The 54,691-nt window shown below is 65.8% G+C and carries 58 protein-coding genes (2 of these 58 only partly in view); 36 read left to right on the top strand and 22 right to left on the bottom strand.

Translation table 11 applies throughout. From position 1 onward, the window contains the following. The 5 genes from AC1DHL_RS15275 to AC1DHL_RS15255 all read left to right on the top strand — a co-directional run. Positions 1–1,244, top strand: the 3' portion of a protein-coding gene (locus AC1DHL_RS15275; RefSeq protein WP_478099447.1) for a glycerate kinase type-2 family protein. 91 nt of this gene lie to the left of the window's left edge; the window shows 1,244 of its 1,335 coding nt (coding positions 92–1,335); the start codon falls outside the window, past its left edge; it ends in the stop codon at positions 1,242–1,244. A gap of 67 nt (positions 1,245–1,311) precedes the next feature. Beyond that, the gene (locus AC1DHL_RS15270; RefSeq protein ID WP_478162478.1) at positions 1,312–2,046 is read left to right on the top strand and encodes a phosphatase PAP2 family protein; all 735 of its coding nucleotides are present in this window, start codon (positions 1,312–1,314) and stop codon (positions 2,044–2,046) included. A gap of 51 nt (positions 2,047–2,097) precedes the next feature. Further along, positions 2,098–2,358 carry an acyl carrier protein gene (locus AC1DHL_RS15265; protein ID WP_478162477.1) on the top strand — a complete coding sequence of 87 codons (261 nt, stop codon included), beginning with the start codon at positions 2,098–2,100 and terminating at the stop codon, positions 2,356–2,358. Then, on the top strand, positions 2,355–3,566 hold the full coding sequence (locus AC1DHL_RS15260; RefSeq protein WP_478162476.1) for a beta-ketoacyl-[acyl-carrier-protein] synthase family protein: 1,212 nt from the start codon (positions 2,355–2,357) through the stop codon (positions 3,564–3,566). Before AC1DHL_RS15265 ends, AC1DHL_RS15260 begins: the two co-directional genes overlap by 4 nt. A gap of 47 nt (positions 3,567–3,613) precedes the next feature. After that, entirely contained in the window at positions 3,614–4,144 is a 531-nt protein-coding gene (locus AC1DHL_RS15255) for a DUF4136 domain-containing protein (RefSeq protein ID WP_478162475.1), read from the top strand. Here AC1DHL_RS15255 and AC1DHL_RS15250 read toward each other — a convergent pair whose 3' ends face one another. After that, positions 4,145–5,359, bottom strand: a complete 1,215-nt coding sequence (locus AC1DHL_RS15250) for a D-amino acid dehydrogenase (RefSeq protein ID WP_478162543.1) — start codon at positions 5,357–5,359, stop codon at positions 4,145–4,147. A gap of 210 nt (positions 5,360–5,569) precedes the next feature. Between AC1DHL_RS15250 and AC1DHL_RS15245 the strand changes: the two genes are divergently transcribed. The 4 genes from AC1DHL_RS15245 to AC1DHL_RS15230 all read left to right on the top strand — a co-directional run bounded on the left by AC1DHL_RS15245 (position 5,570) and on the right by AC1DHL_RS15230 (position 8,668). Further along, a complete protein-coding gene (locus AC1DHL_RS15245) occupies positions 5,570–6,451 on the top strand; it encodes a transporter substrate-binding domain-containing protein (RefSeq protein ID WP_478162474.1) in 882 nt (293 codons plus the stop codon). Positions 6,452–6,466: 15 nt separating this feature from the next. Next, positions 6,467–7,240, top strand: a complete 774-nt coding sequence (locus tag AC1DHL_RS15240) for an aspartate/glutamate racemase family protein (RefSeq protein WP_478162473.1) — start codon at positions 6,467–6,469, stop codon at positions 7,238–7,240. Positions 7,241–7,395: 155 nt separating this feature from the next. Next, the gene (locus tag AC1DHL_RS15235) at positions 7,396–8,307 is read left to right on the top strand and encodes a ZIP family metal transporter (RefSeq protein ID WP_478162472.1); all 912 of its coding nucleotides are present in this window, start codon (positions 7,396–7,398) and stop codon (positions 8,305–8,307) included. 118 nt (positions 8,308–8,425) lie between these two features. After that, the gene (locus tag AC1DHL_RS15230; protein WP_478099433.1) at positions 8,426–8,668 is read left to right on the top strand and encodes a hypothetical protein; all 243 of its coding nucleotides are present in this window, start codon (positions 8,426–8,428) and stop codon (positions 8,666–8,668) included. A 148-nt stretch (positions 8,669–8,816) separates the two neighbouring features. Here the strand turns inward: AC1DHL_RS15230 and AC1DHL_RS15225 are convergent, their stop codons facing one another. From AC1DHL_RS15225 to AC1DHL_RS15190, 8 genes are all read right to left on the bottom strand, one after another. Further along, positions 8,817–9,026, bottom strand: coding sequence for a dodecin (locus AC1DHL_RS15225; protein ID WP_478162471.1), 210 nt, complete (start codon positions 9,024–9,026; stop codon positions 8,817–8,819). Between the two features lie 90 nt (positions 9,027–9,116). After that, the gene (locus tag AC1DHL_RS15220) at positions 9,117–9,716 is read right to left on the bottom strand and encodes a DUF3299 domain-containing protein (RefSeq protein WP_478099428.1); all 600 of its coding nucleotides are present in this window, start codon (positions 9,714–9,716) and stop codon (positions 9,117–9,119) included. A gap of 2 nt (positions 9,717–9,718) precedes the next feature. Beyond that, the gene (locus AC1DHL_RS15215) at positions 9,719–10,981 is read right to left on the bottom strand and encodes an ABC transporter permease (RefSeq protein WP_478099427.1); all 1,263 of its coding nucleotides are present in this window, start codon (positions 10,979–10,981) and stop codon (positions 9,719–9,721) included. Positions 10,982–10,997: 16 nt separating this feature from the next. Then, a complete protein-coding gene (locus AC1DHL_RS15210; RefSeq protein WP_478099425.1) occupies positions 10,998–11,702 on the bottom strand; it encodes an ABC transporter ATP-binding protein in 705 nt (234 codons plus the stop codon). Positions 11,703–11,710: 8 nt separating this feature from the next. Further along, the gene (locus AC1DHL_RS15205) at positions 11,711–12,256 is read right to left on the bottom strand and encodes a DUF2796 domain-containing protein (protein WP_478162470.1); all 546 of its coding nucleotides are present in this window, start codon (positions 12,254–12,256) and stop codon (positions 11,711–11,713) included. Further along, on the bottom strand, positions 12,253–13,158 hold the full coding sequence (locus AC1DHL_RS15200) for a sulfurtransferase (RefSeq protein ID WP_478162469.1): 906 nt from the start codon (positions 13,156–13,158) through the stop codon (positions 12,253–12,255). Before AC1DHL_RS15200 ends, AC1DHL_RS15205 begins: the two co-directional genes overlap by 4 nt. Before the next feature lie 10 nt (positions 13,159–13,168). Beyond that, entirely contained in the window at positions 13,169–14,086 is a 918-nt protein-coding gene (locus AC1DHL_RS15195; RefSeq protein ID WP_478162542.1) for a DMT family transporter, read from the bottom strand. A 14-nt stretch (positions 14,087–14,100) separates the two neighbouring features. Continuing rightward, entirely contained in the window at positions 14,101–15,237 is a 1,137-nt protein-coding gene (locus AC1DHL_RS15190) for an aromatic ring-hydroxylating oxygenase subunit alpha (RefSeq protein WP_478162468.1), read from the bottom strand. Positions 15,238–15,418: 181 nt separating this feature from the next. Here AC1DHL_RS15190 and xseB point away from each other — a divergent pair, with 181 nt between their 5' ends. The 3 genes from xseB to dxs are packed head-to-tail and all read left to right on the top strand — an operon-like array spanning position 15,419 to position 18,483. Then, complete coding sequence (gene xseB, locus AC1DHL_RS15185) at positions 15,419–15,685, top strand: exodeoxyribonuclease VII small subunit (RefSeq protein ID WP_478099421.1); 267 nt, start codon at positions 15,419–15,421, stop codon at positions 15,683–15,685. Then, positions 15,682–16,605, top strand: a complete 924-nt coding sequence (locus tag AC1DHL_RS15180) for a polyprenyl synthetase family protein (protein ID WP_478162467.1) — start codon at positions 15,682–15,684, stop codon at positions 16,603–16,605. Before xseB ends, AC1DHL_RS15180 begins: the two co-directional genes overlap by 4 nt. 15 nt (positions 16,606–16,620) lie before the next feature. Continuing rightward, positions 16,621–18,483: a 1-deoxy-D-xylulose-5-phosphate synthase gene (gene dxs, locus AC1DHL_RS15175; protein ID WP_478162466.1), complete on the top strand. Its 1,863-nt coding sequence runs from the start codon at positions 16,621–16,623 to the stop codon at positions 18,481–18,483. A 6-nt stretch (positions 18,484–18,489) separates the two neighbouring features. Here dxs and AC1DHL_RS15170 read toward each other — a convergent pair whose 3' ends face one another. After that, a complete protein-coding gene (locus AC1DHL_RS15170) occupies positions 18,490–19,527 on the bottom strand; it encodes a LysR family transcriptional regulator (protein ID WP_478162541.1) in 1,038 nt (345 codons plus the stop codon). Here AC1DHL_RS15170 and AC1DHL_RS15165 point away from each other — a divergent pair. The 3 genes from AC1DHL_RS15165 to AC1DHL_RS15155 are packed head-to-tail and all read left to right on the top strand — an operon-like array spanning position 19,526 to position 22,945. Then, positions 19,526–21,361 (top strand): gamma-glutamyltransferase family protein, encoded by a 1,836-nt coding sequence (locus tag AC1DHL_RS15165; protein ID WP_478162465.1) that lies wholly within the window; start codon positions 19,526–19,528, stop codon positions 21,359–21,361. The genes AC1DHL_RS15170 and AC1DHL_RS15165 overlap by 2 nt on opposite strands. 28 nt (positions 21,362–21,389) lie before the next feature. Then, entirely contained in the window at positions 21,390–22,355 is a 966-nt protein-coding gene (locus AC1DHL_RS15160; RefSeq protein WP_478162464.1) for a Bug family tripartite tricarboxylate transporter substrate binding protein, read from the top strand. Between the two features lie 11 nt (positions 22,356–22,366). After that, entirely contained in the window at positions 22,367–22,945 is a 579-nt protein-coding gene (locus tag AC1DHL_RS15155) for a GAF domain-containing protein (RefSeq protein WP_478162463.1), read from the top strand. A 27-nt stretch (positions 22,946–22,972) separates the two neighbouring features. Here AC1DHL_RS15155 and AC1DHL_RS15150 read toward each other — a convergent pair whose 3' ends face one another. From AC1DHL_RS15150 to AC1DHL_RS15130, 5 genes are all read right to left on the bottom strand, one after another. Beyond that, the gene (locus tag AC1DHL_RS15150) at positions 22,973–23,695 is read right to left on the bottom strand and encodes an ABC transporter ATP-binding protein (RefSeq protein WP_478162462.1); all 723 of its coding nucleotides are present in this window, start codon (positions 23,693–23,695) and stop codon (positions 22,973–22,975) included. Then, positions 23,692–24,477 (bottom strand): ABC transporter ATP-binding protein, encoded by a 786-nt coding sequence (locus tag AC1DHL_RS15145; protein WP_478099417.1) that lies wholly within the window; start codon positions 24,475–24,477, stop codon positions 23,692–23,694. The genes AC1DHL_RS15150 and AC1DHL_RS15145 overlap by 4 nt, the downstream gene beginning before the upstream one ends. Positions 24,478–24,569: 92 nt before the next feature. Next, positions 24,570–25,433: a branched-chain amino acid ABC transporter permease gene (locus AC1DHL_RS15140; RefSeq protein WP_478099416.1), complete on the bottom strand. Its 864-nt coding sequence runs from the start codon at positions 25,431–25,433 to the stop codon at positions 24,570–24,572. Between the two features lie 61 nt (positions 25,434–25,494). After that, complete coding sequence (locus tag AC1DHL_RS15135) at positions 25,495–26,376, bottom strand: branched-chain amino acid ABC transporter permease (protein ID WP_478099415.1); 882 nt, start codon at positions 26,374–26,376, stop codon at positions 25,495–25,497. A 237-nt stretch (positions 26,377–26,613) separates the two neighbouring features. Next, positions 26,614–27,777, bottom strand: coding sequence for an ABC transporter substrate-binding protein (locus AC1DHL_RS15130; protein WP_478099413.1), 1,164 nt, complete (start codon positions 27,775–27,777; stop codon positions 26,614–26,616). Positions 27,778–27,892: 115 nt separating this feature from the next. On the opposite strand from AC1DHL_RS15130, the gene AC1DHL_RS15125 reads away from it, so the two are divergent. From AC1DHL_RS15125 to AC1DHL_RS15115, 3 genes are read left to right on the top strand one after another with little or no spacing between them, the layout of a single operon-like run. Then, positions 27,893–28,975 (top strand): TRAP transporter substrate-binding protein, encoded by a 1,083-nt coding sequence (locus AC1DHL_RS15125; RefSeq protein WP_478162461.1) that lies wholly within the window; start codon positions 27,893–27,895, stop codon positions 28,973–28,975. Between the two features lie 29 nt (positions 28,976–29,004). Then, a complete protein-coding gene (locus AC1DHL_RS15120) occupies positions 29,005–30,294 on the top strand; it encodes an SUMF1/EgtB/PvdO family nonheme iron enzyme (protein ID WP_478162460.1) in 1,290 nt (429 codons plus the stop codon). A gap of 27 nt (positions 30,295–30,321) precedes the next feature. Further along, positions 30,322–31,347 carry an alcohol dehydrogenase catalytic domain-containing protein gene (locus AC1DHL_RS15115; protein WP_478162459.1) on the top strand — a complete coding sequence of 342 codons (1,026 nt, stop codon included), beginning with the start codon at positions 30,322–30,324 and terminating at the stop codon, positions 31,345–31,347. 15 nt (positions 31,348–31,362) lie between these two features. Here the strand turns inward: AC1DHL_RS15115 and AC1DHL_RS15110 are convergent, their stop codons facing one another. After that, a complete protein-coding gene (locus tag AC1DHL_RS15110; protein WP_478162540.1) occupies positions 31,363–32,463 on the bottom strand; it encodes a substrate-binding domain-containing protein in 1,101 nt (366 codons plus the stop codon). Between the two features lie 132 nt (positions 32,464–32,595). Here AC1DHL_RS15110 and AC1DHL_RS15105 point away from each other — a divergent pair, with 132 nt between their 5' ends. The 3 genes from AC1DHL_RS15105 to AC1DHL_RS15095 are packed head-to-tail and all read left to right on the top strand — an operon-like array spanning position 32,596 to position 34,885. Further along, positions 32,596–33,345 carry an ABC transporter permease gene (locus tag AC1DHL_RS15105; RefSeq protein WP_478099406.1) on the top strand — a complete coding sequence of 250 codons (750 nt, stop codon included), beginning with the start codon at positions 32,596–32,598 and terminating at the stop codon, positions 33,343–33,345. Further along, positions 33,342–34,046 (top strand): ABC transporter ATP-binding protein, encoded by a 705-nt coding sequence (locus AC1DHL_RS15100; protein ID WP_478162458.1) that lies wholly within the window; start codon positions 33,342–33,344, stop codon positions 34,044–34,046. The genes AC1DHL_RS15105 and AC1DHL_RS15100 overlap by 4 nt, the downstream gene beginning before the upstream one ends. Continuing rightward, complete coding sequence (locus AC1DHL_RS15095; protein ID WP_478099402.1) at positions 34,043–34,885, top strand: ABC transporter substrate-binding protein; 843 nt, start codon at positions 34,043–34,045, stop codon at positions 34,883–34,885. Before AC1DHL_RS15100 ends, AC1DHL_RS15095 begins: the two co-directional genes overlap by 4 nt. Before the next feature lie 277 nt (positions 34,886–35,162). On the opposite strand, the gene AC1DHL_RS15090 is transcribed toward AC1DHL_RS15095, so the two are convergent. Next, entirely contained in the window at positions 35,163–35,624 is a 462-nt protein-coding gene (locus tag AC1DHL_RS15090) for a winged helix-turn-helix transcriptional regulator (RefSeq protein WP_478162457.1), read from the bottom strand. Positions 35,625–35,753: 129 nt separating this feature from the next. Between AC1DHL_RS15090 and AC1DHL_RS15085 the strand changes: the two genes are divergently transcribed. From AC1DHL_RS15085 to AC1DHL_RS15075, 3 genes are all read left to right on the top strand, one after another. Continuing rightward, on the top strand, positions 35,754–37,064 hold the full coding sequence (locus AC1DHL_RS15085) for a D-amino acid dehydrogenase (protein ID WP_478162456.1): 1,311 nt from the start codon (positions 35,754–35,756) through the stop codon (positions 37,062–37,064). Positions 37,065–37,101: 37 nt separating this feature from the next. Beyond that, positions 37,102–37,674 carry a phosphonate degradation HD-domain oxygenase gene (locus tag AC1DHL_RS15080; protein WP_478162455.1) on the top strand — a complete coding sequence of 191 codons (573 nt, stop codon included), beginning with the start codon at positions 37,102–37,104 and terminating at the stop codon, positions 37,672–37,674. Positions 37,675–37,763: 89 nt separating this feature from the next. After that, complete coding sequence (locus AC1DHL_RS15075; protein WP_478162454.1) at positions 37,764–38,141, top strand: nuclear transport factor 2 family protein; 378 nt, start codon at positions 37,764–37,766, stop codon at positions 38,139–38,141. 4 nt (positions 38,142–38,145) lie between these two features. Here the strand turns inward: AC1DHL_RS15075 and AC1DHL_RS15070 are convergent, their stop codons facing one another. The 3 genes from AC1DHL_RS15070 to AC1DHL_RS15060 form a co-directional block, all read right to left on the bottom strand. Next, the gene (locus AC1DHL_RS15070; protein WP_478162453.1) at positions 38,146–38,484 is read right to left on the bottom strand and encodes a thioredoxin family protein; all 339 of its coding nucleotides are present in this window, start codon (positions 38,482–38,484) and stop codon (positions 38,146–38,148) included. Between the two features lie 155 nt (positions 38,485–38,639). Beyond that, on the bottom strand, positions 38,640–39,800 hold the full coding sequence (locus AC1DHL_RS15065; protein ID WP_478162452.1) for an ABC transporter substrate-binding protein: 1,161 nt from the start codon (positions 39,798–39,800) through the stop codon (positions 38,640–38,642). 181 nt (positions 39,801–39,981) lie between these two features. Beyond that, the gene (locus tag AC1DHL_RS15060) at positions 39,982–41,109 is read right to left on the bottom strand and encodes a helix-turn-helix domain-containing protein (protein ID WP_478162451.1); all 1,128 of its coding nucleotides are present in this window, start codon (positions 41,107–41,109) and stop codon (positions 39,982–39,984) included. Positions 41,110–41,289: 180 nt separating this feature from the next. On the opposite strand from AC1DHL_RS15060, the gene AC1DHL_RS15055 reads away from it, so the two are divergent. From AC1DHL_RS15055 to AC1DHL_RS15025, 7 genes are read left to right on the top strand one after another with little or no spacing between them, the layout of a single operon-like run. Continuing rightward, on the top strand, positions 41,290–41,784 hold the full coding sequence (locus AC1DHL_RS15055; protein WP_286508228.1) for a (2Fe-2S)-binding protein: 495 nt from the start codon (positions 41,290–41,292) through the stop codon (positions 41,782–41,784). A 10-nt stretch (positions 41,785–41,794) separates the two neighbouring features. Then, complete coding sequence (locus AC1DHL_RS15050) at positions 41,795–44,230, top strand: xanthine dehydrogenase family protein molybdopterin-binding subunit (RefSeq protein ID WP_478162450.1); 2,436 nt, start codon at positions 41,795–41,797, stop codon at positions 44,228–44,230. 19 nt (positions 44,231–44,249) lie between these two features. Beyond that, entirely contained in the window at positions 44,250–45,041 is a 792-nt protein-coding gene (locus AC1DHL_RS15045) for an FAD binding domain-containing protein (RefSeq protein WP_478162449.1), read from the top strand. A gap of 9 nt (positions 45,042–45,050) precedes the next feature. Continuing rightward, positions 45,051–45,980 carry an AAA family ATPase gene (locus AC1DHL_RS15040; protein WP_478162448.1) on the top strand — a complete coding sequence of 310 codons (930 nt, stop codon included), beginning with the start codon at positions 45,051–45,053 and terminating at the stop codon, positions 45,978–45,980. Between the two features lie 56 nt (positions 45,981–46,036). Next, entirely contained in the window at positions 46,037–47,185 is a 1,149-nt protein-coding gene (locus AC1DHL_RS15035; protein ID WP_478162539.1) for a vWA domain-containing protein, read from the top strand. Between the two features lie 40 nt (positions 47,186–47,225). Beyond that, a complete protein-coding gene (locus tag AC1DHL_RS15030; protein ID WP_478162447.1) occupies positions 47,226–47,825 on the top strand; it encodes a CoxG family protein in 600 nt (199 codons plus the stop codon). Between the two features lie 26 nt (positions 47,826–47,851). Further along, positions 47,852–48,856: an XdhC family protein gene (locus AC1DHL_RS15025; RefSeq protein WP_478162446.1), complete on the top strand. Its 1,005-nt coding sequence runs from the start codon at positions 47,852–47,854 to the stop codon at positions 48,854–48,856. 6 nt (positions 48,857–48,862) lie between these two features. Here the strand turns inward: AC1DHL_RS15025 and AC1DHL_RS15020 are convergent, their stop codons facing one another. Further along, on the bottom strand, positions 48,863–49,090 hold the full coding sequence (locus AC1DHL_RS15020; RefSeq protein ID WP_478162445.1) for a hypothetical protein: 228 nt from the start codon (positions 49,088–49,090) through the stop codon (positions 48,863–48,865). Between the two features lie 247 nt (positions 49,091–49,337). On the opposite strand from AC1DHL_RS15020, the gene AC1DHL_RS15015 reads away from it, so the two are divergent. Genes AC1DHL_RS15015 through AC1DHL_RS15000 form a run of 4 tightly spaced genes read left to right on the top strand, consistent with a single transcriptional unit; the run spans position 49,338 to position 52,609 of the window. Then, positions 49,338–50,222, top strand: a complete 885-nt coding sequence (locus AC1DHL_RS15015) for a zinc-dependent alcohol dehydrogenase (RefSeq protein ID WP_478162444.1) — start codon at positions 49,338–49,340, stop codon at positions 50,220–50,222. Between the two features lie 28 nt (positions 50,223–50,250). Continuing rightward, on the top strand, positions 50,251–50,664 hold the full coding sequence (locus AC1DHL_RS15010; RefSeq protein ID WP_478162443.1) for a 6-pyruvoyl trahydropterin synthase family protein: 414 nt from the start codon (positions 50,251–50,253) through the stop codon (positions 50,662–50,664). Then, a complete protein-coding gene (locus tag AC1DHL_RS15005; protein WP_478162442.1) occupies positions 50,661–51,725 on the top strand; it encodes a glycosyltransferase family 4 protein in 1,065 nt (354 codons plus the stop codon). Before AC1DHL_RS15010 ends, AC1DHL_RS15005 begins: the two co-directional genes overlap by 4 nt. Then, positions 51,722–52,609, top strand: a complete 888-nt coding sequence (locus tag AC1DHL_RS15000) for a hypothetical protein (protein WP_478162441.1) — start codon at positions 51,722–51,724, stop codon at positions 52,607–52,609. The genes AC1DHL_RS15005 and AC1DHL_RS15000 overlap by 4 nt, the downstream gene beginning before the upstream one ends. 387 nt (positions 52,610–52,996) lie before the next feature. On the opposite strand, the gene AC1DHL_RS14995 is transcribed toward AC1DHL_RS15000, so the two are convergent. Continuing rightward, the gene (locus AC1DHL_RS14995; protein WP_478162440.1) at positions 52,997–53,884 is read right to left on the bottom strand and encodes a RibD family protein; all 888 of its coding nucleotides are present in this window, start codon (positions 53,882–53,884) and stop codon (positions 52,997–52,999) included. Between the two features lie 115 nt (positions 53,885–53,999). On the opposite strand from AC1DHL_RS14995, the gene AC1DHL_RS14990 reads away from it, so the two are divergent. Beyond that, positions 54,000–54,691, top strand: the 5' portion of a protein-coding gene (locus AC1DHL_RS14990; RefSeq protein WP_478162439.1) for an NAD(P)/FAD-dependent oxidoreductase. 532 nt of this gene lie beyond the right edge of the window; only the first 692 of its 1,224 coding nucleotides appear in the window; the start codon lies at positions 54,000–54,002; its stop codon lies beyond the right edge, outside the window.

Genomic DNA, 54,691 nt, shown 5'->3' with positions numbered 1-54,691 from the left:
CATTGCCGCTTGCAAGCATGGGACCCTGTCTTCCGAAGCCGCCAAAAGGGCGCACGCTGGTGCTTGGCGCAGGGAAAGCGGGTGCGTCGATGGCTCAGGCGCTGGAGGCGCTTTGGCCGGCCGACGCGCCGCTGTCGGGGCTGGTCGTGACGCGCTACGAGCACATTCCGCCGCGACCGGAGGGGCTCGCCCAACGCATCGAGATCGTGGAGGCGGCGCATCCGGTGCCCGATGAGGCCGGGATGAAGGCTGCGGAGCGCATCCTCGCGCTCACCCAGGGACTCACGGCCGATGATCTCGTGCTGTGCCTGATTTCGGGCGGCGGCTCGTCGTTGCTGACCTTGCCGGCGGAAGGGCTGACGCTGGCGGACAAGCAGCGCATCAACACCCAGTTGCTCGAATCGGGCGCTCACATCGGCGAAATGAACTGCGTGCGAAAGCATCTGTCGCGCATCAAGGGCGGCCGACTGGCGGCTGCATGCGGGCCCGCGCAAGTGGTGACGCTCACCATCAGCGATGTTCCGGGTGACGACCCTGCCGTGATTGCCAGCGGCCCCACCGTGCCCGATGCAAGCACTTGCGCGGAGGCGCTCGCCATCCTCCATCGCTACCGGATCGAGGTGCCAGCGCCTGTGCGCGCCCGGCTCGAAAGCGGCGCCCTCGAAACACCCAAGCCCGACGACGCCGTCTTCAAGAATCACGTCACGCACCTGATCGCCACGCCCCAGCAGTCGCTGGAAGCCGCTGCTGCGGCGGCGCGGGCGGCGGGCATCCAGGCCCACATCCTCAGCGACGAGATGGAAGGCGAGTCCCGCGAAGTCGGCAAGGTGCACGGTGCGCTGGCTCGCGCGGTGTCGTTGCGCGGTGAGCCTTTCGCAAGGCCTTGCGTGATCCTCTCGGGCGGAGAAACCACCGTCACCATCCGGCCGCGCCAACCCGGGCAGGCAAAGGGGCGGGGAGGCCGGGCCGGCGAGTTCTGCATGGGACTCGCAGGCGCGCTCGCAGGCCGCGAAAACATCTGGGCGCTCGCGGCCGACACCGACGGCATCGACGGGGTCGAAGACAACGCCGGTGCCTTCGTCACGCCCGACTCCCTGCGCCGCGCGGAAGCCGCGGGCCGAAAGCTGACCGACCATCTCGACCGCAACGATGCCTACGGCTACTTCGATGCGATCGGCGATTTGCTGGTCACCGGACCGACACATACCAACGTCAATGACTTCCGCGCGTTGTTGATTCTGTAGTCCCGTTTGCGGTTCGAGCGGGCAACAGGCATGCTTGGCGCCCGACAAGACCGAAAACGCCGACTGCATGAATCAACCCCACCTGGGCCTCGTGTCCTACCCGGCCCAGCGCTGGACCGTCGACATCGGCATTCGGATTCGTCGGCATCTGCTGCTGAAAGTGGTCGGGACCACCGCGTTCACCTGGCTTTTCTTCATCGGCTACTTTCACCTGCTTCGCCAGCCGGTCAATCCGGTGATGGTGATGCCCTTGACCGCGTTGGACTCTCTGATTCCGTTCCAGCCGCAGGCCCTGATCGCCTATTTTTCGCTGTGGGTCTATATCGGCGTGGCACCGGGGCTTCAGCTCACGTTCAAGGAACTGGTCGCGTACGGCCTGTGGGTCGGCGCGCTATGCCTGACCGGCCTGGGCCTGTTCTACCTCTGGCCGACGCAGATCCCGCCGATGGCCACGGACCCTACCGACTTCCCGGGGTTCGCCATCCTCCAGGGCGTTGACGCGGCCGGCAACGCCTGTCCTTCGATGCACGTGGCAGTGGCGATCTTCACGGCCATCTGGGTGGAACACATCCTGCGTGGGGCGAAGGCGCCGATATGGCTGAGGCTGGTCAACGGGGCCTGGTTTGCCGCGATCGCGTATTCGACGCTGGCGGTCAGGCAGCACGTGGTGCTCGATGCCGTTGCAGGGGCGCTGCTCGGCATCGCCTTCGTCCTTCCGTCCTTGCACTGGCGCCCCGGCCGAAGCGAATGGGTGCGAAGTCGAAGCGGATATCATGGAATTTCACTGCCCAGGAGGGGTTGAGCTGCGGGCAGGAACAACCAACATAGCCGTCGGCCGGTCGACGGCCAGAGTATGACGACTGACACCGCAATACAGAGTTCGCTGAAAGAACTGCAGGATCTCATCCACGAGAAGTACGGGATCGAAGCGTCGGCACTCGATCCCGACGCATCGATGCGCGAGAAGGGCTTCGATTCGCTGGCCCTGGTCGAATTCGTTTTCGCGATCGAAGACCGCTTCGGCATCACGATGCCTGACGACGACCCCGACATCGATACGCTGGCCCAGTTGGCCGCCGCCGTCGACAAGGTTCGAGCATCGCAGACGACGTGAACCAGGTTGCGGTGACCGGTCTGGGCGTCGTGGCGCCGCATGGCGAAGACCCCGACGTGATGTTCTCGGCGCTGATGCGCGGCGATTCCGCGCTCCGGCCGATTTTTCCGGAGTTGCCCAAGCCCGCCGCTGCGGCGACCGTGGTGTTCGACGAATCCCGCTGGTTCACCAAGCTGCAGCTCGCCGGGGTGGATCGCGTCAGCCAGCTTGCGGTCGCAGCGGTAGACATGGCAATGCGAGATGCCGGCATTGCAGGTGCCCCGGACGATATCGACTCCGAGCGCGTCGGCGTGTTCGCCGGCTGCGGCATGGGCGGCGCGGCTTCTCTGGATGCGGCTTATCGCGGCAACGGCCGCGTGCCGCCCTTGACGATTCCCGCCTTCATGCCCAACGCACCCGCCTCGCACATCGCCATGCGTCATCGGGTCCATGGGCCGGTGTTGACGTACTCGGTGGCTTGCGCCTCGTCGGCCGTGGCCATCGCCGAGGCTGCGAAGGCGATCCAGCGAGGCGACGTCGACCTGGCCATCGCCGGCGGCAGCGAGGCGCTGATAGTGCCCGGTGTCGTCATGGCATGGCAGGCAATGCAGACGCTCGCCAGCTTCGCGCCCGGCGAGGAGGCGTCGGCGGTCCGCCCGTTCGCGAGCGATCGCAAGGGCTTCGCGCTCGGCGAGGGCGCCGCCTTTCTCGTCCTCGAATCGGCCGAACGAGCGCGCAGGCGCGGCGCACGCATCCGCGCCATGCTGGCCGGCTGGGGCCAGAGCTGCGACGCCTCGCACCTGACCAAGCCCGATGCGCACGGCCAGGCGCGCGCCATCCGCCAAGCCTTGCGCCAGGCCGGATTGCAGCCCCGGGACATCGGCTACTGCAACGCGCACGGCACGGCCACGCGGATCGGTGATGTGGTGGAGCGCGAGGCGCTGGCGGACGTCTGGGGCAGCGATCTCGACCAACTGAGCGTCAGCTCGACCAAGGCATTGCACGGCCACCTCCTCGGTGCTGCCGGCGCGCTCGAGGCGGTCGTCACCGTGTTGGCGCTGCAACGACGCGAGCTGCCTCCCAACGCGCATTGCAGCGTGATGGACCCCGACTGCAACCTGAACCTGACGCCGGCATCCGGTGCATCGGCGCCTCGCCTCGAAGCGGCGATCAGCAATTCATTCGCCTTCGGCGGCACGAACTCGGTGCTGGTGTTCGCGCGCGCCTGAGCCACGGCTAAACTGGCCGGACTTCACATCGATGCATTGGAGTCAACATGATGAGACGATTCGCCGCGCTGGTCCTCGCTGTGCTCCTGTCGGCTTGCGCGACCTCGCCGAGCGTCAAGATCGATTTCGACCCCGGTGCGAATTTCACCCGATTCCAGACGTACAGCTGGATCGCCCGGCCCGACGGCGGATCGCCGTTGATGCAGCAACGCATCGTCGACGGCATCGATTCACGCCTGCAGGCCAGGGGATGGAAGCTCGTTCCCAACGGCGACGTTCACGTGGCCGCCCATGTGACGAGCACCGAACGGCAGACCTTCAACACCACCTACAACAACTTCGGATACTCATGGGGCGGTTTCGGACCGGCGACGAGTTCGTCGCGGACGACGGTCGACACCTTTGAAGTGGGAACGCTCGTCGTCGACATGTTCGAGGGCAAGAGCAAGACGGCGCTGTGGCGTGGCACAGCCAGCGGCACGTTGCAGGACGATCCGGCCCGCATGACGGCGATGCTGCAGGCCGCGCTCGACAAGATGTTCGCCGGCTTCCCGCCCGGCACCACGCCGGCGAAGTGATCAGCCGGCCAGATCGCGCCCGATCTGCTGCGCGGAGCCAAAGGCGAGGGTGAATCCCAGTGCGCCGTGGCCGGTGTTGAACAGCATGTTGCGCGGGGCGGCACCTGCCAGTCGGCCGATGATCGGCACGCCCGTCGGTGTAGCCGGCCGCATGCCGGTCCAGGGGTGCAGTGATTCCAATCGACCCGCGCGCGGAAACACGGCACGGGTCGCCTCTGCGAGCGTCTCGATGCGCGTCGCCGGGATGCTCGCGTCATGGCCGACCAACTCGGCCATCCCGGCCACCCGCAAACGCGAACCGATGCGGGCGAACACGACCTTCCGGGCGCTGTCGGTCACGTTCACCCGGGGCGCCGCGCCCGGCGACGAATCGACATCTACCGTGATGCTGTAGCCCTTGAGCGGATAGACCGGCAGGTAGGCGCCCAGCTGGCGGCCGAGCCGGTTCGATGCCGTTCCCAGCGCCATGACGAAGGCATCTGCAGCGACATCGCCTCCGCCGGTGCGGACTGCGGCGACCTTTCCGCCGCGCACGTCGAAGCCGGTGATCTCGGTACCCAGGACGAAGCGCACGCCGCGCGCGCTCAGTGCTCGCACGAGTTCCGTGCACACCTTGAGGCAGTCCGCCGCGCATTCGCTTGGCGTGTGGACCGCGCCCGCCATCTGGCCACGGTAGTCCGCCAGGGCCGGCTCGATCGCGACGCATTCGTCCGGCGTGACCAGGCGCTGGTCACTGCCCATCGTGCGCTGCAGTTCGAGCTGACGGTGGGCGCCTTCGAGCGACGATTCGCTCGCGTACAGCACGAGCTTGCCGGTCGCAGAGAAGTCGCAATCAGGGTTGATGTCGGCGCGCATTTCCTCGAACGCATTGCGACTCTCTGCCGCCAGCGTCAGAAGCCGGGCCGTCGTATCGCGCGAAGTCTGCGCATTGCAGGCCGCGAGAAAAGCCATGCCCCAGCGCCACTGCAGGGGATCGAGCTGCGGACGCAGCTTGAGCGGGGAGGCGGGCGACAGCAGCAGCTTGGGCAACTGCCGCCAGATCGACGGATCGGCCAGCGGCTGCACGTAGGAATAGCTCAACTGCGCGCCATTGCCACCGCTCGCGCCGGCGCCCGGCGCCGCACGGTCGATCACGCTGACCTCGAAGCCTTGCCGGTTCAGTTGCCATGCGGTGGCCAGACCGACGATGCCGGCGCCCAGCACGCACACGTGCATCACGTTCTCCCTCTTGTTGTTCGGATACGTCGACTCTAGGGCGATGCGGCGCCGCCGGGAAATGCCGAAAGCGCCGCGGCCCATAGCCAAAGCTCATGGGATGCCGTATCCATAACATTTGGACATGGGCGTGCGTGCAAAAGGAATTGTGACCGGGGCATGAATGCTTCCTACACTCCGTTGCATATTCAAATCACCGAAAGGGCTCGCATGAAACTTTCCGCATTGATGGCCGCCGTCCTGCTCACCGCCGCCGCGACGGGAGCGCAGGCCGCTGACACCCTCGCAAAGATCGCCGAGTCCGGCAAGATCACGCTGGCCTATCGCGAGTCGTCGGTGCCTTTCAGCTACCTGGACGGCAACAAGCCTATCGGCTTCTCGGTCGAGCTTTCGAATGCGGTGGTGGATGCGGTCAAGAAGAAGCTCAACAAGCCCAATCTCGAAGTCGCGCTGATGCCGGTGACATCGGCGAATCGCATTCCGCTGCTGCAGAACGGCACCATCGACCTCGAATGCGGCTCGACCACCAACAACACCGCGCGCGGCAAGGACGTTGGGTTTGCGATCAATCACTTCTACACCGGGACCCGCCTGCTCGTGAAGAAGTCCTCGAAGGTCAAGAACTACCCGGACCTGGCCAAGAAGACCGTCGCCACCACCACCGGCACCACCAACGCGCTGGTCATGCGCAAGTACAACACCGAGAAGAACCTCGACATGGACATCGTGCTCGCGAAGGACCATGCCGACGCCTTCCTGCTCGTCGAGTCCGATCGGGCGGTGGCCTTTGCGATGGACGACATCCTGCTCTTCGGACAGATCGCCAACGCCAAGAATCCGGGCGACTTCGAGGTCGTCGGCGACGCGTTGCAGGTCGAGCCCTACGGATGCATGCTGCCCAAGGACGATCCAGCCTTCAAGAAGGTGGTGGACGACACCATCATCGGTCTCATGAAGAGCGGCGAGTTCGAAAAAATGTACGACAAGTGGTTCATGCAGCCGATCCCGCCGAGGGGTACGTCGCTCGGCCTGCCGATGAGCCCGCAGCTCCGCGAAAACATCAAAACCCCCAGCGACAAGCCAGCGACCTGAGCGCTGCCAAGGGCTGTGACACACACGGTAGGCATCCTCGGAGGCATGGGGCCCGCGGCCGGCGCGGACTTCGTGCGCCTCTTCGTGGACGCCTGCGCACGCCTGATGCGCGCGCGGGGAGAGGCGGTGAGCGACCAGGCTTTTCCGGAGCACTGGCTGGCCCAGGTTCCGGTGCCGGATCGCAGCAACGCGCTCGATTCCTCCGGCTTGGGCGCGCACCAGCCGCTCGAACCGATGCTCCAGGCGCTGGGCCGTCTTGCCGCGCTCGGAAGCCGTGCCGTCGCCATTGCATGCAACACGGCGCACGCCTGGCATGGCGCATTGCAGACGCGCTTTCCGAACATCGAGATCCTGCATGTGGCGCGCGAGGTGTCGGCGCACCTCGCGGCGCAGGGGGTGCGCGACGTGGCGCTGATGGCGACTGAAGGTACCTATCGCGTCGGCCTCTACGAAAAGGCCATGGCCGACGCCGGGCTGGCCTGCCACCTGCCGTCGACCGACGAGCGACAGATTCTCATGCGGGGGATCTATGAAGGCGTGAAGGCGGGTGACATGGCGCTGGCAGAGTCCTGCTTCGCCGAAGTGGCCCTGCAACTGGCGAATCGGCATGGATCGGTCGCCATCGTGATGGGTTGCACCGAGATTCCGCTGGGCCTGCAGGGCTCGGCGGCGGTCGAAGGTCTGCGGCTCGTGGATCCGGCGATCGTGCTGGCGTCGGCGCTGGCAGCGCGGGCCTATGGCGGGACGTCCGCGGCCCCGCGTCACGCTTTGGCAAGTCATTTCGCTTGACACGGTTGATAAGATGAAAGCCGCCCTTGCAGCCGGATCGCCGGCCGCGAGGACGTCAAAGCCGACGGTGTGGACTGACCGCATCCGCCAGCCGCTTTCCAGCGAAAGCCGTCCGATGGACGGCTTTTGTTTTGACAACAACGCGCCAAGCCGTCATGAATTTGTTAGCCATCATCGCCGCGACCCTGGTCGCCGGCATCGGAAGTGTCTGGATCGCTGCCTTTTTGCTGCGCGTGGGTGTGAGAGATGGCGAGGGCGGTGTGAATCCGCAGCATCTGTTGAGCCTGGCGGCGGGTGCGCTCCTGGCCACTGCCTTCATGCACCTGCTGCCGGAAGCCTTCGAAAGCCGGATCGAGCCCGGCGTGTTGTTCGGCGTGCTGCTGTTCGGGTTGGTCTTCTTCTTCCTGCTGGACAAGGCCGAACTCTGGCATCACGGGCACGAACATCATCATGGCAACGCGGACGACGGGCATGCGCACGACCAGGGACATGATCACGGCCACGATCACGGCCATTCCCATTCGCACGATCACTCGCATGCCCGCACCGCCAAAAGCGGCGGCTGGGCCGTCCTGACCGGCGACAGCGTGCATTGCTTCGGCGACGGGATCCTGATCGCATCGGCTTTCATCGCCGACCTGCGTCTGGGTCTTGTGGCGGCGGTCGCGGTGCTGGCGCACGAGGTGCCGCACCACATCGGCGATCTCGTCGTGCTGCGCCAGAGTTCGGCGAATCAGCGGGCCGCGCTGGTCAAGGTATCGCTGGCCGGGACCATGACCGCGCTCGGCGGCGTGGCCGGATGGTGGCTGGTCGACCGGCTCCACGACTGGCTTCCGTATTTCCTGGTGCTGGCGGCCAGCAGCTTCGTGTACGTCGCGCTTGCGGACCTGATCCCGCAACTCCAGAAGCGCCTGCCCTCGCGCCAGACGGCCATGCAGATCGTCTGGCTGGTCATCGGCATTGCACTCGTCACGCTGGTGAGCCGGCTCGCGCACGGCGAGCACGGCCATGACCACGGCGATGCGGGTGCGGATGCCCCGCACGAGGCATCCGGCCACAAGCATTGAATGGACACACAACGCACGTTCTGAAACATCTGTTGCCCCTTGGCTCAAGCGGCTGATTCGACCCGGGCTCACACTTGGGGTGCATCATGCGAAACATCAGTCAGCCAGGAGTCCGATCATGATCAGCGCCGACCCCCCTCTGCGTCCCGGAGAAGCCGCAGACGAACCTGAGATCGACGAAACCGAAGACACCTTGCCCGAGGACGCGGAAGACGAATTCGACGAGTCCGAACTCGAAGCCGAGGCGACAGAGGATCTGTCCGAAGAAACCGGCATCGACCTCACGGACGCGAGCGAACTCGATGCCGACAACGTGCTGGCTGACGAAGAGTTCGATCGGGTGATCCAGGCACCTGATTGAGTTCGCCCCTGGAATTGAACTCGCCCCCAGGCTGCGCGCACTTCGTGTCGCTTCGCCAACCCCCTATCGGGGGCGCCGCCTGCGGCCCGGCGAAGCCGGTTCCGCGGCGGCCCTGGAAGGGGGCGCGCCGCGCGCGGCCCCTAGTGTTCTACGCTTCCAGGGTGAAGCCTACTTTGATGGTTACTTGCCAGTGGGCTACTTCGCCGTTGACGACGTGGCCGCGGGTTTCTGTCACTTCGAACCATTGGATGTTGCGCACCGAATCGCCGGCCTTGGCGATGGCGGCCTTGACGGCGTCGTCGCTGCTGGTGGGTGATGAGCCTGTGAGTTCGATGAGCTTGTAGACGTGGCTGGACATGGCGTTCTCCTTGGACGATGGATCGCGTCATGGTGGCACATCGGAGGCGCCGTGTCCCGCATCTTCATGACGATGCCGTTGTAGCCGGTGCTACTTCGCGCCGCCGGTGTATTTGGTGACGTCGTCGGCCGTGATGTGATAGCCGCTCACGCCCATCATCGAATCGTTGCGCACGGTCTGCAGCTTGCCGCTGACCCACACGGTGTCCATGGCGCGGAACTTGGCGCCTTGCTTCGGACGCACGTGCAGGATCTGGTTGGCCGGCGGCGGCGGCGTGTGGATGCAGGCGCCGAAGTAGGGCACGAGCAGGAACTCGGTGACCTCGCCCTTGTTTTCTTCGAGCGGCACGATGAAGCCCGGGATCTTCACGTCGACGCCGTTCATGGCGGCGTTGGTCGGCGCGTTGTTCGACGCTTCCTGGAGCTTCATCAGCATCTCGTTGGCGCGCGGGTCGCTGTCATCGAGTTTGCTCAGGTCCATGCCCTTGAGTTCCTTCATCGGGTCCCAGTCCTTGGGCACCAGTTCTTCCCACGAGATGACGCGGGGCTGCCCCGGCGCGGTTTTGGCGTCTGCGGGCTTGCCGCCGAGCGGGTTGGTCGGCGAGGTGGCCTGCGGCGAGGGCTCGGCCGCCAGCGCACTGCCCGCGACGATGACCGCGAGAAGGAAGGAGATGGGGAGACGCAACGTCATGTTCAGATCCTTGGGGAGAGTCCGTCGGCAAGCGACAGACGATAGGCGCGAATGCCGGGCAGCAGGCTGGCAATCCAGCCCGCCGCGATCAGGCTCGCGAGCAATATCCATTCGTTGAGTGTAGGTTCGGACAAGCGCAGGGCCAGTCCGAACTGCGCTTGGAGCCAGGGCGAAAGAAGGGCAATGCCGAGTGCCGCGAAGACGACGCCGATCGCCACGCCCAGCAGCGTGACCAAGGCGCCTTCGAGTGCCAGCAATGCCAGGACATGCCGAAGGCTCGCGCCGACTGCGCGCAGCACGGCCAGTTCGCGGCGACGTTCGTTCAAGCTCGCCATCACGACCGAAACCAACCCCGCGAGGCTGACCAGCGCGACGAGCGCCGACATCAGCAGCAGCGCGTTTTCTCCGATGCCGATCACGCTCCACAGTTCGTCGAGCGCGACGCCCGGCAAGATGGCCATCAGCGGTTCGCCGGTGTAGGTGGAGACCCAGCGCTGCACCGAGAACACCGCGGCGCGATTCTTCAGGCCGACGAGCGCGGCCGTCACGTTCTTGGGTGTCAGATCGAACTTGCGCACCTGCTCGGCCGGAATCTTCACCCCCGGCATGGGCGCGCCGCCCACCCATTCGAGATGGATGGCTTCCATTGCCGGAAGCCCGATATGCACCGTGCGATCGACGGGTGTTCCGGTGCGCTCGAGCACGCCGACGACCGTGAAAGGCTTGTCTGCGTGATCCGAGACATCGAGCTCGCCGCTGCCGTGCGCAAGCGTGATCTTCTGGCCGACGTGGTAGCCCAGCTTGTCAGCCACCTCGGCGCCTACCACCGCATCGAAAAGTTCGCTGAAGGGCTTGCCTTCGCGCATGCGCAGCGCTTGGCGGTTGCCGTAGTGGAAATGCTCGAAATACTCGGGCGTCGTCGCCAGCACCGCGAAGCCGCGGTGCGAATCGCCGAGCGAGAGCGGAACGACCCAATCCACGCCAGGGTGCGCGGCGAGCGCCTGCACGCTCTTCCATTGCACGTTGTTGGTGGCGGCGCCGATGCGGAACACCGAATACAGCAGCAATTGCGTGGAGCCGGTGCGCGCCCCGACGATCAGGTCGGTGCCCGACACGGAGGATGAAAAGTTCTCGCGCATCTCTGTGCGGATGCGTTCGACGCCGAGTAAGAGGAAGGTCGACAGCGCGATCGAAAGTACGGTGAGGGCGAGCGTGAAACGGCGGTTCCAGGCACTGCGCCATGCGATAGCGAAGAGTGCCGTCATGCGTTCCCCCACGCGGTCATGCGGGCTCCCCGGACGCCGCGCGATTGATCTCCGGAAGCAGCACGTGGCGCGAGAAGCGTTCAGCGATGCGCTGATCATGGCTCACGAAGACGAGCGCGCTGTCGTTCGTCTTGCAGGCAGCGAGCAGCACGTCGAGAAAGGCTTCGCGCCGGTCTTCGTCGAGCGCGGAAGTCGGCTCGTCAGCGATCACGATTTCGGGGTGGCCGATCAGCGCGCGCGCGGCGGCCACGCGTTGCTGTTGGCCAACCGACAACTGCATCGCTTGGCGGTGCCACAGACTGGCGTCGAGTCCCATCTGCGCGAGCAAATGTTCGGCCTGCGACCGCGCGGCACCATCGCGCGTGGCCTGGGCCATGCGCCGTGCCGAAAAGCGACAAGGCAACATCACGTTGTCCAGCACGCTGAGATAAGGCAGCAGATTGAATTGCTGAAAGATGTAGCCCACATGCGCCACCCGCAGGCGGTCCCGCGTAGCGCCCGACAGTGCGGCCCAATCGTGCCCTAGCAGCGCGACGCGCCCGGCTTCGGCCACCAGCACGCCGGCCAGCAACGACAGCAGCGTGCTCTTGCCGCAGCCGCTCGGGCCGTGCAGGAACACGGCTTCGCCGGTGGCAATGTCGAGCCGCTCGATGTCGATGCAAGGCGCCTTGGCGCCAGGCCAGCTGAAGCGCAACGCTTCTGCCGAGAGAACGAAATTCACAGGCCGGTTCACTTGCTCCAGGCCAGGCGTTCGGCCGGCCGCTTCAGCGTTCGCTTGAACTGGCCTTGCGGCGATGCGATCTGGGCCTCGATCTGGCGCGGACCCTTGAAGGCGCCGAACAGGCCGATGTCGATGAACTTCGCCGCTGCGGCGTTGGTGCAATTGAAGGCGAAGGTGCCGTCGAGATCGGCATGACCTTCGGTGGCGTCGCCCTCGGTCTTGCCGAGGCCCAGCGGCGCGGAACGCAGCGTGACCGGGCCGAGCTTGCAGTTGGCGGTGGGGTCGATCTTGAAGAGCTGGTCGGCCGCGCGCAGTTGTGCGATGGCGTTGTCGACGGTCTGTTTCTCGGCGTCGGTGCGGGGCGCACGCTCGAAGCCCACGAAGTTGTCGAGCGGCGAATCCATCTCGATCACGACAGTGGGGCCTTCGATGACGACATCGAGCTTGATCTGCCCATGCACGTGGGATCGTTGGGTCTGGGCGAGGGCGGTGAAGGGCGTGGCGAGGAAAGCGGTCAGTGTGAGCGAAAGAAGCGGCCGACTCATCAATATCATGGTTGTGCGCCTTGCCGGGTCGGCAGCCCCGGCGTGTTGCTCCACTCGCTCCAGCTGCCGGCATAGAGCGCGGTCGGACCGAGTCCCGCGATCTGCATCGCGAGCAGGTTGGGCACCGCGCTCACGCCGCTGCCGCATTGGTGGACGACCGTGGAGGGATCCCGGCCTGCCAGCAATGATTCGAATTCGGCGCGCAGTTGCGCGGCCGGCTTGAACTTCCCGTCAGGACCGAGGTTCTCGGCAAAGGGCCGGTTCAAGGCCCCCGGGATGTGACCGGCGATCGGGTCCAGAGGTTCCACCTCGCCGCGATATCGTTGCGCCGCGCGGGCGTCGATCAGTGTCTGGTCAGTCTGCTCGAGGCGCTTGGCCACAGTCCGCGTGTCGACGAGCGTGAGCAGCGGCTTGCCGGCGACGAAATTCGATTGGAAGTGCGAAGGCTCCTCGCGGTTGGTGACGGCGCCGCCCGCCGCTTGCCAGCCTTGCAATCCACCATCGAGCACAGCTGCCGCATCGTGGCCCATCCACTTGAGCATCCACCAGAGCCGGCCGCAGTAGTTGGCGCCGTTGCGGTCGTAGACCACTGCCTGCATGTCGTTGGCGAATCCGACGCTGGAGAGCCAGGCCGCGAATTTCTCACGGCTCGGCAGCGGGTGCCGGCCGCCGGAGGCGGGCGGGCCGTCGTCTTTCGCCACGACCACGCCGTGCGCTCCGGCCACGCCGTGCTTCGCGCTGAGGTCGGTGTCGAGATTGGCGTACACGGCGCCGGGAACGTGTGCAGCGCGGTATTGCTGCGCGCCCGCCTCGGGCTTCATCAGGTCAAAGGTGCAGTCGAACACCATCAGGCGCGCATCGCCCGACTGCTGGGCCTTCAGTTGTTCCGCGGTGATGAGGGTCGTGTACATGCGAGTTCCTTCAATGTTCCTCGGCCGGCGCCTTCGGCAACTGACGCTGGCGCAGCACGGTGGCCGCAATGCCGCTTGCGACGATCAGCCCCATGCCGCACCAACCCGACACGTCGATGCGGTCGCCGAACAGCAGCACGCTGTACATCGCTGCGAAGACGATGCCCGAATACTGGAGATTGGCAACCAGAAGCGTACCGCTTTGCGTCTTGGCGGTGGCGTACGCGCGTGTCATGCAAAGCTGGCCGAGGGCCGCGAGCACACCGACAGGCAGGAGCCAGATGGCATGGCCCCAGGTCCATTCGCTGAAAGGGGTGAACGGCCCGAGGAGAGTGCCGAGGCCGCCCGCGACGGCGGACCCCACGGCGAAGTAGAAGACCGTGCGCGCCTCAGGCTCGCCGAGCCGCGACAGTGCCACCACCTGCATGTAGGCGAAGGCGGCCGTGAGCCCCGACAAGAGGCCCAGCAGTCCAGCGAAACCCTGGCTGTCGCCGACGGTGGGCTTGAGCATCAGCACGACGCCGCCGAATCCGGCGAGCACCGTGAGGACCAGCGGGCCCTGCAGCGGCGGCCGCGGCACGCTGCCATCGCGGCCCGGCACCGGCACCCACGCGAGCAGGGCGCCGCCGACCAGGAAGGCGGCGATCCAGACGCTGCTCATGTAATTGAGCGTCATCGCGGTAGCCAGGGGCATGTGGGCGATCGCGAAGAACCATGCGCCCAGCGACACCACGCCGATCATGCTGCGCCATGCGTGCATGCCGGGGTAGCGCGTGCCCAGGGTGACGCCGCGGCTGCGCGCGAGCACCCAGAGAAACACGATACCGATGAGGCCACGATAGAACACCAGTTCGGCGCTGGAGAACCATGCCGAGGCGAACTTCACGCACACGCCCATCGAGGCGAAGATCAGTGCGCCCAGCACCATCCAGAGCGCTTGCACTAGCTCGCCATTTCGCGGCGGTACCACTCGTGGAATTGCTGCATGCCGTCTTCCATCGGGCTCTGGTAGGGGCCGCTCTCGTCGTCGCCGCGCAGCATCAGCGCGCGGCGGCCGGCGTCCATGCGCTCGGCGATTTCATCGTCTTCGACGCAGGTTTCCATGTAGGCGGCCTGCTGCGCCTCGACGAATTCGCGCTCGAACGCGACGATCTCTTCCGGGTAGAAGAATTCGACCATGTTGAGCGTCTTCTGCGGCCCGATGGGATGCAGAGTGGAGACCGTGAGCACGTGCGGATACCACTCGACCATCACGTGCGGGTAGTAGGTGAGCCAGATCGCGCCGTACTTCGGCGGCTTGCCGTCGCGGTACTTGAGCAACTGTTCCTGCCACCGCTGGTAGACCGGGCTGCCGGCGCGGCCAAGCCGGTTGGCGACGCCGACCGTCTGCACGGAGTGATGCCGGCCGAATTCCCAGCGCAGGTCGTCGCAGGTGACGAAGCTGCCGAGCCCAGGGTGGAAGGGACCGACGTGGTAGTCCTCGAGGTAGACCTCGATGAAGGTCTTCCAGTTGTAGTTGCACTCGTGCAGTTCGACGCGGTCGAGTGCATAGCCCTCGAAGTCGAGGTCCGCGCGGGCGCCGAGGTTCGCCAGATCGGCTGCGACGTCGCGGCCCTTGCCGGTCGCGCTCTTCTCGAAAAGAAGGCCGTTCCACTCCGTCAGCGGATAGTTGTGCAGGTTGAGGCAGGGATCCTGATCGAAATGCGGCGCGCCGATCAGCATGCCGGTCGTTCGCGGGTCTGCGGCGGCATACGTCCAGCGATGCAGGGGGCAGACGATGTTGCCGCCGCTCCTGGCATCGAGCTGGCCGCGATCCTGGAGAATCAGCGCCTGGCGGTGGCGGCAGACGTTGGATATGAGTTCGACGCCCTTGGGCGTGTGAACGAGCGCGCGCCCCTGGTGCTCCTGGGGCAAGGTGTGGAAGTTGCCCGGTTCGGGTACCGCGAGCCGGTGGCCGACATAGCGCGGTCCGGCGGCGAAAAGCGTTTGCAGCTCGCGGGCATAGAGCGTCTCGTCAAAATACGCGGAAACCGGGAGTTGGCTCGAAGCCTGCTGCAGTTGAAGACTTAAATCAGACATGGGTGACCTGACCAAGCTCCCCACAGGGAGAGAGAAAGAACGGAAGGCTGCCGTCTAAGGCTTGCGACGGCCCGAAGAAATGGGCCGACAACTGCCGGCCCTGAAAGAGACGCGGATTGTACCCCCGGGATGCGAATCGGCCCCCCGCCCTAAAATGCCGGGTTTCACCCACGAACGCCGCATGCCCAAGGTGCCTTCTTCTTCCCAGCCGCCAACGCCTGCCGCGCCCGATACCGGAGCACTGCCGGCGTCCTACGAAGCCGGTCTCCAGGAACTCGAACAACTCGTCACCGAACTCGAATCGGGCCAGTTGCCGCTCGACCAGTTGCTCGGCAGCTACCAGCGAGGCGCGGCGCTGCTCGCGTTCTGCCGCGACAAGCTGCAAGCGGTCGAAGACCAGATCAAGGTGCTCGACGCGGGCAGCCTCAAGGTCTGGGCGTCCGAATGACAGTCACCGAAACCGAAACCCTGCGGTGGGACGCCGCCCGTCTCGCAGCGTGGAGCGAGCCACTGCTCGCGCGCGTCGAGTCTGCGCTGTCGGACTGGGTCGGCATCGACGCACCGGTCCAGCTCGGCGATGCGATGCGCTATGCGGTGCTCGACGGTGGCAAGCGTTTGCGCCCGCTGCTGGTCCTCGCGGCCAGCGAGGCCGTCGGCGGTCACGCGGAGGCGGCGCTGCGCGCCGCCTGTTCCGTTGAATTGATCCATGCCTATTCGCTCGTGCACGACGACCTGCCGTGCATGGACAACGACGTCCTGCGTCGCGGCAAGCCCACGGTGCACGTCAAGTTCGGCGAAGCCGACGCGCTCCTGGCCGGCGATGCCCTGCAGGCGCTGGCCTTCGAACTGCTGACGCCCGATGCAAGCGGCATCCCCGCCGAAGTCCAGGCCAACCTCTGCCGTTTGCTGGCGCGCGCCGCGGGCAGCCAAGGCATGGCGGGCGGGCAGGCCATCGACCTTGCGAGCGTGGGCGTCGCGCTCGACGAAGCACAGCTGCGCAACATGCATCGCCTGAAGACCGGTGCGTTGCTGCAGGGCAGCGTGGAAATGGGCGCGGCCTGCGGTGATGTGATCGCGCCTGAAAGCCTCGCGGCATTGCGCGACTACGGCGCGGCCGTGGGGCTGGCCTTCCAGGTGGTCGACGACATCCTCGACGTCGTCGCCGATTCCGAGACGCTGGGCAAGACGGCCGGCAAGGATGCCGCGAGTGACAAGCCCACCTATGTCTCACTGCTCGGCCTCGACGGCGCCCGCGCCCAGGCGCGCCAACTCTTGACCCAGGCGCTCGACGCGCTGGACCGCTGCGCGCTGGCCGACGCCGCGGCGCTCCGCGCGCTGGCTTACATGGTCGTGGATCGCGATCGATAACGACAAGACTTCTCCATGGCTCCGCTGCTCCCCACCATCAACGATCCCTCCGTGCTGCGGCAATTCGACCGCGCTCAACTCAAGCAACTGGCCGACGAAGTGCGGAGCTGCGTGCTCGACAACGTGTCGCGCACGGGCGGCCATCTCAGCTCGAACCTCGGCACGGTCGAACTCACGGTCGCGCTGCACCACGTCTTCAACACGCCGCACGATCGACTGGTGTGGGACGTGGGCCACCAGACCTATCCGCACAAGATCCTCACGGGTCGGCGTGACCGCATGCCGACGCTGCGTCAACTCGGTGGCATCTCGGGCTTTCCGCAACGCACGGAGAGCGAGTACGACACCTTCGGCACCGCGCATTCGTCGACCAGCATCTCGGCGGCGCTGGGCATGGCGATGGCCGCCCGGCAAAAGGGCGAGGAGCGCCATTCCGTCGCGATCATCGGCGACGGCGCGCTGACGGCCGGCATGGCCTTCGAGGCGCTCAACAACGCCGGCGTGTGCGACGACTGCAAGCTCCTCGTCATCCTGAACGACAACGACATGTCGATCAGCCCGCCGGTCGGCGCGCTCAACCGCTACCTTGCGCAGTTGATGAGCGGCAACTTCTATGCCGCCGCCAAGAACGTCGGCAAGAGCGTGCTGCGCGCCGCGCCGCCGCTGTTCGAACTCGCCAAGCGCTTCGAGCAGCATGCCAAGGGCATGGTGGTGCCGGCCACCCTGTTCGAACAGTTCGGCTTCAACTATGTCGGGCCGATCGACGGCCACGACCTCGATTCGCTGGTGCCCACGCTCGAGAACCTCAAGCACCTGCGCGGGCCGCAGTTCCTGCACGTCGTCACGAGGAAGGGCCAGGGCTACAAGCTGGCCGAGGCCGACCCCGTCGCCTACCACGGCCCATCCAAGTTCGACCCGGCCGTGGGTCTGGTCAAGCCCGCGACCGCGCCCAAGCAGACCTTCACGCAAGTCTTCGGCAACTGGCTGTGCGATATGGCTGCGCAGGACGGTCGTCTGGTCGGCATCACGCCGGCGATGCGCGAGGGCTCGGGGCTGGTCGAATTTGAAAAGCGTTTTCCCGAGCGCTACTACGACGTGGGCATCGCGGAGCAGCATTCGGTCACCTTCGCCGCCGGCCTGGCGTGCGAGGGGCTCAAGCCGGTGGTCGCAATCTACTCGACCTTCCTGCAGCGCGCCTACGACCAGCTCATCCACGACGTCGCGATCCAGAATCTTCCCGTCGTGTTCGCGCTCGATCGCGCAGGGCTGGTGGGAGCCGACGGTGCGACGCATGCGGGCGCCTATGACATCTCGTTCCTGCGCTGCATTCCGAACATGAGCGTGGCTTGTCCGGCCGATGAGGCCGAATGCCGGCAACTGCTGACCACTGCATATCAGCAGGACCATCCGGTCGCGGTGCGATATCCGCGCGGTTCGGGTGCTGGTGTCACGCCGCACCAGACCCTCGAAGGCCTGCCCTTCGGCCAGGGCGAAATCCGCCGCGAGGGCAAGCGCATCGCGATCCTTGCCTTTGGCACCTTGCTCTATCCGGCGTTGCGGGCGGCCGAAGCACTCGATGCCACGGTGGTCAACATGCGCTGGGCCAAGCCGCTCGATGTCGACCTGCTGCTACAGGTCGCCGGATCGCACGACGCGATTGTCACGATCGAGGAAGGCGCGATCATGGGCGGCGCGGGCAGTGCCGTGCTCGAGGCGCTGCAGGCCGCCCAAGTGCAGAAGCCTGTTCTTCAACTCGGTTTGCCCGACCGCTTCATCGAGCATGGCGATCCGGGCAAGCTGCTCGCTGGCATCGGACTCGATGCCGCGGGCATTGAACAGTCGATTCGCGCGCGATTCGGACCGCAGGTCGGGATGTAAAGGCCGTTAAGGATCGGAGCGAGCGCGCCGCAAATCCTCTGTCAGCGCGTCGACGATCGCCGCATTGGCAGCCCCTCGCAATCGCACCACTGCGACCGGCGGCAAGTTCCACTGCAAGCGCTGCGGCAAGACACTGGCACCGCTGGCATCGGCGACCTCCTGAGCGATATCGTCCGGCAGGATCGTGATCGCGTCAGGCAAGCATCGCAACACCGATACCAACGTGTTGTTCGCATACGCTTCCAGTAAAGGCACGGGCACCGGCTGCCCAGCCGACGCGAAGATCGAATGGATCATCTGGCGGATCGGCGTATCCGTTGGCGGGAAGATCCAGCTCAGCGAGGCGAAGGCTTCCCAGTCCAACGTGCGCTTGACAAGGCGGTCGGCGGCGGCGCGCGAGGCCACGAGTCGGGGCTCTTGGTTGTAGAGAAAGTGCTGCTCCAGTCCGACTTCGGCGCCAGCAGGGGTGAAGCGGCAGATCGCGCAGTCCAGCGTGCGCGCCTGCACTGCCTGAAGCAGGTTGTCTGTCGTCGCCTCGTCCAGCGTGAAGGCCATGCGCGGCCGGAAGGCAAACAGGTGCTGCCAGAGCCTGTCTTGCGTGATGCTCGAAAGAAAAGGAATCACCCCGATGCGAAGCCTGCCCTGCAAGCCCATTGCGAGCGCTTCCAGATCCTGGCCAAGCGAGTTCGTATCCGCGAGCGCCACCTTGGCCCGCGCGAGAACCAGCGCGCCCGCGCTCGTCGGCTCCAGCCCGCGCCGGCTGCGAGTGAAGAGTGACGTCATGAAGATGCCCTCGATTTCACCGAGGGACCGCGTGACGGTCGGCTGGCTGAGTCCCAGATGCTGGGCGACACGGCTGACCGAGCGGTGTCGGTCGAGCTCGATCAGGAGTACGAAATGCCGCAGCTTGAGCCTGGCGGCGAGATGTTGAAGGGTTGGCGCTGGCATGCCCCTGATCCTAAGCACGATGCATAGCAAGGCTTGCATGCATCCATCAGAAAATATATCGAAACGGCTATTCGAGTTTTCTAAACTCAGCCACATGTTCACCACCCGCCCCGAAATCGTTGGCACCCACGGGGTCGCCGCTTCCACCCACTGGCTCGCCTCGCAGACCGCCATGGGGGTGCTGGAGCGTGGTGGCAATGCTTTCGATGCGGCTGTCGCCGGCGGCTTCGTGCTGCAAGTCGTGGAGCCGCATCTCAATGGCCCCGGTGGCGAGGTGCCGATCTTGCTGTGGAGCGAAAAAGACAAGCGCATGCAGGCCATCAACGGCCAAGGGTGTGCACCGGTTCGAGCAAGCCCGGCAGCCTTCCGCGCGCTCGGGTTCGAGCAGGTACCGGGGATCGGCCTGCTGGCTGCGACGGTGCCGGGCGCCTTCGGCGCTTGGCTCACGATGCTTCGCGAACACGGCACGTGGTCGCTTGCCGATGTGCTCGCACCTGCCATCGGATACGCGCGCGATGGCTTTCCGTTGGTGCCACGCATTTCCCAGGCAATCTTGGCGGTTCGGTCCTTGTTCCTCGACCACTGGCCCTCGTCAGCCGAGGTATGGCTGCCCGGAGGAAAGGTGCCCCAGCCCGGCGCGTTGTTTCGCCAGCCTGCGTTGGCCGCAACGTATCAGCGCCTCGTCGAGACTGCCGAGCGCGAAGCCGACGGCCGCACCGGCGTGATCGATGCGGCCATTCGTACCTGGTACCAGGGCTTCGTCGCCGAGGAAATCGACCGCTACAGTCGAACGACTGCCGTGCGCGATACCAGCGGCGAATCGCATTGCGGCCTGCTGCGCCACGAGGACATGGCGGCGTGGACCGTCAAGACCGAGGCGCCGCTCAGCATGGATTTTGGGCGCTACACCGTTGCCAAATGCGGCTTCTGGAGTCAGGGGCCGGCGTTTTTGCAGCAGATCGGCATGCTGCGCCACGCTGGCCTGCAAGACCACGCGCCTGGCACGGCAGGCTTTGTGCACCTTGTCACCGAGGCGGCCAAGTTGGCGTTGGCGGATCGGATGGCATGGTTCGGCAAGTCGCCAGGCGCGCGCGTCGACGCGCAGGCCGCCTTGTTGTCCGAAAGATATCTTCGGGACCGCTGGGCAGAGGTCGACCCGCAACATGCGTCCGAGATACTGCGCCCAGGTCATCCACTCGGACTCGCGCCGCAGGTGCCTGACCTGGATGTGAGCAGGCGCACCCTGCGTACAGCCGACACACGCTTTGGCGTCGGAGAGCCCACCTTCGCCGCGCTGCCGCCGGTCGCCGAATGGGCGGACCGGGAGATCTTTGTCGGCGACACCTGCCACATCGACGTGATCGACCGGCAGGGCAATATGGTTGCGGCCACACCCTCTGGCGGCTGGCTGTCCTCCAGTCCGGTGATTCCCGCACTGGGCTTTGCTCTCAACACCCGCCTGCAGATGAGTTGGCTCGACGAGGGTCTTCCCAATGCGCTGGAGGCGGGCGTCGCGCCCTGCACCACGCTGTCGCCATCGATGGCGCTGCGCGACGGCGAGCCCTACATGGTCTTTGGCACGCCCGGCGGCGATCAACAGGATCAATGGTCGGTCGGCTTCTTTCTGCGCCACGCAGTGCACGGCATGAATCTCCAGGAAGCCATCGACGCGCCCGCCTGGCACGTCAAGCATGGACCAGGTTCCTTCTGGCCACGCCAGACCAGGCTCAACACGCTGGCGCTGGAGTCTCGCTTTGGCACCGAGGTGCTTGATCAACTCCACGCGATGGGCCACGACGTGCAATCCGGCGACGCCTGGTCCGAGGGTCGCATGTCGGCCTGCAGCCGCGAGCGGGATTCGCAAGGCCGGCTGGTACTTCGCGCCGCAGCCAACCCACGCGGCATGCAAGGCTATGCCGTTGGTCGCTGATTTCTTCATTTCGTCAAAGGATGGATCCATGTTCCAACGCGCTTTCCGTTGTCTGTCCATGTTGCTCCTCGCGCTTGCCGCTCAGGCGGCATTCGCGACCTATCCCGACAAGCCAATCACGCTGGTCGTGCCTTGGGCGGCAGGCGGTTCGACCGATATCCTGGCTCGCGCCATCGCCGAGCAACTCACCAAGTCCATGGGCCAGCCCGTCATCGTGGACAACCGCGTCGGCGCTTCCGGCAACATCGGCTCCAACTTCGTCGCCAAGGCCAAGCCCGATGGCTACACGCTGCTCATCGGCTCGATGAGCACGCACGCCATGAACCCGACGCTGATGCCCAACATGCCCTTCAAGGGCGCTGACGACTTCACGCCGATCGCGCTGGTGGCCAACGTGATCAATACGATGGTCGTCAACCCGTCGGTGCCAGCGAAGAATCTGAAGGAGTTCATCGCGTATGCGAAGGCCAATCCCGGCAAATTGGCCTACGCATCGGCGGGTGCGGGCTCCACAAACCACCTGAGTGCCGAAATGTTCGTCAAGGCGGCGGGCATCCAGATGCTCCACGTTCCTTACAAGGGTGGGGCGCCGGCCGTGCTCGACACTGTGGGCAACCAGACGCAGGTGCTCTTCTCGGCCGGCACGCAGACTCTGCCGCACGTCAGTTCCGGCAAGCTGCGCCTCCTGGCCGTTACCGAACCGAAGCGCTCCTCCCTGCTGCCCGACACACCCACTGTCGCCGAAACCCTGCCGGGCTTCGAGATGAGCGTCTGGTATGCGGCCTTCGGCCCAGCCGGCATGCCGAAGGAATTGGTCACGCGCCTGAACGCCGAGATCAACAAGGCGCTCGCCGTTCCGCAAGTGCGCGCTCGCATGGATTCAATGGGCGTCGAGTTGGTGAACAGCACGCCCGAACAGCTCGCCACTGCCCTGCGTCGGGACACCGAGCGCTACAGCAAGATCATCACTGACCTCAACATCAAACTGGACTGAACTGGTTTGATATGACGTCCTCCTCCAACGCGGAACTTGACTCGCTGCGCTTCACGATGCCGAACGCACCGCGCGAGCACCTGTGCGAGGCGCTGGCGCACGCAAGGTCCTTTCAAGAGGCCCTGGCGCACATCAATGCAGCCCGCGAAGCGGTGCTCGGGCGTGGCCTGCTCACGATCAACCTGAATGCGACGACGCCGGATGATCCCCCGGACGAGGTGCAGCTACAGCGCCTCTGGTCCTCTGAGCCCAACGCATACCCAGTGTCCGGACGCAAGCGAAAGACTGCGACGGCCTGGACGCAGCAACTGTTTGGTCGCGCCGAAATCTTTGTTGGAGAGGGTGACTCGGCGCTCGCCGAAGTGTTCGACGACCACGCGCGAATCACAGCCCTCGGGTTGCACGCGGTATTGAACGTTCCGATCGTGGAGAGCGGACGCTGCTTCGCGACATTCAACGTGCTGTCCACGCGGCCGCGCTGGCAATTGCAGGAGATCGGCGTGGTAAGGCAGCTTGCCATGCTGGCCGCGCCCTGGGTGCTTCGGACGCGTCGCGAATCGGCCGGGTCAGGATGCCAGGGTCACATCTAGAGGTTGGAATTTGGGGCTTGGGCCCTTTCATCCGCCCAGGTACGCGTCCTGGACCTTCGGATTGCCGAGTAGCTCGCGACCGCTTCCTTCCAGCACGATCTTTCCGGTTTCGATCACGTAGGCACGGTCGGCGATCTTGAGCGCCTGCCGCACGTTCTGCTCGACCAGGAAGATCGTCAGACCGGCCTTGTTGATCTCGCGCAGCGTGCGGAAGATGTCCTGCACGATGATCGGAGCGAGGCCCATCGACGGCTCATCGAGCAGCAGCACACGCGGCTTGGCCATCAGCGCGCGGCCGATCGCCAGCATCTGCTGTTCACCGCCCGACAGGTTGCCCGCCAGTCCGTCCGCGCGTTCCTTGAGCCGGGGGAAGAGCGTGTAGATGTGGTCGAGGTCGTTGGCGCGCTGCGCACGGCCGTCGCGCCGGGTGTAGGCGCCGAGCTCGAGGTTCTCGCGCACCGTGAGCGTGGTCAGCGTGGCACGGCCCTCGGCCACCTGCACCATGCCGGCAGCGACGATCTTATGCGGCGAGAGGGCGGTGAGGTCCTGCCCGTCGAGCACGACGCGCCCCGAGGCCTTCTTGACCAGACCCGACAGCGCCAGCAGCGTGGTCGACTTGCCGGCACCATTGGCACCCACCAGCGTCGTGATCTGGCCTTCATGCAGTTCGAAGTCGATGCCTTTCACGGCCTCGATGTGGCCGTACGCGACCTTGAGCGCGTCGACCTTCAGCAGTGGCGTTCCGCTCATGGCGTCACTCCCTCGTTCGTCGCTTCGTCCTCTTCGCGGCCCAGGTAGGCCTCGATCACTTGTGGGTCATTCCGGATTTGGTCCGGATCGCCGCGCGAGATGATGCGGCCGAAGTTCAGCACCGCGATGTGCTCGCAAAGGCCCATCACGAAACGCATGTCGTGTTCGATCATGAAGATGGTGTAGCCGCGACCCGCGATGTTGCGGATCTCGTGCATCAGGTCGGTCTTCTCGGTGCTGTTCATGCCGGCGACGGGCTCGTCGAGCAGCAGCAGCTTGGGGTCGGTCGCGAGCGCGCGCGCGAGTTCGAGCTTGCGCTGGTCGCCGTACGAGAGGTTGTCGGCCACGTCGTCGCCCTTGTGGTCGAGCTTGACCCATGAGAGCAACTCGCGCGCCCTGTCGCGTGCGCGCCGCTCTTCGCTGCGGAACAGCCCCGATGAGGCGAGCAGGCCCAGGGGCCCGTAGCGCAAGTTGGCATGCATGCCGACCATCACGTTCTCGAGCAGCGACATCTCCTTGAAGATGCGGATGTTCTGGAAGGTGCGCGCGATGCCGCCGCGCGTGATCTGGTGCGGCTTGAGGCCCGCGAGGTCGCGGCCTTCGAACCGGATCGTGCCGCCGGTGGTGGGCAGCAGCCCAGTGGTGAGATTGAAGACGGTGGTCTTGCCGGCGCCGTTGGGCCCGATGAGGCCGAACACGCCGCCCTGCGGCACTTCGAGGTTCACTTCCTGCAGGACCTTGAGTCCGCCGAAGTGGCGCGAGACGCCGTCGAGGGTGAGCAATGGTGTGGCTGTTGCCCCCACGCTCGGCACTTCGTGTCCTCGCTGCCCCCCGAGGGGGCGCGAGCTTGCTTGGGGGCGGCCCGGCGCGGCGCTCATGCCATCGCTCCCTTGCGTCCGAACCATTGCCGAAACCGTGCCGGGTCCCAGATGCCCTTGGGCAGGAAGAGCACGATCAGCACGAGGATCACGCCGTTCAGCACGAGCCGGAAATCGCCGAACGCGCGCAGTGCTTCGGGCAACACGGTCAGGATCACGCCGCCGAGCACCGGGCCGGTCAGCCCGTTGATGCCGCCCAGGACGGTCATCGTCAGGATGTCGACGCCACGGTCGAAGCCATATTCATTCGGCCCGATGAAGAAGGTCAGGTGCGCGTTGAGCACGCCCGCCAGGCCCGCGATGGCGGCACCCAGCACGAAGGCGAGCATCTTGTGTCCGCCGACGTCGATGCCCATCAGCCCGGCGGCTGTTTCGTCTTCCTTGATGGCCTCGAATGCGCGGCCGATCTTCGACCGGCGCATCCGCCACAGGCCCAGCAGCACGAGCACCACAGCCAGCGCCACATGCCACCACTGGGTGGATTGAGGGATGCCGTTCAGGCCCAGCGCACCGCCGGTCAGCGATTCGGCATTGAGCACGACGATGCGCACCACCTCGCCGAAGGCCAGCGTCGCCATTGCGAGATAGACGCCGGACAGCCGCAGCGTCGGCTTGCCGATGACGAAGGCGGTGAACGCCGGTGCCGCCATGCCGGCTGCGATGGCGACCGGGAAGGGCACGCCGTAGTTCATGGTGAGGATCGCCGAGGTGTAGGCGCCGATGCCCATGAACGCCGCATTGGCCATCGCCAGCATGCCGCATGAAAGCGTGAGCCAGATCGAGAGCGCCAGCAGTGCGTTGGTGCCCAGCGTGAGCACCAGGTTGCTGTAGACCGACCAGAGATTGTCGAAACCGCTCATAGAGAAACCTCCGCGCTGCGCGCTGCGGTGCGAGCTTGCTTGAAGCGGTTCGGCGCGGCGCTCATACCTTGCGCTCCTGCACGGTCCCGAAGAGGCCCTTGGGCCGCACCAGCAGCACCAGGAACAGCAAGCCGAACGCGACCGCATCACGCATGGTCGAGCCGATGTAGGCCACCGACAGCACCTCTGCAAAGCCGAGGAACAGCCCGCCCAGCATCGCGCCGCGAATGTCGCCCATGCCGCCCAGGATGATCACCGCGATGCCCTTGTGCAGCATCGGCTGGCCCATGAGCGGGAACACGGCGTTGGAATAGAGCCCGATCAGCACGCCGGCAAGCCCGCCGAGGGCAGCGGCCGCAAACGAGGTCAGATAGAACAGCCCCTCGACATTGATACCGAGCAAGTGGGCCGCCTTCGGCGACTCTGCGATGGCCCGCAGGGCGCGTCCGAGTTGCGTGCGCTTGAGTGCCACCATCAGCACCGTCATCAGCGCGAAGGACAGCAGGATGATGCCGAGCTCCAGCGCCGTCAGATGGATGCCGGCGAGATTCAGCGATTCGCCCGACACCACGCCGGCCGGGAAGCGCACGTTCTGCGCCCCGAAGATGCCCTGCATGCCGTTGTTGAGAATGATCGCGACGCCGATGGTCGCGATCATGGGAATCAGGTGGGGTGCGTTGCGCGCGCGCAGCGGCTTGAGCACCAGGAAGTCGATCAGCAGCCCCAACAGGCCGCAAAACACGAAGGCGAACAGCAGTCCGGCCCACAAGGGCAAATCGAAACGCGCCATGGCCTGGACCGCCGCATAAGCGCCCACCATGAAAACCGCGCCGTGCGAAAGATTGATGACGCCGAGCACCCCGAAGATCAAAGTGAAGCCCAGCGCAAAAAGCGCATAGACACACCCGAGGGAGAGTGCATTGACAAGTTGCTGTTCAAGCATGGTGGATCCGTTCTCCCCCAGGTTGGCTCACTTCGTGTAGCCGCCCACCCCCTCACCGGGGGCAACACCAGAAGCCCGGCAAAGCCGGTTCTTCGGCGTTTCCCGAATGGGGGATCGGCTGTGCCGGTCCCCGCTACTTCCGGGAACACCGCGGAACTGGCTCTGCCAGGCCGCCGGTGTTGCCCCCGGTAGGGGGTGGGCGCCCGACACGAAGTGCGGGCAACCTGGGGGCGAGCCTTATTTTGTGATTACGAACTCATTGCCCTTCGTCACGCTGACGATAGGCAACTGCTGCGCGTCGTAGCCGGCGGGCTTGCCGGTCTTGTCGTTGGCACGGCGGAACTGGAACGTGCCGGTGGCACCGGTGTGCTTCACGGCGGGCAGCGCATCACGCACGGCGGCGCGGTCGACCGGGAGGTTGCCCGTGACCTTGACGTTCTTCAGTGCCTGAGCGGCGATGTACATCGCGTCGTAGGCCTGCGCTGCGAACTGGTCGGGCGCCGTCTTGTACTTCTCGGTGTAAGCCTTGATGAACTTGGTGTTCTCCGGCGTGGCGTTGCTGGCCGACCAGGGGCTGCCGACGTACAGGTTGTCGGATTGACCCTTGGCCAGTTCGAACACCTTGACCGAGTTCATGCCGTTGCCGCCGATGATCGGCACGTTGAGGCCGAGTTGGCGGGCCTGCACCATGATTGGCGCGCCTTCGGCAAGCAGGGCCGACAGCACGATCGCATCGGCGCCGCTGGCCTTGATCTTCGTCAGCTGGGCCTTGAAGTCGACGTCGCCCTTGGCGAAGGTCTCGGTGGTGGTGACCGGGATCTTCAGGTCGTCGAGCGCCTTCTTGAAGTTGTCGTAGCCGCTCTTGGTGAACACGTCGTCGTTGCCGTAGAGCACGGCGACCTTCTTGATGCCGGCGTTCTTCACGGCGGTCTTGATGGTCTCGGGGAGCACGTCGGCTTCGGTCACCGAATTGCGGAAGATGTGGTCGCCGATCGAGGTGATGCCATCAGCCGTGTTGGAGGTGCCGAAAGCCACCGTCTTGGCGGCCTGGGCGATCGGATCGGCGGCCTGCGCGGAGTTCGACAGCGTCGGGCCGAAGACCATCAGCACCTGATCCTGGAAGATCAGCTTCTTGAAGACGTTGATGGCCTCTTCCTTCTTGCCCTGCTCGTCGGCGACGACGAGCTCGATCTTGTTGCCGTTGATGCCGCCGGCTGCATTGATTTCGGCAGCGGCGAGTTCGAAGCCGTTGCGAATGGCGACGCCGTACTGGGCAGCGCCGCCCGACAGGGCTTCGGCCACGCCGATCTTCAGGTCGGCGGCCTGGGCGGCCGTGCCGAAGGCAAAGGCGGCGAATGCGGCGCCTGCGAGCAGCGAAGTCTTGAACGAGAGATGTCTCATCAGATGGTTCTTTCAGGGAACGGTGGAACGGGGGCGGCCATTTTAGAGGCCGCTGGTAACCAGTTCCTACAATCGGCCTCCCTCTCATTTCATCGTTTTCCTGGAGCCTCGCTCGATGCATCGTCGTTTTCTGATCCAACGTGGCGGCATCGCCGGTGTGCTGGCCGCCGGCATCGCGCCCGCGGTGCATGCGCAAGCCCTCACGCGTTGGCGTCTTGCGTCGAGCTTCGCGCAGCCGTCCGACATCCTGCTCGGGGCTGCCCAGAGCTTCGCCCGGAAGGTCGGCGAGATGAGCGGCGGCAGATTCCAGATCGACGTTCATGCCGCGGGCGAACTGATGTCGCCGCTCGGTGTGCTCGACGGCGTGGAGCGTGGCGCGATCGAGGCTTGCCACACGTCGGGCGCCTATTTCTTCGGCAAGAACCCTGCCTTCGCGTTGGGCGCGGCGATCCCGTTCGGCATGAACGTACGGCAACTTGCCGCGTGGATGAACGAAGGCAACGGATTGAAGCTCACCCGCGAGTTTCTCGCCGGCTTCAACGCGATCAACTTTCCTTGCGGTAGCGCCGGTGCGCAGCAGCTTGGGTGGTTTCGCAAGGAGATCAGGAGCGTGCAGGACTTCAAGGGGCTGAAAGTCCGCGCCGACGGCTTGGCCGGGCGGGTGATGGCGCGCTTCGGTGCCGCGCCCCAGGATCCTTCGGCCAGCAACGATGTCCGACAGGCGCTGGGCAGCTTTGCCATCGGCGCGGCCATAGGGACCAGCCCATACGACGACCAGAAGCTCGGGCTGCCCAAGGTGGCACGCCACGCCTATTACCCCGGCTGGTGGGCCGGTGCGCTGCAACTCGACCTGCTGGTCAATCAAAAGGCATTCGATGCGCTATCGGCCGAATACAAGGCGATCGTGCGGGCCGCGAGCGCGTCGGTGAATTCGGAGGTCCTCGCGCAGTACGATGCCCGGAACCCTGCGGCGATCAAACAGTTGACCAGTGCCGGGGCGTTGCTGAAGCCTTTTCCGCGGCCCGTGCTCGATGCTGCCTTCGAGGCCTCGATGGACGCGTGCAGGGAACTCGATGGGTCGAATCCCGCCTGGAAGAAGATCCACAGCGACTACCGGACATTCCAGAAGGAACAACTCTTCGCAGACCGCTTTCTGGCGTCGCCGTTCGACGTCTACATGCAGTCCGCAAAGCTGTAAGTCGAACCCGGGTGTCGCCATAATGGCAGATGCCTTCGAGCCTGCCGCCCAGTACGCCATTCAGCGCCCCCGGCGCGCACTCGATTGACTCCCCGGCCATGTCCCACGCTGGGCGGGAGTTGCTCTCTCTGGCGTTGATCGACGCACGAAACCACACGCTTCATCTTCTGTCGCTGTACGAGCAGGCGCTCGGTTCGGCTGACCTCGTGGTGCCGCAGGACGAGGGCATCGATCCGCCAATCTGGCTGGCAGGTCATATCGGCTGGTTCGCGGAATGGTGGATCGCGCGCAACACGCAGCGCGCGTTCGGCGTCGACTGTCCAGTGCGTCCGACGCGGCTGGCGGCGATCGAACCGAATGCCGACGTTTGGTGGAACCCTTCGCAGATCGATTCCGCGGAGCGCTGGTCCGCCGACCTTCCGGATCTGGCGCAGACCAAGGCCTACCTGCTCGAAACGCTGGAAGGCACGCTGGAGTTGCTCGAGCACGCCGCCGAAACCGATGCCGGCCTCTATTTCTACCGGCTCGCATTGTTCCATGAAGACCTTCGCGGCGAGCAACTGGTCGTGATGGCACAGACGCTCGGCCTCCCGCTGGGCGTCGAATTCCCGCCCTCTGCCGTGACCCGGGAGCCGGTGCTGGTCCCGGCGACCTCATGGGAGCTCGGACAAGCTGACACGGGCTTCTTCTTCGCGCAGGAAGGCGGCATGCAACGCGTCGAGGTGCCGGAATTCGAGATCGATGCCCAACCCCTGACCTGGAGCCAGTACGTGGAGTTCGTCGACGACGGCGGCTACGACCGGGCCGAGTTCTGGCGCCCCGAGGGCCTGCAATGGCTGGCATCCCAGACCGAAGGCCGACGCGGACCGCGGCACGTCGAGCAAATCGGCGCGGCGCGCCATGGCAGCGGCGGCTCCGTGCTGCGTCAACAATTCGGCAGGACGATGCGTGCGGCCGGCAATCACAGCGTGGTGCACGTGACCTGGTGGGAGGCCGATGCGTGGGCGCGCTGGGCGGGTCGAAGGCTGGCCACCGAAGTCGAATGGGAGATTGCTGCCCACACCGCAACGCGGCGTGGTTTCCGCTGGTCCGACGTCCACGAATGGACTGCGGGCACGCTCCAGCCATGGTCGGGTTTCCGTGCCGATCCGTGGAGCGAAGGCGGCGAGTTCGACCCCCAACCGGCATTCGGCCACGCGCGCGTGCTGCGCGGCGCATCGTTCGCGACGCGAGCACGGATGCGGTCGCCGAAGCGAAGGGGCTTCGCACTGCCCGGACGTGACGACGGATTCTTCGGTTTCAGGACCTGCGCCATCTGACCCACTTGCTTACTGGAGGCTCGCACCATGAAAGCTGCCGTGCTCGGCGAATTCGGAAAACCTCTTGTCATCGAGGACATCCCCGTTCCCGAGCCGCAGCCCGGCGAAGTGCTGATCGAGGTGCTCGCCTGTGGCGTGTGCCACTCCGATCTGCATATCGTCGAAGGCGACCAGGCTGGACTTCGCGCCCACACCAAGCCGCGCGTCGTGCCCGGGCATGAAGCCGTCGGCAAGGTCGTGCGTTGCGGCGATGGCGTGACGGAGCTTCGTGTCGGTGATCGCATCGGCGTCCCATGGCTCTACCGCGCCTGCGGAAAATGCGAGCAGTGCCTGGAAGGCAACGAGAACCTGTGTCGAAAGGGATCGGCAGTGACCGGCATGTCCGTCGATGGCGGCTTTGCGCAGTTCATGTGCGCGAATGCGACCTACGCGGTGCGCATACCGGATGCATTGAGCGACGAGCAGGCCGCCCCGCTGCTTTGTGCCGGCGTGACGAGCTATCGCGCGCTCAAGAAGGCGAATATCGTCCCGAAGCAGCGCGTCGCCGTGCTTGGCGTCGGGGGGCTTGGGCACTTGGCCGTTCAGATCGCGCGTGTCATGGGCGCCGAAGTTTTTGCTCTCGACGTGAGCGACGCGAAGCTCGCCCTGGCCCGCGAGTTGGGTGCGGACCATGCCTTGAATGCTGCCGACCCCGAAGCCTTGGCCTCGATCCGAAAGCGGGGCGGCGCGCACGTAGCTGCCGTCACCTCAGCGGCCCACGTTGCCTACGATGCCGCGATGACCATCCTGCGGCCGGGCGGCACCTTGTGTGTCATCGGCTTGCCTTCGGACCCCCTTCGATTCCACGCCCTGGCGCTGGTCGGCAGCGAAGCCCACATCGTCGGGTCTGCTGTCGGCACGCGCGAGGATCTGCTTGCTGTGCTCGATATGGCAGCCCGGGGCGAATTGCACTGCCGCGTGGAATCGAGCCCGCTTTCGAAAGTCAATGAAGTCTTCGATGCCATGCGCAGCGGCAGCATTCATGGCCGCGTCGTGCTCGATCCGCGTGCCTGACCGCCTCGGTGCCGGTCAGCGTGGCTTCTTCGGCTTGAAGTTCCACCAGGGCAGCAGCGCACTCAGCGATTGCACCTCACCGCTGCTGGCGTTCTCATAGCCGGGCAGCGTGCACAACTGGTGCTGCCATGCCGCCCCGCGCAACACGGTCAGCAGGGCCTGGATGGCCGGCTGGTCGAGCGCCGACTTGAGGCAGGCCAGGTGGTAGCGCTCATGCACCAGCGGGACAAAGCCGAGCCCCGCGCCGCGGGCCGCCGATTCGATGCCGAGCCCCGCGTCTGCCTGGCCCGCCGCGATGGCGTGTGCCACGGCAGTGTGCGACGGTTCGCAGTTGGCATAGCCGTCGATCGATTCGGGCCTGAGTCCATCCCGTGCGAGCAGTTCGTCGAGCAGCACGCGCGTGCCCGTGCCGAGCGGCCGGTTCACATAGCGCACGGGCCGCTCGGTCACGTCGGCGAGGCGGCTCAGTCCCAACGGGTTGCCGGACGCGACGATCAATCCCTGCGCGCGTCGGGCGAAGCCGATGATCTTGTGCAGTCCCGGTTTCAGCAGCGGCTTGTAGGTGCGCTGCGCGAGCGAGCCGATCGGCGGGTGCTCCAGCGTGTGGAAGCCCGCCATCACGCAGCGCCCCTGGTTGAGTGCGCTGATCGCGTCCACGCTCCCGGTAAAGCGGATGTCGAGTTGCAGGCGTGCCTTCGCGGCAGCGTGGCCGCGCAGCATGACGAGCGCGTCGTCATGGCTCGCGTGCAGACTGAGCACGTGCGTGCTCTCGTCGAAAGCGAGCGCGAAGGCGCGTTCGAGATCGGCGTGCAAGGCCTCGATCTGCGGCGCCAGCCGCGCCTGCGCCTGGCGTTCGGCCCACAGCAGCTTGTCGCCGAACTCGGACAGTTGCGCCGAACGACCCTGGTCGCCAGTCACCAGCGGATGGTCGAGCAATTGCTCCCAGCGTTTCAGTTCGCCCCACACGTGCCGGTATGACAAGCCCAGCGCGCGCGCAGCCGCCGAGATCGAACCCTGCTCGCGCACCGCATGGAGAAGCTCCATGAGCGGGTTGCGGATCAGGGCGCGGCCGCTTCGGCGCGGTGCGATGGCATAGGAGATTTCGATCTGGTGCAAGGGGATGATGGGCTTGAGCGGCAAGTGCGCGAAGGATTATGCAAATGCGGTCCTGAACCTATGCAATGAATTGCATAAGTTGATCGGGGCTGCTTGGGACATACTGCCCCGCGTTTCAGTTTCGCGCCATGCATGAACACTTTCACCGATAGCGTCGCCGCAGCAGGACATCTCGTCGTTTCGGGGGATCCTGTGTTGCTGGCCATCGTCGGACGGTCGCTGGCGGTCAGCGCCTTGGCCTGCTTGCTGGCCTGCGCCCTCGGGCTGGTCCTGGGCGCGTGGCTGGCGGTCACGCGCTTTCCGGGGCGGGGGCTCTTGCTCACGTTGCTCAACACATTGCTGGCGCTGCCTTCGGTGGTGGTGGGGCTCGTGATCTACCTGCTGCTGTCCCGATCGGGGCCACTGGGCTTCCTGGGCTGGCTCTTCAGCTTCAAGGCGATGGTGCTCGCGCAGACGATCCTCGTCCTGCCGGTCGTGACGGCCCTGACGCGCCAGGCCATCGAGGATGCCGACCGAGCGCACGGCGAGCAACTGCGCTCTTTGGGCGCGGGCCCTTTCGCACGGGCGCTCCTGCTCGTGGGGGACGAGCGCTATGCCCTGGTGACGGTGGTCATCGCAGCCTTCGGCCGCGCCGTCTCGGAAGTCGGCGCCGTGATGATCGTCGGCGGCAACATCGACGGCTTCACGCGCGTGATGACCACTGCGATCGCGCTGGAAACAAGCAAGGGCGACCTGCCGCTCGCGTTGGCGCTCGGCTTCGTCCTGCTGGGGGTGGTGCTGGTGCTCAACCTTGCCATTGCTGCGCTGCGCGGTTGGCGAGAGCGCGTGGACGGCGGCGTGGTCGAGGCGGCAGCGGCCCGCCACCTGGAGGTTGCCTCGTGAACTGGCGCCCGGACGAACCGCTCTTCAGCCTGCACGGCATCGACGTCCGCTTCGGGCGTGTCGAAGCGCTGGTCGGGGCCACGCTGTCGATCCATGCGGGCGAACGCGTCGCGCTGATCGGCGCCAACGGCAGCGGCAAGAGCACCTTGCTGCGCGTGCTGCACGGGCTGGTGCCACATGCGAAAGGCGCCTTCGTCAGCAGAGCGCCGCTGCGCATGCAGGCCATGCTGTTCCAGCGGCCGCACATGCTGCGCGCGAGCGTGCGCAACAACGTGGCGCTGGCACTCTGGCTGCGCGGCGCGCCATGGCGCAATGCGCAACGCGAGGCCACGGTGGCGCTTCATCGGGTCGGGCTGGCCGATCTCGTCGATCGCAACGCGCGCACGCTGTCGGGCGGGCAGCAGCAGCGCATGGCATTGGCGCGCGCATGGGCGATGAAGCCCGAGGTGCTGCTGCTCGACGAACCGACCGCCAGCCTCGATCCGACCGCCAAGCGCGATGTCGAGGCGCTGATCGCCGATGCGGCCAAGGGCCGCACGCTGGTGTTCGCGAGCCATAACCTCGGCCAGGTCAAGCGGCTCGCAAGCCGTGTCGTTTACCTGGAGCATGGGCGCGTGCTGGCCGATCTGCCCGTCGACGATTTCTTCGGCGGGCCGCTGCCCGATGAAGCCCGCTTGTTTGTCAAAGGAGAGTTGGTATGAAGTTTTTCAATCTGCCCAAGGGTGCCTGCAAGGCCGCGGGAGCGATTGTTCTGGCGGCGACCGCGTGGGTCTCGCACGCGGAGACCATCACCATGGCGTCGACCACGTCGACCGAGCAGTCGGGCCTGTTCTCGCACCTGCTGCCGGCGTTCAAGCAGGCGACCCACATCGACATCAAGGTGGTCGCGGTCGGCACCGGCCAGGCGATCGACATGGCCAAGCGTGGCGATGCCGACGTGCTGTTCGTGCACGACACGGCGGCCGAGGAGAAGTTCGTCGCCGAAGGTTTCGCGGCCAAGCGCTTTCCGGTCATGTACAACGACTTCATCCTCGTGGGCCCGAAGGACGACCCCGCAGGCGTGAAGGGCAAGGACATCGTCGCTGCGCTCAAGAAGATCGCCGCCACCAACGCACCCTTCGTCTCGCGCGGCGACAAGAGCGGCACCGACGCGGCGGAGCGCCGCCTGTGGACGCAGACCGGCATCGCCGAGGCCGGCCAGCCGGTGCCCAACGACAAGAAGGGCACGGGCTACAAGGAATGCGGCTGCGGCATGGGGCCGGCGCTCAACATGGCCGCATCCGCCGGCGCCTATGTGCTGGCCGATCGCGGCACCTGGCTGAGCTTCAAGAACCGCGCGGATCTCTCGGTGCTGGTGGAGGGCGACAAGCGCCTGTTCAATCAGTACGGCGTGATGGTCGTGAGTCCGGCGAAGTTTCCGCAGCTCAACAGCGCGGGCGCCCAGAAATTCGTGGACTGGGTGATCTCGCCGGCCGGACAGTCGACCATCGCGGCCTACAAGATCAACGGTGAACAGTTGTTCTTCCCGAATGCTGATTGAGCTCGCCCCAGGTTGTTGCTCGCCCCCAGGTTGCCCGCACTTCGTGTCGGGCGCCCACCCCCTACCGGGGGCAACACCAGCGGCCCGGCGAAGCCGGTTCCGCGGTGTTTCACCAACGGGCCTGGCTTTGCCGGCCGAGAAGCGGTGCTGAGTGCTCACGGCTGCGCGTAGCGCGCCTGTTCGTGGGCAGCCGTGGAACCGGCTCCGCCGGGCCATGGGCTGCGCCCCCGGTAGGGGGTGGGCGCCCGACACGAAGTGCGGGCAACCTGGGGGCGAGTCACATCGGCAAGTAGAGGCTCTCCTTGACCTCTTCCATCACGACGTAGCTGCGTGATTCGGCGGTCACAGGCAGTTTCTTGAGCAGGCTGCCCAGCAGGTCGCGATAGTCGCTCATGGCGCGCAGCCGTGCCTTGATGAGGTAGTCGAAGCCGCCCGATACCAGGTGGCATTCCATCACCTCGGGCACGAGGAGCAGTTCCTGTCGCACCTTGTCGAACACGTCGCCGGACTTCGACGACAGGGTGACTTCCACGAACACCAGGAGTGTCTTCCCGATGGCTTGGGGATTCACGCGGGCGTAATAGCCGGTGATCACGCCCTCGCGCTCCATGCGGCGGACGCGCTCGGAGCAAGGGGAGGTCGACAGGCCGATCTGCTCGGCCAGATCGGTCATCGAAATGCGGCCCTGACGCTGCAGGATTTCGAGAATTTTCTTGTCCGTACGGTCGAGTTCGATCATTTCACTCCTTCAGGCCCGCTGGATGCCAAATGACAGCGAAAAGCACTGTCAATAGGCCGAATTTCAGCGGAGTTTACGGCACATGAAGGAATACGCTTAGTGCCTGTCCTGCATGGAAGGGGTTTCGCGATGAAAGTGATCGTTCTGGGTGGCGGTGTCATCGGTGTCACAACCGCTTATTACCTGGCGCGCGCCGGCGCCGAGGTGACCCTTGTCGACCGCCAGAGCGGCCCCGCGCAGGAAACCAGCTTTGCCAATGCCGGACAGGTCTCGCCCGGCTATTCCACGCCGTGGGCGGCGCCCGGCATTCCATTCAAGGCGCTGAAATGGATGTTCCAGAAGCACGCGCCGCTGTCGATCCGGCCCGATGGCTCGCTGTTCCAACTGCGCTGGATGGCAGCCATGCTGAAGAACTGCTCGCCCGAACGCTACGCCGTCAACAAGGAACGGATGATGCGCGTGGCCGAGTACAGCCGCGATTGCCTGCGCGAGTTGCGCGCTGCAACCGGCGTGCGCTATGAACATCGCACCCAGGGCACGCTGCAACTGTTTCGCACGCAGGCGCAGCTCGATGCCGTACAGCGCGACGTGGCCGTGCTCGAAGAATGCGGCGTGCCCTATCAATTGCTCGATCGCAGCCAACTCGCAACCGTCGAGCCGGCGCTGGCCCGCACGGGCGATCTCCTGGCGGGTGGCCTTCGTCTGCCGAACGATGAAACCGGTGACTGCAATCTCTTCACCCAAGGACTGGCCGACGTCGCGCGGGGCCTGGGTGTGAATTTCCGCTTCGACCAAGCCGTCGAAGGGCTCATCACCGAAGGTGGACGCATCACCGGCGTGCGCCTGGGAGGGTCCAGGCCCGAGGTCCTGACGGCCGACCGCTACGTGCTCGCCTTCGGCAGCTATTCGCGTGACTTCATCGCACCGCTCGGACTCGACATCCCGGTGTACCCGGTCAAGGGCTATTCGCTGACCGTGCCGCTGGTCGATCCGTCGCTGGCGCCGCAGTCCACCGTGCTCGACGAGACCTACAAGGTCGCGGTCACGCGCTTCGACGATCGCATCCGTGTTGGCGGGATGGCAGAGCTGGGCGGCTTCGATCTGCGGCTGAATCCGCATCGGCGCGAGACGCTGGAGCGCGTGATCACCGATCTCTTTCCTTGCGGCGACCTGCCGCGCGCCACCTTCTGGACCGGCCTCCGGCCGATGACGCCCGACAGCACGCCGATCATCGGCGGCACGCCCTACGGCAACCTGTTCCTCAACACCGGCCACGGCACGCTGGGCTGGACCATGGCCTGCGGCTCCGGCAAGGTCGTGGCCGACCAGGTGATGGGCCGTCGTCCGGACATTCGCACCGACGGGCTGTCGGTCGATCGCTACCTCGCGCCCAACACGCGCGGTGGCCGCATTGCGCAACCTGCCGGCGTGCCCGCCTGACACGGCGCTGTTACCGAAACCAGGTACAAAGAGGCGCATGAGCCTCAGCATTCCCGACATCGTCGGCCTGTTCGAATCCAAGGGCCATGCCCAGTACGACGGCGAGCCGGTGACGCAACTGCAGCATGCCTTGCAGTCCGCCCATCTGGCCGAGCAGGCCGGTTCGGATAGCGCCTTGATCACCGGGGCGCTGCTTCATGACCTGGGGCATCTATTGCACGACTTCGGCGGCACGCCGACCCGGCAGGGGCTGGACGATCTGCATCAGTTTCGTTGCTTGCCTTTTCTTCGCGCGCTTTTCAGTCCGGCAACGCTGGAGCCGATCCGGCTGCACGTGGACGCCAAGCGCTTCCTGTGTGCGAGGGTCGAGGGCTATCACGCGTCGCTCTCAGCCGATTCGCAGCGCAGCCTGGTGCTTCAGGGCGGCATCTTCGATGACGTACAGGCGCAAGCCTTCGAGGCGCTGCCGTATTCAGGCGACGCGGTGCGCCTGCGGCGCTGGGACGACGCTGCCAAGTCCGCGGATGCCGAAGTCCCTCCATTGGCGCATTTCGTCCGCCACATGGAAATCTGCTCGGCCGAACATCGAAGTGCGCGCCTTCGCACATGACCTCCCAGGTCATCGACCGGCTGCGCCGTCGCGGCGACCATTCCTTCACCCCGCGCTGTTGCGGGTGTTGAACACAGAAAGGAATCGCCATGAACACCGCCACTCCCGACGCCCAGCATGTGGCCGAGAACTACATCGCCGTGTGGAATGAAACCGACGAATCGCGCCGGCTGAAGTTGCTCGAGACGCATTGGACTGACGATGCACGCTACATCGATCCGATCGCGCAAGGCAGTGGCCGCGCGCAGATCAGCGCCTTGGTCGACGTGGTGCATCAACACTACCCGGGCTTTCGTTTCGCGCTCAAGGGCCGCGCGGACGGGCACGGCGATCACCTGCGCTTTTCGTGGACGCTCGGGCCGAACGGCGCGGCGGATCTGATCGAAGGCACGGACTTCGTGCAGCTCGAAGCGGGCAAGCTGCAGACGGTCACCGGCTTCCTGGACAAGGTGCCGGCAGCCGCTTGAGCGGCTAGAGACTGGTGCCGGCCGCCGCCTGTTCGAGTTCGCGCCGGATCGCCGCGGCGCTTTCGGGGCGCACCAGGCGGGCGACTTCCTTGCCTTCGCGCACGAAGATCAGCGTGGGCCACAACTTGACGCGGAACGAACGGCCAAGGGGCCGTCCGCTGCCGTCCTCGATCTTGAGATGGCGCGTGGGCGGCGCGCCGGACAAGGCTTCGGAAATAAGGGGCTGCGCCGCCTTGCAGAAGCCGCACCAGTCGGTGCCGAATTCGACCAACGTGAGGCCAGGGAGTGCGTCGACTTCAGCGCGTGAAGGTGCGACGGTCGCGTAGCTTGGGTTCATTCGCATGATTCTGCTTGAGCACCCGTATTTCCGCTGGTGAAGCGGCGCCCGTTCGTGAAACACCGCGGAACCGGCTCCGCCGGGCCGCCGGTGTTGCCCCCTGCAAGGGGGTGGGCGGCTACACGAAGTGAGCCAACCTGGGGGTTAGCTCAACATAGGGGTTAGCTCAACAGCCTTCCGTTGGCGCTGATCACGGCCACATCGACGAATTGGCTGCCTTCGCGGTTGCTTCGGCCGAAGTTGATCTTCACGCCGCCGAGGTCGTAACCCTCGATGTGCTCCAGTCCCGAGATCACCGCAGCGCGCGTCGGCGACGGGCCCGCTCGGCGAAGGCCTTCGGCCAGCACGGCGGCGTCCATGTAGCCCTCGAGGCTCGGCAGCGAAAACTCCTTGGAGCCGTTGGCCAGCATGTCGGCCTGATAGCGGCGGACGATCTCGAACTTGGTCGCAAAGGGAGAGGGCACCACCATCGCGAAACCCAGTCCGTGCGCGAGGTCGCCCATCGCGCCCAAGGAGCCCGCCGTGATCGACAGGCCATAGGCGCTGCTCTTGCCGCCGGCGGCACGCAATGCGCGCACAAAGGCGGGCGCAGTGCCCGCCAGGCCGATGATGACGATTTGCGGCGACGCTTCGGCGATCTGTTTGGCTGCGGGCTCGACTTCCATGCTGGTCGTGCTCGGCGTACTGGCGATCACGGCCGGTTCAATCTTGGCTTTGGCCAAGGCTGACTTGAAACCCGCCAGCAGAGATTGGCCCAGCGGATCGTTCGAATACACAAGGCCGATGCGCGACTGGCCGAGCACGGCCGCCGTGGCGACGAGCTTGTCGATCTCCTGGTCGTAGTTGGCGCGCACCCAGAAGGTGTTCGGCGCCGCTTTCTTGCGCAGCGACACGGTGCCCGTATTGGGACCGACGACTGCCATGCCGGGAACGGCGTCGCTCACCTCCGCCGTCTGGCGCGTGCCCAGCGGATGCACCATGGCAAGCACCGAACTGTCGGCAGCGAAGGCGAGGGCGTTGGCCTTGGCGTTCTCGGGTTTGAACTGGTCGTCGGCCATGAGCAGTTCGACCTTCGTGCCGTTGATGCCGCCCGCCCGGTTGATCCCGTTGAAATAAGCGCTCGAGCCGAGGAACAGCCCCGTGCCGTTGGCCTTTTCGACACTGCTGTTGTCGAAAGTCGCGCCGATCCGTATGGCTTTGGCTTGTGCGAGTGCGGGCAGGCCCAGGCTGGCGGCAACCGCGGCGCCGGTCAGGCGGCCAAGGACTTGGCGTCTCGTCGGTTTTCGCGACAAGGAAAAGGTACGGCCCTCGGATGCGCTCATGGTCAACGTCCCAGTCATGCCGCCGGGTTGGCGTGCAATTGTTTTAACAACTGCTGACAATAGCAACTAAATGTAAAGTCGTCACTATCCGGGCGGTCTGAAGACGCGGGAAGACGCGCGGTGTGTGGCAAACGGCACGAACGCCGCCAGTGGCGTGGCGTGCACGCGCCTTCTCGGCTATTCAGCCTGCGCGGCGGCTGCGCGGCAGCTTGCGGTATACGGTCGCGCGACTGATGCCGAGTGCGCGGGCCGCTTCCGCGACATTGCCGCGTGCTTCGTCAACCGCCTTGCGGATCAGCGCCGTTTCCACATCACGCAACCGGGGGCGACTCGACCCCGTGACGGCGTGCACCGTGGTTGCGCCGGTCAACTGTGCCCGGGCCTGCACGCGCAATCCGGACCAGAGCGGCACTTCGAGCATGGCGTCGCCGCGCCGCGCCGCATCGAAAAGCATCTGCGGCGGCAGCGCGAAGAGGTCGTTGCAGTTCATGACCGGGCCGGACGACAGCGGCTGATGCAGCATGTGGCGCGCAGCGGCGTTGGCGCCGGTCACATTGCCGTCGGCATCGATGCACAAGAGGCCCTCGGTGTCGGCGCCCGGCGCGCAACCCGGCCAGCCGATGTGCAGCAGCAACTCGCAGGGCTGGCGCTGCAGCAGCGCGTTCTCGATGCTGCGCGCGGAAAGCGCCGCCAGATGCCGGAGTTCGGGGCGCTCGACCACCTGGACGCCGGTCAGGTCCAGCATGCCGATGCATTCGCCCTGGGGTCCGAACAGCGGCGCCCCCGCGCAGGTGTAGATGCTGGTGTCTTCGAAGAAGTGTTCGCCGCGATGCAGCCAGACAGTCTCGCGTTCCGCCAGCGCGGCGCCGATCGCCGTGGTGCCGACTGCGCGTTCCGACAGGTCGACGCCGACGCGCGCGATGTTGCGGACATGGAGGGCTGCTGCGTCACTGCCGCCGGGCAGGTTGCCGACGTCGACCACGATGCCGTCGGCATCGGTGAGGATCGCGAAGTAGCGCGTGTCCGCGATGGCGCGCGACAGGCGGTCCAGCACGGGCCGCGCCGCGGCAACCAGCGCGCGGTTGCGCTCGGCCACGTGCCGCGCGCTGGGCGCCGAGACCGGGTCGAAACTGACGCGCTCCCGGGGTTGGTGTCCGGCGTCCAGGCAGCGTTGCCACGAACGCGCCAGCCACGGCTCGATGCGTGCGGGTTGCTGATCGGAAACGGGCTCGCCATCGATCCACTCGCGTCGCGCCTGGGCGATGGAAAGGGAACGCTCTGGCGCGGGCGAAGCGGCTTGGACGGTCATCGTGTGGGTCGGGCCTGAATCGGCTCTTGTTCGGGCTTCGCCAAAGGGCGAGCTGTTTCATTTTGAGAATTTCAAGGAGAACCTGCAAGCGCCTAGGGTTTTGCCTAGGGTGACGGTCATGTCGGGCGTCCAAGATTCGATGGCCGAAAACAGCCATCACCTTCCAACGGAGACAGCCAAATGCAGGTTCCATTCACGGTCAACGGCCGCGAGGTCACGGTCGACGCACCCCCCAATACCTTCCTCGTCCAGGCGATCCGCGAGCACCTTCATCTGACCGGCACGCACGTCGGTTGCGACACCGCGCAGTGCGGCGCGTGCACGGTCCATGTCAACGGGCGCGCGGTCAAGTCATGCAACGTGCTGGTCGCGCAGGTGGCCGGTGCCGAGATCACGACCATCGAGGGCATCGCCCAACCCGACGGCACGATGCATCCGATGCAGGCAGCCTTCAAGGAATGCCACGGGCTGCAATGCGGCTTCTGTACGCCGGGCATGGTGATGAGCGCCATCGACCTGTGCACGCACCATCCCAAGTCGAGCGAGACGGAGATCCGCGAGCTGCTCGACGGCAATCTCTGCCGTTGCACCGGCTACCAGAACATCGTCAAGGCGGTCCAGATGGGCGGCGAGGCGATGGCCGCCGCGCCCGCCAAAGCAACCGCCACGGCCTGAGGAGAACGACATGGGTGCATCCGACTTCTCCAGCCTGCCGCACATCGGTGAGGCACTGCGGCGCAAGGAAGACTATCGCTTCCTTACCGGCGCGGGCCAATACACCGACGACGTGACGATGGCAAACCAGGCCCACGCCGTGTTCCTGCGTTCGCCGCACGCGCACGCGAAGATCAAGTCCATCGACACCGCGGCGGCGTCGAAGATGCCCGGCGTCGTCGGCATCTTCAGCGGCAAGGACATCGACGGCAAGATGGGCGGCCTGCCCTGCGGCTGGCTCATCAACAACCCCGACGGCACGCCGATGAAGGAGCCGCCGCATCCGATCCTCGCGATCGGCAAGGTGCGCTACGTCGGCGACCACGTCGCGATGGTGGTGGCCGAGACGGTCGAGCAGGCGAAGAACGCCGCCGAGGCCATCGTGGTCGACTACGAGGAGCTGCCCGCGCTCGTCAGCGTGGCAGATGCCGCGAAGAAGCAGAGCGGCGTGACCATTCACGAACAGGCGCCCGACAACCAGTGCTACAAGTGGGCGATCGGCGACAAGGCGGGGGTCGACGCAGCGTTTGCCACCGCGGCGCACGTCACCAAGCTCGACCTCGTCAACAACCGGCTGGTGCCCAATCCCATCGAGCCGCGCGTCGCCATCGGCAGCTACAGCCGCGGGAACGACGAATACACGCTCTACGTCGCCAACCAGAATCCGCACGTCGAGCGGCTGCTGATGACGGCCTTCGTGCTCGGCCTGCCCGAGCACAAGGTGCGCGTGATCGCACCCGACGTGGGCGGCGGCTTCGGCTCCAAGATCTATCTCTACGCCGAGGACGTGTGCCTCACCTGGGCCGCGAAGCAGCTCAATCGCAGCATCAAGTGGACCGGCGAGCGATCCGAGTGCTTCCTGTCCGATGCGCACGGCCGCGATCACGTCAGCCACGCAGAGATGGCGATGGATGCGCAAGGCAAGTTCCTCGCCCTGCGCGTGCATACCGATGCCAACCTCGGCGCCTACCTGTCGACCTTCTCGACGGCGGTGCCGACCATCCTCTACGCGACCCTGCTCGCGGGCCAATACACGACGCCTCAGATCTACGTGGAAGTCGATGCGTGGTTCACCAACACCGCGCCGGTCGATGCCTACCGCGGAGCGGGCCGCCCCGAAGCCACGTACCTGCTCGAACGTCTGGTGTCGCGCTGCGCGTGGGAAATGAACCAGGGCCAGGACGAGATTCGCAAACGCAACTTCATCACCACCTTCCCGTACCAGACGCCGGTGGCGCTGCAGTACGACACGGGCGATTTCCATGCCTGCATGGACAAGGCGAAGACGCTGGCCGATGTCGCCGGTTACGCGCAGCGCAAGTCCGCCAGCGAGGCGAAGGGCAAGCTGCGCGGCATCGGCTACTCCAGCTACATCGAGGCCTGCGGCATTGCACCGTCGAACATCGCGGGTGCGCTCGGCGCGCGCGCGGGGCTGTTCGAGTGCGGCGAGATCCGCGTGCATCCCACCGGCAGCGTGACGGTCTTCACCGGTTCGCACAGCCATGGGCAGGGTCATGAGACCACCTTCGCTCAGGTCGTCGCGGCGAGGCTGGGCATCGCCGTCGAGGCGGTCGACGTGGTGCATGGCGATACCGGTCGCGTGCCCTTCGGCATGGGCACCTACGGCTCGCGCTCGATCTCCGTCGGCGGCGCCGCGATCATGAAGGCGCTCGACAAGATCGAGACCAAGGCCAAGAAGATCGCGGCCCACCTGATGGAAGCGAGCGATGCCGACATCGAGTTCGCCAACGGCGAGTTCACCGTCAAGGGCACCGACAAGAAGATCCCGTTCGGGCAGGTGGCATTGACGGCCTACGTGCCGCACAACTATCCGCTGGACAAGCTCGAACCGGGCCTGAACGAGACCGCGTTCTACGACCCGACCAACTTCACTTTCCCGGGCGGCACCTACATCTGCGAGGTCGAGATCGACAAGCAGACCGGCGAGGTCAAGATCGACCGCTTCAGCGCTGTCGACGACTTCGGCACCATCATCAATCCGATGATCGTCGAAGGGCAGGTGCTGGGCGGACTGGTGCAGGGCATCGGCCAGGCGCTGATGGAAAACTGCGTCTACGACAACGAAAGCGGCCAGTTGCTCACCGGCAGCTTCATGGACTACGCGATGCCGCGCGCGGACGACTTCCCGATGTTCAAGCTCGACACGGTGAGCACGCCCTGCACGCACAACCCATTGGGCACCAAGGGCTGCGGCGAGGCCGGTGCGATCGGCTCACCACCGGCGGTGATCAACGCCGTGCTCGACGCGCTGGCGCCGCTCGGCGTCAAGGACTTCGACATGCCGGCGTCGCCGCACCGGGTCTGGGAAGCGATGCAGAAGGGAAGCGTGAGCCCCGCGCAGCAGCCCTCGCTGGCCGCCAGTACCCAAGGTCGTCCGGCCCCCTGAACACAGAAGGAAAAACACCATGTACGCCTTCACCCTCGAACGCCCCACCACCCTGGCGGATGCCGTCAAGCTCGCCGCCGCGGGCGCCACGCCGCTGGCCGGCGGGCAGACGCTGCTCGCCTCGATGAAGCTGCGCCTGTCCGCCCCCGAGCAGCTCGCCGACCTCAGCGGCATCAAGGAGCTCACCGGCATCAGCAAGGCGGGCAACGCCTTCGTGATCGGCGCGATGTCGCGTCATCTGGACGTGGCCAACAACGCCGACATCCAGGCCGCCTTCCCGGCGCTGGCGTGGCTGGCGGCGCACATCGGCGACCGACAAGTGCGCGCGATGGGCACCATCGGCGGTTCGGTCGCCAACAACGACCCGGCAGCCTGCTATCCGAGCGCGGTGCTGGCCGCGGGCGCAACTGTTGTCACCACGCAGCGCGAGATCGCCGCGGACGACTTCTTCCAGGGCCTCTTCACCACCGCGTTGACGGACGGCGAACTGATCAAGGCGATCCGCTTCCCGATCCCGAAGCGGGCGGCCTATGAAAAGCTGCGCCAGAAGGCATCGAACTTCCCGCTCGTCGGCGTCTTCGTCGCGCAGTTTGACGACGGCGTGCGCGTGGCCGTCACCGGCGCGGGCAATGGCGTGTTCCGCCACACGGGGCTCGAACAGGCGCTGACGAAGAGCTTCACGCCCGAAGCGGCGGCCGGCGTGAAGATCGACGCGAGCGATCTCAACAGCGATCTGCACGCCTCGGCGGCCTACCGTGCGAACCTCATTGGCGTTCTCACGCAGCGGGCGGTCGCGAAGGCGCTCGGATAAGCTTTCGCGATGACCGACATCACGCCTGCGACGACCTCACCGTTCCCCACCATCGACGCGGTCGTGCAGGCGCTCCAGGGCGCCGGCTATTACGCGGACCGGCGGCTCGCGACGGCGGTGTTCCTGGCGCTGCGGCTCCAGCGGCCGCTGCTGCTGGAAGGCGAGCCCGGTGTCGGCAAGACCGAGTTGGCCAAGGCCCTGTCGACGGCGCTGCAGCGCGAACTGCTGCGCCTGCAGTGCTACGACGGTCTCGAGCAGCGCGAGGCGCTCTATGAATGGAACTACGCAGCGCAGTTGCTGCACATGCGCGCGGCCGAGGCGCAGGGCATTTCGACCGATGTCGAGTCCGAGGTTTACCAGCCGCGTTACCTGATCCGCCGGCCACTGCTGCAGGCGCTGCAGGCACCGGCACCCGGCGCGGTCCTGCTGGTCGACGAGGTCGATCGTGCGGATGAGCCCTTCGAGGCCTTCCTGCTCGAATACCTTGGCGAATACCAGGTCAGCATTCCCGAACTGGGGACCGTGCGCGCCCTGGTATCACCGGTCACGATCCTGACCAGTAACCGCACGCGCGAGCTCAACGACGCGGTCAAGCGGCGCTGTCTCTATCATTGGCTCGACTATCCCGAGCGGGAACGCGAGCTGGCCATTGTGCGGGCGCAGGTGCCGCAAGCCGGTGCGTTGCTCTCCGAGCAGGTGGCTGCCTTTGTGGCCCGCCTGCGCAGCGCGCCGTTCGCAAGCGCCTTCCAGCGGGGCCCGGGCATCGCCGAAAGCGTGGAATGGGCCAAGGCGCTGGTTGCGCTCGACACCATCGAGCTCGATCCCGAGATCGTGGTCGACACCGCCGGCATCCTCTTCAAGCAGCGCGACGATGTGGCCGCGCTGACGCATGAGCTTGCATCGGATCTTCTCAAGCCCCAGGAGGAGGAGGCACCTTGAGCGACGGCACGGTTCACCAGCTTGGCGACGCGCGTCGGGGCAAGCTGGCGGGCAACATGCTGGGCTTCGGCCGTGCATTGCGTCGTGCCGGCGTGCGCACCGATTCCATGCGCATTGCGCTCGCCGCCGAAGCGGCCACGCTGGTGGGCGTGGAGAACCGGCTTGATCTCGCTGCCGCGATGGAATCCGTGATGATCAGCCGCGAAGAAGACCGCCTGGTGTTCCGCGAACTGTTCGACGCCTGGTTCCGCGATCCTGAACTGGCCAACAAGCTGCTGGCGCAGATGCTGCCGAGTGCGGAGGGCAAGGCCGAGCCTTCCAAGCGTCGACCGCGCGTTCGCGAGGCGCTCGCAGCGCCTCGCGATTCGGCACGTCCCGCGCAGAACGATCGCGAGGTCGACTTCGACGCCGCCATGACCGCAAGCGACCGGGTGCGCGTCCACCATGCCGACTTCAATGCGCTGGGGGCTGCGGAATACCGGCTCGTCGAGCGCCTCGCGCGCGACATCGCGCTGCCGATCCCGACGCTGCCCGCTCGTCGGCTGCGGGTGACCGGCGACGCCGGCGCTCATTCGCGCATGCATTGGCCCGGCGTGCTGCATCAGGCGGCGCGCACCGGCGGAGAGATTCTTCGGCTGCCGCGATGGGCGCGGCGCAAGCAGCCGTTGCCGCTGCTGGTGCTGGTCGACGTGTCGGGCTCGATGGAACGCTACGCCAGGCTGCTCCTTGCCTTCCTTCACGCGGCGACTCGGCGCTCGGGTCGGCGCGACGTCTTCGCGTTCGGCACCCACCTGACCGATCTGACCCCGGCCTTCCGCATCGCCGACACCGATTCGATGCTGGCCGCGGCGAGCGAGGCCATCGACGACTTCGCCGGTGGCACGCGCCTGGGCGAATCACTTGGCGAACTGCGGCGCCGTCACGCGCGCCGACTGACCGGTCGCCGCACGCTGGTCCTGGTGATCAGCGACGGCCTTGACACCGGTGAGCCCGAAACCCTGGAGAGCGAACTGCTGTGGCTCAAGCGCCATTCGCGACGCGTGCTGTGGTTGAACCCGCTGATGCGCTACGAGGGCTACGCTCCCCTTGCGCGCGGTGCGGCCATGTTGCACCGCCATGCGGACGCGATGCTCGCGGTCCACAATCTCAGTGCACTTGAACAACTGGCCGCGAGCCTCGCCGCCTTGATGCGGTCCGGCCGATAGTCGTCGCGACCACCGCCCCACACCCTAAGGAAGAACCACCATGGAAATGCTCGGCAACCGCAAGCTCGGCATCACGCAACAGCAAGCCTGGGAAGCGCTCAACGATCCCGAGACGCTGAAGAAATGCATCCCCGGCTGCGACAAGTTCGAACTGACCGGCGACAACCAGTACGCCGTGGGGCTGGCCGTCAAGGTCGGCCCGGTGTCGGCCAAGTTCAACGGCAAGGTCACGCTGGCGGACATCATGGCGCCCGACAGCTACAAGCTCTCATTCGAGGGCCAGGGCGGCGTGGCCGGCTTCGCCAAGGGGTCGTCCAGTGTCTCGCTCAAGCCGGTGGCCGACAACGGCGAAGGCTGCGAGCTCGACTACACGGTGCAGGCGCAGGTGGGCGGCAAGATCGCGCAGTTGGGTCAGCGCCTGATCGACGGTGCCGCCAAGTCGACCGCCGACGATTTCTTCAAGCGCTTCGAGGCCGAGATGCAGAGCCGTTACGGGCCGCCGCCCGCCGAAGTTCCGGCGGCGGACGCACCCCCGGCAGAAGAAAAGAAGGGCGCAATGGCCGGGTTCATGCAGAAGCTCGGCTTCGGCAAGAAGTCCGAGAAGGACGCTGACGAACCCGAAGAAAAACCGGCCGACTGACGCGATCCGAAAAGCGAGACACGACCATGGAAAACCTCGATGTCATGGTGCTGCGCACGCTGCGCGACTGGCGACTCGCCGGCCGCCGCGCGATGCTTTCGACCGTGGTCCGCACCTGGGGCTCATCGCCGCGCCCCGTCGGATCGATCATGGCGCTGGCCGAAGACGGCGCCGTCGTCGGCTCGGTATCGGGCGGCTGCATCGAAGACGACCTGATCGCGCGCTACAGCCGCGCACACGGCGACGGCGTCATGCCTACCGGCGCGCCTTCGCTCGTCAAGTACGGCATTACCGCCGACGAAGCGCATCGCTTCGGCCTGCCTTGTGGCGGCACGCTCGAACTGCTGCTCGAATACGACCCGGATCCGGATTCGCTCGAAACGCTTGTGGCCGCGCTGGAGCAAGGGCGCCTGATGCAGCGCACCGTGTCGCTGGCCGATGGCTCCGTCAAGCTGGCCGAAGCAGCGTCGCCGGCCGAGCTCTCGGTGAGCGACACCGAACTGGTCAATACGTTCGGCCCCGAATACCGGATGCTGCTGATCGGCGCCGGCCAGCTTGCCGAATACCTCGCCACGATGGCGAAGTTCAGCGGCTTCGCGGTGACGCTGTGCGATCCGCGCACCGAGTACCGCACCGGCTGGACCTTGCCGGGCGTGACGATCACCACAGAGATGCCTGACGATGCAGTGACCGCCTTCAAGCCCGATCGCCGCACCTGCGTCGTCGCGCTCACGCACGATCCCAAGCTGGACGATCTGGCCCTGCTCGAGGCACTGCAGAGCGAAGCCTTCTACGTTGGCGCGATCGGCTCGCGCCGCAATGCCGAAGCACGGCGAGATCGGATGATCGAGCACTTCGACCAGACCCCGGCCTCGCTGGCGCGGCTGCGCGGGCCAATCGGCATCTACATCGGCAGCAAGACGCCGCCGGAGATCGCGGTCAGCGTGATGGCGGAGATCCTGGCGGTCAAGAATGCGGTGGCGTTGCCGCGCGAAGCGGCTGTCGCGGTGGCGAAGGCGGCGGTGGCGTAGCCGGCGTCAGTGCTTGCTGTGTTCGAACAGGCCGGCCAGGAAAGTGGTGTTCCGGCCCATCGCCTTTCGCATCTTTCGCGATTCCCCGGCTTCGGTCTTGTCGGTGGAGAACACCAGAAATGCGGCGACCAGCGCGACGCACACCGCCAATGCGATGAGCAATCCCGTCCACGAACCGAAGTAGTACGCGACGGCAATGACTGCGATGTTGGCGAGAAAGGCGAGGGCGCGCATGACTGTGCAGGCTATCAGAGATTCGCGGGCGCAAGCGAAGAAAACGACTTCGGAGAAACACTGACTTTCACTCGATCTCCGGTTCGTCGATGCCTGCCGCGGGCAGCGAAGCCATCGTCTTAAGATCGCCCCCATGCCAGCACATCCGTCACGCGTGGATTCCGCTGAGGCTCGGGCCTGTTGGATCGAGTCTCCAGGTCGCGCCGCGATCCGAGACGCGGCATGCGGTTTGCCGGCCCCCGGTGAAGTGCGGGTTCGCTCACTGCACAGCGGCATCAGTCGCGGCACAGAGATGCTGGTGTTTCGCGGCGAGGTGCCGGAGTCCGAGTTCGACCGGATGCGCGCTCCTTTCCAGGAAGGCGACTTTCCCGCCCCGGTCAAGTACGGCTACGCCAGCGTCGGCATCGTGGAGGATGGGCCGGACGCGCTGCGGGGTCGTCACGTCTTCTGCCTCCATCCGCATCAGACTCACTACATCGTGCCGGCCGATGCCGTGCACCCTTTGCCGAATGACGTGCCTCCCGAGCGCGCGGTGCTCGCAGCCTGCCTGGAAACTGCCGTCAACGCGCTGTGGGACGCTGCGCCGCGCGTCGGTGACCGGATCGCCATCGTGGGCGGCGGTGTCGTCGGCCTGCTCGTCGCCTGGCTCGCCGGCCGCATGCCCGGCTGTGTGGTCGAACTGATCGACACTCTGCCATCGCGCCGCTCGATCGCCGAAGCGCTGGGCGTCACCTTTGCGAGCCCGCAGGACGCGAGCACCGACGCCGACCTCGTCGTGCATGCGAGCGGTCGTGCGCAAGGCCTGGTCACCGCGTTGCGGCTGGCGGCCTTCGAGGCGACGGTGATCGAACTGAGCTGGTACGGGCGGCGCGAAGTGACGCTTCCGCTCGGCGAAGCCTTTCATTCGCGGCGACTGATCCTCAAGAGTTCGCAAGTGGGCCACGTGGCGGCGGCCCAGCGCGCGCGATGGAGCCGCGGGCGCCGGCTCGGCCTTGCGCTGTCGCTGCTGCGCGATCCTGCATTGGATGCACTGATCACCGACACCGCTGCGTTCGACGAGCTGCCTGCCGTGCTGACGCGCTTGTCGGCAGGTTCGCCGGACACCCTGTGCCAGCGTATCGACTACGCCTGAAATTTCACACCACTTCGGAAGGGCCCGCATGTACAGCGTCAACGTCCGTGATCACTTCATGATCGCCCACAGCTTTCGCGGCGATGTGTTCGGCCCAGCGCAGCGCCTGCATGGCGCGACCTACGTCGTCGACGTCGAATTGCGCCGCGCGGAACTGGATGCCGACGGCGTGGTGGTCGACATCGCCCTGGCGACGGAGGTGCTGCGTACCGTGCTGGGCGAACTCAATCTGCGCAATCTCGACGACGATCCTGCATTCGAGGGACGGAACACCACCACCGAATTCATGGCGCGGGTGATCTTCGACCGCGTTGCCGCGCGCATCGGGGACGGCGAACTCGGGCCTCACGCGAGCGGGTTGTCGTCGCTGCGCGTGAAGCTCCACGAATCGCACGTGGCCTGGGCGGCCTACGAGGGCGCACTGCCGGCGCGCGCGAGTTGACAGCGCATTGCAGCTTTCTCGTGCCGGGCGACCTGGGTACGCGCACGGGCGGCTACACCTATGACCGCCGCATCATCGACGGGCTGCGTGCCGAGCGGTGGCATGTCGATGTCCTCTCGCTGGGCGACGGATGGCCCGTGCCTGATGCGGCGGCGCGCGCATCGGCGCGGCGAGTGGTCGAGGGGTTGCCGGACGGCACATTGGCCGTGGTGGACGGGCTGGCATTCGGCGCCATGCCCGAATTGGCGGCCGAACATGCACGGCGCATTCGATGGATCGCGCTGGTGCATCACCCGCTGTCGTTGGAGACAGGGCTTGCGGATGACATGCGGCGTACCCTGTTAGAGAGCGAGCACCAGGCCCTCTCGATGACGCGCGGCGTGATCGTGACAAGCCCGTCCACCGCACGTGCGCTGGCTGCCTACGGCGTCGCGACCTCGCGCATCGCAGTGATCGAACCGGGGACCGAGCGGGCATTGCCGGCTACGGGATCGGGTTCCGAAGTCTTGAACCTCCTTTGCGTCGCGACGGTCACGCCGCGCAAGGGCCACAGTTTGTTGGTCGAAGCCCTCGCTGGATTGCTGGATCGAAGCTGGACCCTGCATTGCGCCGGCAGCCTTGCGATGGACCCGGCGTGCACGGCAACACTCTCGGCCTCCATCGAACGCCACGGCATGCGCGAGCGCGTCGTCCTCCATGGCGAGCAGGACGAAGACGCCTTGAGGGCGCTCTATGCATCGGCGGACGCGTTTGTTCTGCCGTCGTTTCACGAGGGCTACGGCATGGCCTTGGCGGTTGCGCTTGCGCATGGTCTGCCGGTGATCAGCACGCGAGCCGGCGCCATCCCGGATACCGTGCCCGCCGAAGCGGGCGTGCTGGTTCCGCCCGGCGATGGCGTGGCATTGCGCGAAGCCTTGCGGCGCTTGATGGATGACTCCGTCTGGCGCAGTCAATTGGCTGTCGGTGCGCGCGCGGCCGGCCGCTTGCTGCCGACCTGGTCGGACAGCGCCGCTCGATTTGCATCGGCGCTCGCGCGCTTCCAGGGGATGGGCTCTGCATGACGGGCTTCGGCGCCGATTGGCTCGCGCTGCGCGAACCCTTTGATCAGGCGGCGCGTGCGGCCGCGGCGCCATCGCTTGACCTGCCTGCACTCGCAAGCCGTCTGCGCGGCGACGATTCGACGCTCACCGTGATCGACCTGGCTTGCGGCACCGGGGCCAACCTCCGCGAACTGGCTCCGCGCTTGCGGGGGCCCCAGCGCTGGCTGCTCGTTGACCACGATCCGCTGTTGCTGGATGCATTGCCTGCCGTGTTGGCTGCCTGGGCGCAAAAGCTTGGTTTCTGGCTCCGGCCGGGCGAAAGCGGCCTTCGCATCGATGGGCCGGATTGGTCGGCGGAGATTCAACTGCTGCGCATCGACCTCGCGCTGGCACTCGACACGGTCCCTTTTGCGGACGCCCGGCTTGTTACCGCGTCAGCGCTTCTCGATCTCGTATCGATGGGATGGCTCGATGCGCTGATTGGACATGTGCAGTCCGTCAGCGCGGCGGCGCTGTTTGCCCTCAGTGTCGATGGCCGCATGGCGTGGGTGCCGCCTGTTCCGGGAGACGAAGAAATCCATCAGCTATTCGCGTCGCATCAGCACAGAGACAAGGGCTTTGGCCCGGCAATGGGCATTGACGCCGTGCAATTCGCCGCCGAGCGCTTCGCCGCAGCGGGTTTCGATGTCATCCAGACCGCAAGCGACTGGCACATCGACGGAAGCGACAGCGCGAAGGCCGCGGCGATGTTCACCGCAATGGTCGATGGCATGGCCAGTGCGGCGCTCGAACAGGCGCCGTTGGCCGACATGCTGGTGAGCGAATGGAGAAGACAGCGGCTTGGATCGACGGGCCAGAGTTGTTTGAGCGTGGGGCACCGCGAGCTTCTTGCGGTGCCTTTGTGAGCGAGTTATTTCAATCCAATTGGTCACTCTCGACTTATTAATCGGGACGAATTCCTATGGTCCCTGAGAATGATCTGATTTCCATGGCGAGTTCGCCGATGGGCGCTGGGCGACTCGTAAAATCCTTTTCGCTGTCACAGCAAGGCATCAATAGGGCTGCGGATCTCGGGAGAAATTCAAAAGTCATGCATCCGCAGCGTCAAACCTATTGAATTGCATTGAGAGCCGCGCAGCTCGGTAATCAATGCGCGCTATCGTGAGCGTCTGCGGAATGGGAAATTCCGCAGACGCATCTCGACAAGCGAATTGAATTGTTCCCACGCTTGGCCAATTGTTCCTCTGGAACTTGGCGAAATCAAATTCAAATGTCTTGAATCGAAGCTGGCTCTATGTCGGATCAGCCCGCAAATCCAGATCCCAAAGCACATCCTCACCCATGCGAAATACCCGACCCGGTGGTCGCGGGCAATCGCGCATCACGGCGTTGGGCGGAAGCCTGAGTCCGGGCCGACCGGTACCAATCAGGACGGGCGCAACGCTCAGATGAAGCCGGTCCATGCACCCCTGCGCAATGAAGCGCGATACCGTGACGCCACCCCCTTCGACGAACAACGTTTGAAGTCCTCGCATCGCGAGCGCACGCAGCAGCGCGCTCAGGTTCAGCGCGCCCGAGGCATCCACGAGGTCGTCCACACCGAGCACATGGTCGGCGCCCACGCGTCTCTTGGCCTCGTCGGCGCGGCGGGCATCGCAAGCGAGCAGGGTAGGTGCCTGGTCGTCCGTGAGGGCCCGCAGCGTGGGCGAAAGGCGCAATGTCGGATCAAGCAGGACGCGCACCGGGTGCTCGCCGGCCACGAGGCGCGTCGTGAGTTGCGGGTTGTCGATGGCTGCCGTGCCGGCACCGACGATGACAGCGTCGCACAGGGCACGAAGCCTGTGAAGATGCGTCAGCACTTCCGGTCCGTTCACGCAGTGGGAGTCCCCGTTGTGCGTGGCGACGTATCCGTCGAGGCTTTGGCCCAACTGGCCGATCACCCAGGGCGCGCCTTCGCGTGGCTGATCGAGTATCGGCTTCAGCAACTCGAACAATTCGATTGCATCGTCGTGCCACATGCCGCGCAAGGTAAAGCCTCTCGATGCATCCCAAGCCAGCGGCGCGCCGACGTCCCAGTGCTTTGTGTGACCACGACGATGCGCCACGATGTCGACGCACAAAGGCCAGAGCGCATCGACGCCTGGGACGGAGGAAGGGATGGGCACGATGCGCGGGTTCATGCCCCGGTCCGAGCGATGTCGATGCGTTTCATCAGGGTTGGCTTGGTGGCGAGGCTAAAGTGTCGAGTTTGATCCGATCATTGTGCGGATCGCCGACAGCAACAGAAAATCATCCATGAATTCGAACATTGTCATCATCGGCGGTGGTCACGCGGCTGCGCAGCTTTGTGCCGGCCTGGTGGAAGCAGGGCAGGGTGCGCGGGTGCATCTGGTCTGCGAGGAGGCCGCAATCCCCTATCACCGCCCACCGCTTTCGAAGACCTTCCTGAAGAGCCCGGAAGAAATACCACAACTGCATCGCGCCGAAGCCTGGTACACGGAATCGGGCATCACTCTCCATCTCGGCGATGCCGCACTGGCCATCGATCGCGCGGCGCGCACGGTTAGGCTGCGTTCGGGCGCGGTGCTCGGCTGGGAGCGCCTGGTGCTCGCCACCGGCACGCGGGCGCGTCGACTGTCGGCGTTGGAAGGGCTCGACAACGTCGCCCTCCTGCGAGCCGCCGATGATGCCGTCCAACTGCGTGCCAAGCTCTCGGCAGCGCAACACGTCACGGTGCTCGGCGGGGGATTCATCGGGCTCGAAGTTGCCGCAACCGCGCTGGCGCTCGGCAAGCAGGTGGTCGTGCTCGAAAGCGCTCCACGCCTGCTGAGTCGCGCGGTGTCGCCTGAGCTTTCCGCCCACGTCATGGCGACGCATCGCGCCGCCGGCATGGATGTGCGTGTGGGCGTACGGACCGGCCAGCCCCTCATCGACGGCAAGCACCTGACGGCGATCGAAGTCGATGGAAAGCCGCAGCCGATCGACCT

Source organism: Variovorax sp. 10L426 (assembly GCF_056395305.1).
Note: the sequence above shows the minus strand (reverse complement) of the source record. Positions and strands in the feature narration are given on the sequence as shown.

Coding starts and splice junctions, on each gene's coding strand:
- AC1DHL_RS15270 (WP_478162478.1), top strand. CDS start 1,312: ATGAATCAACCCCACCTGGGCCTCGTGTCCTACCCGGCCCAGCGCTGG.
- AC1DHL_RS15265 (WP_478162477.1), top strand. CDS start 2,098: ATGACGACTGACACCGCAATACAGAGTTCGCTGAAAGAACTGCAGGAT.
- AC1DHL_RS15255 (WP_478162475.1), top strand. CDS start 3,614: ATGATGAGACGATTCGCCGCGCTGGTCCTCGCTGTGCTCCTGTCGGCT.
- AC1DHL_RS15250 (WP_478162543.1), bottom strand. CDS start 5,359: ATGCACGTGTGCGTGCTGGGCGCCGGCATCGTCGGTCTGGCCACCGCA.
- AC1DHL_RS15245 (WP_478162474.1), top strand. CDS start 5,570: ATGAAACTTTCCGCATTGATGGCCGCCGTCCTGCTCACCGCCGCCGCG.
- AC1DHL_RS15235 (WP_478162472.1), top strand. CDS start 7,396: ATGAATTTGTTAGCCATCATCGCCGCGACCCTGGTCGCCGGCATCGGA.
- AC1DHL_RS15230 (WP_478099433.1), top strand. CDS start 8,426: ATGATCAGCGCCGACCCCCCTCTGCGTCCCGGAGAAGCCGCAGACGAA.
- AC1DHL_RS15225 (WP_478162471.1), bottom strand. CDS start 9,026: ATGTCCAGCCACGTCTACAAGCTCATCGAACTCACAGGCTCATCACCC.
- AC1DHL_RS15220 (WP_478099428.1), bottom strand. CDS start 9,716: ATGACGTTGCGTCTCCCCATCTCCTTCCTTCTCGCGGTCATCGTCGCG.
- AC1DHL_RS15215 (WP_478099427.1), bottom strand. CDS start 10,981: ATGACGGCACTCTTCGCTATCGCATGGCGCAGTGCCTGGAACCGCCGT.
- AC1DHL_RS15205 (WP_478162470.1), bottom strand. CDS start 12,256: ATGATATTGATGAGTCGGCCGCTTCTTTCGCTCACACTGACCGCTTTC.
- AC1DHL_RS15200 (WP_478162469.1), bottom strand. CDS start 13,158: ATGTACACGACCCTCATCACCGCGGAACAACTGAAGGCCCAGCAGTCG.
- AC1DHL_RS15195 (WP_478162542.1), bottom strand. CDS start 14,086: ATGGTGCTGGGCGCACTGATCTTCGCCTCGATGGGCGTGTGCGTGAAG.
- AC1DHL_RS15190 (WP_478162468.1), bottom strand. CDS start 15,237: ATGTCTGATTTAAGTCTTCAACTGCAGCAGGCTTCGAGCCAACTCCCG.
- xseB (WP_478099421.1), top strand. CDS start 15,419: ATGCCCAAGGTGCCTTCTTCTTCCCAGCCGCCAACGCCTGCCGCGCCC.
- AC1DHL_RS15180 (WP_478162467.1), top strand. CDS start 15,682: ATGACAGTCACCGAAACCGAAACCCTGCGGTGGGACGCCGCCCGTCTC.
- dxs (WP_478162466.1), top strand. CDS start 16,621: ATGGCTCCGCTGCTCCCCACCATCAACGATCCCTCCGTGCTGCGGCAA.
- AC1DHL_RS15165 (WP_478162465.1), top strand. CDS start 19,526: ATGTTCACCACCCGCCCCGAAATCGTTGGCACCCACGGGGTCGCCGCT.
- AC1DHL_RS15170 (WP_478162541.1), bottom strand. CDS start 19,527: ATGTGGCTGAGTTTAGAAAACTCGAATAGCCGTTTCGATATATTTTCT.
- AC1DHL_RS15160 (WP_478162464.1), top strand. CDS start 21,390: ATGTTCCAACGCGCTTTCCGTTGTCTGTCCATGTTGCTCCTCGCGCTT.
- AC1DHL_RS15155 (WP_478162463.1), top strand. CDS start 22,367: ATGACGTCCTCCTCCAACGCGGAACTTGACTCGCTGCGCTTCACGATG.
- AC1DHL_RS15150 (WP_478162462.1), bottom strand. CDS start 23,695: ATGAGCGGAACGCCACTGCTGAAGGTCGACGCGCTCAAGGTCGCGTAC.
- AC1DHL_RS15140 (WP_478099416.1), bottom strand. CDS start 25,433: ATGAGCGGTTTCGACAATCTCTGGTCGGTCTACAGCAACCTGGTGCTC.
- AC1DHL_RS15135 (WP_478099415.1), bottom strand. CDS start 26,376: ATGCTTGAACAGCAACTTGTCAATGCACTCTCCCTCGGGTGTGTCTAT.
- AC1DHL_RS15130 (WP_478099413.1), bottom strand. CDS start 27,777: ATGAGACATCTCTCGTTCAAGACTTCGCTGCTCGCAGGCGCCGCATTC.
- AC1DHL_RS15125 (WP_478162461.1), top strand. CDS start 27,893: ATGCATCGTCGTTTTCTGATCCAACGTGGCGGCATCGCCGGTGTGCTG.
- AC1DHL_RS15120 (WP_478162460.1), top strand. CDS start 29,005: ATGCCTTCGAGCCTGCCGCCCAGTACGCCATTCAGCGCCCCCGGCGCG.
- AC1DHL_RS15115 (WP_478162459.1), top strand. CDS start 30,322: ATGAAAGCTGCCGTGCTCGGCGAATTCGGAAAACCTCTTGTCATCGAG.
- AC1DHL_RS15105 (WP_478099406.1), top strand. CDS start 32,596: ATGAACACTTTCACCGATAGCGTCGCCGCAGCAGGACATCTCGTCGTT.
- AC1DHL_RS15095 (WP_478099402.1), top strand. CDS start 34,043: ATGAAGTTTTTCAATCTGCCCAAGGGTGCCTGCAAGGCCGCGGGAGCG.
- AC1DHL_RS15090 (WP_478162457.1), bottom strand. CDS start 35,624: ATGATCGAACTCGACCGTACGGACAAGAAAATTCTCGAAATCCTGCAG.
- AC1DHL_RS15085 (WP_478162456.1), top strand. CDS start 35,754: ATGAAAGTGATCGTTCTGGGTGGCGGTGTCATCGGTGTCACAACCGCT.
- AC1DHL_RS15080 (WP_478162455.1), top strand. CDS start 37,102: ATGAGCCTCAGCATTCCCGACATCGTCGGCCTGTTCGAATCCAAGGGC.
- AC1DHL_RS15075 (WP_478162454.1), top strand. CDS start 37,764: ATGAACACCGCCACTCCCGACGCCCAGCATGTGGCCGAGAACTACATC.
- AC1DHL_RS15070 (WP_478162453.1), bottom strand. CDS start 38,484: ATGCGAATGAACCCAAGCTACGCGACCGTCGCACCTTCACGCGCTGAA.
- AC1DHL_RS15065 (WP_478162452.1), bottom strand. CDS start 39,800: ATGAGCGCATCCGAGGGCCGTACCTTTTCCTTGTCGCGAAAACCGACG.
- AC1DHL_RS15060 (WP_478162451.1), bottom strand. CDS start 41,109: ATGACCGTCCAAGCCGCTTCGCCCGCGCCAGAGCGTTCCCTTTCCATC.
- AC1DHL_RS15055 (WP_286508228.1), top strand. CDS start 41,290: ATGCAGGTTCCATTCACGGTCAACGGCCGCGAGGTCACGGTCGACGCA.
- AC1DHL_RS15050 (WP_478162450.1), top strand. CDS start 41,795: ATGGGTGCATCCGACTTCTCCAGCCTGCCGCACATCGGTGAGGCACTG.
- AC1DHL_RS15045 (WP_478162449.1), top strand. CDS start 44,250: ATGTACGCCTTCACCCTCGAACGCCCCACCACCCTGGCGGATGCCGTC.
- AC1DHL_RS15040 (WP_478162448.1), top strand. CDS start 45,051: ATGACCGACATCACGCCTGCGACGACCTCACCGTTCCCCACCATCGAC.
- AC1DHL_RS15035 (WP_478162539.1), top strand. CDS start 46,037: ATGCTGGGCTTCGGCCGTGCATTGCGTCGTGCCGGCGTGCGCACCGAT.
- AC1DHL_RS15030 (WP_478162447.1), top strand. CDS start 47,226: ATGGAAATGCTCGGCAACCGCAAGCTCGGCATCACGCAACAGCAAGCC.
- AC1DHL_RS15025 (WP_478162446.1), top strand. CDS start 47,852: ATGGAAAACCTCGATGTCATGGTGCTGCGCACGCTGCGCGACTGGCGA.
- AC1DHL_RS15020 (WP_478162445.1), bottom strand. CDS start 49,090: ATGCGCGCCCTCGCCTTTCTCGCCAACATCGCAGTCATTGCCGTCGCG.
- AC1DHL_RS15010 (WP_478162443.1), top strand. CDS start 50,251: ATGTACAGCGTCAACGTCCGTGATCACTTCATGATCGCCCACAGCTTT.
- AC1DHL_RS15000 (WP_478162441.1), top strand. CDS start 51,722: ATGACGGGCTTCGGCGCCGATTGGCTCGCGCTGCGCGAACCCTTTGAT.
- AC1DHL_RS14995 (WP_478162440.1), bottom strand. CDS start 53,884: ATGAACCCGCGCATCGTGCCCATCCCTTCCTCCGTCCCAGGCGTCGAT.